Source organism: Shewanella basaltis (assembly GCF_023283885.1).
Lineage (GTDB): Bacteria > Pseudomonadota > Gammaproteobacteria > Enterobacterales > Shewanellaceae > Shewanella > Shewanella basaltis.
Genome location: NZ_JAKILA010000032.1, coordinates 1 through 44352 on the forward strand (window position 1 = coordinate 1; position 44352 = coordinate 44352).

Genomic DNA, 44352 nt, shown 5'->3' on the forward strand with positions numbered 1-44352 from the left:
TCTACGGTTGAGCTTTTCAGCAAAAATCCTCTCATATAATCCCACTTCTTATACTGGTAGAAATAGATTCAATGTGTAACTGACTTTATCCACCACAGGTTTGAGTGTTTTTACATCATATTGCTTGCCGTATCGTCCATAGGTGATGTTGTGATAAACGTGTCCAACAAGCTGTGCCACCATCGACTCTTCGATTTGCAGTTGCTTAAGCTCATCAATAAAGGTGTGACGGAATGAATAGGCTGTAGGTCGTTTACCTGCAACAAAGTGAAGTTGGTCGAGTAATTTGCCAAATTCACGGCAGAACTTATGTGACCAAACGCCATCACTACTAGGTTGGTAATGAAATAACGGGTTGCTTGTTAATTGACTGTTTTTTGATGTTCGGTCATTAATGGTTTGAACGAAATCAATAAAACCAAGCTCAATTAGCTTTTGATGCAGCGGAACGGTTCGCTTTGACTGTGCAGTCTTGAGCTGTTGGCTCATGCCCTCATTGGTGACGTGAATGACGCTGATACCATCGATTACGGTTATATCATTGCTGTGTAGCTGACAGGCTTCAGAAGGTCGCAAACCGTGATACAGCATCAATAGTGTTATCCATTTAAAGTCAGGGTGTTTATCAATAAAGTCTTGTGATTGCAGTACGTGTTTTAGTTGCTCTGGTTGCCAGCGCTGACGCGCTAAATCATGTCCAGCCTGGTTACTTGGCTTGGACAGTTTCACCTCATCAAACGGGTTAGCGCTGGTGTAGCGCATCAATTTGCACCATTTAAAGAACTGCGACACCGCTGCTAGGTAGTCTTTGTTACTTTTGTGGCTTCTGCCCTCTTCAAGTAAACAATCCTTGTATTCCATCGCCTCAGCGCTGGTAATGTCGAATACATCATCTAGGTGAGCTCTTTCAATAAAGTGGCCTATACGTTGATTAAGCTGCTTTACCGTTAACACTGAGACAGACTGCTTTTGTTTGGAGTTAATAAACTTAATTAGTGCATCCGATAATGTGACGTTAGCGACTGAATTTGTTTGTTTTTTACTACCCGAACTTTTTGATAACGCCAAGTTTGTTGGTGAGGGATAATTGTCATATGTCGCACTATTATGTGCTAATTGCGTTGGTCGAGTGGGAATAAACTGAATGATTTCCCGCACAGGTTTGGCCTTATCATCAAGCGTATCGGTTATCCCAACAAAGCCTACACGGGCATCATTAATCAATTGATTAACGTGTGCTTTAAACGCATCTGGCTGTGATTGTGGGGTTAAGTTGCTGATTAATGGCCGTAAGATACCCGCAACGACAAGATTACGGCCTATCGCGATTGAGCGCTGTTTAGTGAGCAGGGATACTTTGATGTCGGCAGAGAAGCCTTTATCACGCAGATAAGCAGGCAACACCATGCGGGTGTAATAGGTACAATTTGTGGCTCTACTCTCTACAAAATCGGGTACATATGTCTCAGTCATCCGTTTTCCTGAGAATGTGCCCTATCTTAAACATAAGCCAGATGCTATAAAGCAAAAAAGCCATTGATTATCAATGGCTTTTTCACTTTAGAATGTGGCGGAGGGATAGGGATTTGAACCCTAGAACGGGGTAAACCGTTGCCGGTTTTCAAGACCGGTGCATTCGACCACTCTGCCATCCCTCCGAACGGTGTGAATAATAAGGGTATTCTAAAAAATGTAAAGTCTTGATGTGCTCAATGGCGCAACAATTGTGCAAAATGACACAAAAAGTATTGTGTTTGCATAATATTTACACTTTTAATTCGATTAATTGATTAGGTTATCTGCCTTTGCAATTAATCATCCTCTCTCAAGTTTGAGAGAGGATGTCACCTGGTAACGATTAGTGCACTAAACCACGACGCTTTAATAGGGCGTCTGTTGATGGTTTTTTGCCGGCAAAGTCGATGTAGCTTTGCATGAGGTCTTGGCTATTGCCTTTTGACAACACGGCATCACGGTATTTTTGACCGTTTTGTTCAGTGAGTCCGCCATGAGCCATCATGTAAGCAAACGAGTCTGCTGCTAGCACTTCGGTCCACAGGTAGGCGTAGTAACCCGCTGAGTAACCGCCGCCGAAGCTGTGGCTAAAGTAGGTGGTTTTATAGCGTGGTGCAATTGGGCCGTAGTCGAGCCCGTGTTTGGCTAGCGCTTGTTTTTCAAAGGCGGCGACATCGGTGATTTCAGTGCCAGCAGCAATTGAGTGCCATTCCATATCAAGCAGTGCAGCGGCTAGGTATTCAACGGTGCCAAAGCCTTGGTTAAAGGTGTGTGCTTTTAATACTTTAGCCAGTAGCTCAGCAGGAATAGGCTCGCCAGTTTGGTAATGTTTAGCGTAGTTTGCTAACACGGCAGGGTCGATGCTCCAGTCTTCGTTAGCTTGTGATGGAAATTCAACAAAGTCACGCGCGGTTAATGTGCCCGCAAGGCTTGGGTAGTTAACCTGTGAATATAAGCCGTGGATTGCGTGGCCAAACTCGTGGAATAGGGTGCTCACTTCGTCAAAGGTTAACAGCGTTGGCTGACCTTCGGCGGGTTTTGGCACGTTAAGCGCGTTATACACTACTGGTTTAGTGTTTTTTAAGAATGACTGGCTAACAAACTCATCCATCCATGCGCCACCACGTTTACCAGGACGGGCGTACATATCTAAATAGAATAAACCAATTGAGCTGCCATCTTTATTAAACAGCTCATAACCGGTGACATCGTTATGCCAAACGGGTAGGTCGGTGCGTGGTTTAACGGTAATGCCGTACAGTTTATTCATGGCGAAAAACAGGCCATCGTTAAGGACGGTGTTCATTTCAAAGTAGGGCTTAACTTGGCTGTCGTCGATGTCGTATTTGGCTGCACGCACTTTTTCTGCGTAGTAGGCCCAGTCCCACGGCTCTAGCGTGAAGTCTTTACCGTCTTTTACTATTTCGGCTTGAATGTCTGCCGCTTCAACTTTGGCTTTTACTAGCGCTTTTGGTGCTAGGTCGTCAAGAATGCCATAAACCGCTTCTGGGGTTTTAGCCATTTGATCGCCAGTGGAATAGGCTGCCCATGTTGGGTAGCCTAATAGTTTTGCTTTTTCGGCACGCAGCTGGGCTATCTTAATATTAAGTGGGCTATTTGTGTCCATAGCGCGATACGCTGATGTTTCCCATAGCTTTTTACGTAGCTCGCGGTTTTTAAGGCTAGATAATAACGGTTGGGTTGTGGTGTTGACTAAGGTGATCATGTAACCGGTTTTGCCAGCGGCTTTTGCTGCTGCGGCTAATGATGCAATGTCATTGTCTGATAAGCCATCAAGCATGGCTTTGTCTTCAATAATAATCACGTCATCTTGAAATGACTTTAATACGTTTTGTGAAAAGCTGGTTTCAAGTTTTGCCAGTTCACCGTTAAGTTGACGCATTTGTGCTTTATCGTCGGCAGATAGCTCTGCCCCTGCACGCACAAAACGGTCGTAGTACACTTCAACTAAGCGTAAGTCTTCGCCTGTTAAGGCCGCTTTGTTTTTGTAAATGGCTTGAATACGAGCAAATAGTTTTTCATCTAGGTAGATATTGTCCATGTGCGCCGTTAATTTAGGCACAATTTGCGCTTCAACACTGATGAAGTTGTCATCTGAAATTAAGCCATTAAGGTTGAAAAACACCCGCTGAGTACGATCTAAAATAGCACCGGTTTTTTCAAGTGCGACAACGGTGTTTTCGAACGTTGGTGCGTCAGTATTATTGGTAATTGCCGCGATTTCAGTTTTGTGCTCTTCCATGCCTTGTTCAAAGGCAGGTAAAAAGTCACCGGCTTTAAATTTGTCAAATTGCGGAGCCATGTATTGCAATGGACTTGGAACTAGTAGTGCATTGTCGGCCGCCGCAGGTGCTTGAGTGGCAGGTGCTTCTGTGGTGGTTTTACTTGCCATCGCGGTGTCTGACGATGGCTCTGAACATGCACTAAGCATCAATGCCGCACTAACGGCAGTGGTAATAAGCGTTTTACGCATTGAAATATCCTTGGGCTCCGCCCGTTTGAAGTGTTTTTATGCTTTTCTACAGTTGATGTTGTATTAAGCCGTGAAATAAAAACAGAATGAAATAGTACCAAACTCATATTGTGTCATGCTTATCGGTTTGGTTTAGCCATATACAATAACAAGCCAGCGCCTTTGCGCCTAGATTTATGGGGTTAATTGAGCGCTAAATTTTGTAACTAAACTTGCTAATCGTGACATTTGTTAATGTTTGGGTCATTGAGTTCACTATTGTTGTGGCTATTTGCAGATATTCACGTAGTTTAAAGGGATAAAAGGCACTATGAGGGCAACAGATGAAAGCTGGTAAGCATGATACCCAATTGCTCAAGCTTGCAATGGAAATTGGGGTGGGCTACGCGCAAAAACGTGGTTTTGCTGATTTTGGTAAAGGGATATCCCCTAAAGATAAAGTGGAATGTATTTACCGTTTGTTAGTGCAAGATAAGCTAATACAACCACTAGCTGAAGACAAAGACGACGGCCCTAATCGTAAACATAAATTGATATTATGGATAAGTAAGCAGTTACCTAAAGATCATGAATTATTGAACTAAATCCGTTTTTTGTTTCACAAGCCCAAATGAATTGGTATTTCATTTGGGCTTGTTGTCTTTAGGGCTTGTGTAGCAGTTCATTATTAACGTGATTCGATTTCAACTATTTTTAAGCTGATTAACTGCTTTTGCCACTGCTGCTGATTAACACCTTCTACCCACAATACTGGCGATTGACGGTGCTGGCCTTTACGCAGGTAAGTTTCTGGCATTCGGAAAATGGCTTCCCATGCTTCAAGCTTTTCTGTTTTGAGCAAGGCACCATTGTCATCGTAAAAACTCACTTCAACTTCAACAATTGTGACATGTTCATTACTGGTGCTGTCAAAATCGAACACTAAACCCAGCTTATCGCCTTTCCATTTTGTGTCTGCAAGGGTGATTTTAATGCCCTCTTTTGTTGTGCTGGCAAGTAATTCTGGTTGTGCCATTGCGCTAGCGGTGAGTCGAGTGGTGCTGTCTGTTGCTGAGGCCGCTTCAGTGGGTGTGACGGTATTGGTTTGTTGGGCTGCAGTAGCACTAATGTTTGCAACAGAAGTATCGGCAACTTTGGTTGCGATCGCTGGAGCATTGATCGTTGTTGGCGCAGAGACAGTTTCGGTGATGATGTATTCCCAAGTGAAGTCATCTTTTAAGCGAACATTGGCGCCATTTTCTAGGGTGATTACCGCCACATCGGCAGCCATTGCCGCAGGAGTCAGTACTAAAAAAAGGGCTGATGCAATGGTATTAAGTTTGGTTTTCATCGAGTCATCCTGTTCGAAGGCGATTATTATTTTGAGTCAAGTTAGGTTAAGTTTACGTGCTTTTATGGCTTAAATGGAAAAAATTTTAAAGGCGATTTTCATCACTAGCGAGTAGCCAAAGCTCAGTTGTTTTGGATGTTTTAACCATGCAGTAGTGGCTAACAATGACATTTATATTAGCAATCGCTTAAAGTGATTTGGCTCATAAAATGCAACATTACTCGTAAAAATGGGTTTAGATTTACACAGTAAAGAGTAAACTCGTTTATAACATGTAAAATTTATACATGATTTAAATTTGAGGAGTAGGGTTATGTTTTGTGTGCAATGTGAGCAAACCATTAGAACACCAGCAGGCAACGGCTGTAGTTACTCGCAAGGTATGTGTGGCAAGTTGGCGTCAACGTCTGATATTCAAGACTTATTAATTTATATGCTACAGGGTGTGTCGGCTTACGCTGTTAAAGCGCGTGAGTTTGGCATTATTGATAGCACCATCGACACCTTTGTGCCTAAGGCCTTTTTTGCCACGTTAACTAACGTAAACTTCGATGATGAACGCTTAATTGATTATGCCTACCAGGCACAAACGTATCGTGACCAATTAAAAGCGGCTTACATTGCGGCCTGTAAAGGCAAAGGCGTTGAACCTGAAATGGTGAGCGCTCAAGGCGAGTTATTGCTTGCCACTTCTAAGCCTGAAATTTTAGCCCAAGCGCCAGTGGCATTACTTAATCGCGGTGACGTGCACGAAGATATTTTAGGGTTACGCCTATTATGCTTATATGGCTTAAAAGGTGCCGCAGCTTATATGGAGCATGCTCGCGTACTTGATCAAACTGACGTAGATGTCGCTGCTGAATTCCATCAAATTATGGCGTTTTTAGGTGAAGACTCAGTTGATGCAGACAAGTTGTTTGCCACTGCAATGCAAATTGGCCAATTAAACTATCGCATTATGGCGATGTTAGATTTAGGCGAAACCACTGCCTTTGGCCACCCTGAACCAACACAAGTTAATACCAAGTCTGTTAAAGGTAAGGCAATTTTAGTGTCTGGCCACGACATGAAAGACTTAGAGCTCATCCTTGAGCAAACCGCAGGTAAAGGCATTAATGTGTTTACCCATGGTGAAATGTTACCTGCATTGGCGTATCCAGCCTTTAAAAAGTACCCGCATTTAGTGGGTAACTACGGTAGCGCTTGGCAAAACCAGCAAAAAGAATTTGGTACCTTCCCTGGTGCCGTGGTGATGACCTCAAACTGTATTATTGACCCTAATGTGGGTGAATACTCAGACCGTATCTTCACTCGTAGCATTGTGGGCTGGCCGGGTGTAACGCACGTTGAGGGTGAAGACTTTAGCGTGGTGATTAACAAAGCACTTGAACTTGAAGGTTTTGCTTACGATGAAATTCCTCACATGATCACCATTGGTTTTGCGCGCAATGCATTAATGGCTGCGGCACCAACGGTTGTTGAAAACGTTAAAAACGGTTCAATTAAGCATTTCTTCTTAATTGGTGGGTGTGATGGCGACAAAGCAGAGCGTAGCTACTTTACCGATTTAGCCAAGTCTGTGCCTGACGATTCAATTATTTTGACCTTAGGCTGCGGTAAGTACAAATTCAATAAATTGGAATTTGGCGACATCAATGGTGTGCCACGTTTACTCGATGTGGGCCAATGTAACGATGCTTACTCAGCGATTCAGTTAGCGTTAGCGTTAAAAGATATTTTTGAGTGCGACCTTAACGATTTACCATTGAGTTTAGTGCTGTCTTGGTTTGAGCAAAAAGCGATTGTGGTGTTGTTAACCTTGCTTTCTCTTGGGGTTAAAAACATTCGTACTGGCCCAAGTGCACCTGGGTTCTTAACTGAAAATCTTGCTAACATTCTTGAGCAACAATTTGGTTTACGTACCACAACTGATGTTGAGTCAGATTTAAAAGCGATGATGAAAGTGGCGTAATCAGCCCTTAAAATCGTGCACGTAAATTAGTTTGCGTGCACGATAACGATTAAAGGCGATAAGGCATTGTCCTTATCGCTACCTCTCTTGTTTACTGCGTTAAAGGTATCAAAATGAGTACAACTCCCTCTGTCGGTTTTTCTTTTTCACAAGCGCTTTCTGCTCAGGCGGCAAAACCTGCTCCTACTGTGAGCGAGCCTGCAGCAAAAGTAGAGCCTGCTAGCGTGTCGCCGCAAGCATTATTAGCTGCCGACAGTTGGCAACGAGGAGAGGTGCAACTGCGCTGTGTTGAAAAATGGAACGAAACCCACGATGTAGTCAGCTTTCGATTTCAGGGGTTAACACCAGTTAAATTTAATTTCAAACCCGGGCAGTTTATTACCTTTAAACTCGATATTAACGGCGTTAAAACCTATCGTAGCTACACTATTTCATCGTCACCTTCGCGGCCTTTTTCATTAATGGTAACCATTAAAAAGATTGCGGGCGGTGTGGTGTCTAATTATTTAACTGAGTCGCTTAATGTGGGCGATGAAGTCACCGTAACAGGGCCTGATGGGGTATTTAATTTAGTCGACATCACTGCTGATAAGTATTTGTTTTTAAGTGCTGGTTGTGGCGTAACACCCATGCATTCTATGTCGCGCTGGTTATGCGATACCACTACAGACAGTGATATTGCCTTTGTGCACAGCGCTAAAAGTGTCAATGATGTGATATTTGCTGATTCAATGGCGTCAATGGCATCACGCAGTCAGCAGTTTACTCTTAATTATGTGCTTGAGTCTGCTGACAACCAGCACCTGCTCATTGACAAACATGCGCAAACCGGTTGTGCAACGGGGCGGTTAACCCTAGAGGCGTTAACTAAATGGGTTCCCGATTATCAGCAACGTACGGTATTTGTGTGTGGCCCAGAACCTTACATGGCCGCCGTAAAATTACTGCTGCAAGCCGCTGAATTTGATATGACACAGTTTCACCAAGAAAGCTTTGGTGACAGTAGCGCAATGGGCATAAAAGCGGCAACCGAGAGTGCAGCATCAACCGAGCAGTTTATGTTGCGCATTGGCGATAAAGACATTGCATTAACGGGCGTTCAAACCTTATTAGAAGGTATAGAGTCTGCCAAGTTACCGATTATTGCTGCGTGTCGCTCTGGCGTATGTGGCGCATGTAAATGCCAAGTGGTGTCTGGCACGGTAACATCAACCAGCAAAATGACACTAACCGCAGACGAAATTGCCGCCGGTTTTGTGTTGGCCTGTTCAACTAAGCTCACTTCAGATGTGCAGTTGAAAATGTAAGAGTCGTTAGACAGGGTTAACTCATAAAAATCCCTTAGATAGTGGCGCTATTGAGGGATTTCTATATAAGTAAACTTAAGGTGATGATGACTTGCAGTGGCTGCTCTGGATTAGCCTTTTTTCGCTGATTTATTAGCCTTGAGTGAAATAACATACCGATTAACGTTACATTCGCCTTCTTGATACTGCGAGTGATAGGTCATCCCAAGCTTAATGACAACGTTAATTGAGCCCTGATTAGCGTCAACCACATCGGCATAAACTGTGTCTAAATCCATGTGCTTTTTGGCATAATCAATACAAGCTTGGTTGGCTTCGGTGGCTAGGCCAATTCCCCAATAATCGGGGTGCAAGCGATAGCCAATATCAACTGCATTAATGCGCGTCTCATTTTTAAAACCGCAAAAACCAATCACGGTATTGGTGTCTTTAACGACGACCGCCCAGCGGCCAAAACCATACTGTTGATATTCCACCAACCAAATATTGCGGATGATGTTTTCGGCATCGGTCAACGTGGTGCATACGCCAGCATCGCCGGTATATCGATTCACCTCTTTTGGGGTGTTAAAGTTTAATACCTCGGGGGCATCGGCAAGGGTAAATTCTCGGATAATGAGCCTTGGTGTTTCGGTAATCACTTTCATTGGCTTCCCTTATTTTTATGATGCATTGGCCAGTGTCGACTCTGGCAATGCGCTACCATCTTTGCATTAAAGTCAATTTGCACCAGATTACAAATTAACGATCCTTACGGGGGCGTGCGATGACACACATTACAATGGATTTATTTAACCTGAACTCGGAATAAGGGTTGAACTTATGCCATTTAAAATCAACACGTTAATCATCTCGCTTTCAAGCTTGTTATTTGTCTTACTAACAAGGCGAATTGACCCGTCAATAGTTAGCCTATTGTCAGTCGATTCAACGCAGTTAGCAGGGCAAAGGACTGTTTGAACGGTGTTTATTATCCCGAGCTCAGATTATTTAATCAAACAGTGTAATAAACTCAAACGGGGCAGTCACAATAGCGGCTATAATGGCCGTTATTATTGTGTTTAACCTTGTGGGCATTTTATGATTATTTTTAGCACCAACCTTGGCGACTTTACTGTAGAACTGGACATGGAACGCGCGCCAGTGACCTCAAAAAACTTTTTAAAGTATTGCCAGGATGGCTTTTATGAAGGCACGATTTTTCATCGGGTGATTAAAGGTTTTATGGTGCAGGGCGGTGGCTTAACCGCCAAAATGAAAGAAAAACCCACCCGTGCCCCCATTGCTAATGAAGCCAATAAAGGCCTTAAAAATGTGATTGGCACGTTAGCCATGGCACGAACCGATGCACCGCATTCGGCAACGGGGCAGTTTTTTATTAACGTGGCCAATAATGACTTTTTGGATCATACCGCCACTACCAATGCGGGTTGGGGTTATGCAGTGTTTGCAAAAGTGATTGCCGGTATGGAGGTGATCCAACAAATTGAGCAGGTTAAAACAACCACGGTTGCCGGCCATGAAGATGTACCGCGAGAGTCAATCGTGGTTGAAAAAGTCACTATTGTCGACGAAAAAACAGTGGCTTAAATGTGCCGTGTTGTTGGCTGATTGAATGGCAATAAAAAAGGTTCGACATCGCTGTCGAACCTTTTTTAATTTGCAGTTAAACGATAAAACCTAAGTCATATCAACTCGGTTTGCGGCATATTAAAGAGTGTAACGAATACCAATGGCGACACCGTCGTCTTCAGACAGTTCCATTCTTGCTTGTTGATCTTTATCGTTGCTTGTAAAGTCGCTGTAATCACGACGCACTTCTAAATACACTACAGTTTCTGGGTTAAATACGTAATGTAGCCCCATTACCACAAACTGACGCTTAAATTCGTCTTCTGGATCGGCATTGTAGTTAGGTTGGATAACATAGTCGTTACCCGCATCTAAAATGTTGTATGACACAAAAGTACGGATGTTGTTGTCAAACATGTACGAGAATAACGACTCTACACCGACCGATTTATCAATTAAACGGCCAATGTTATCTGTGTCGTGGTTTTCGTTTTTGTTGATGTTAGCTGAGGCATAAAAACCGTTTTGATCAAAGTTACCCCAGGTGGCACTCACACCGTAAATGATATCTTCAGCGGTAGAGGTGTTACCGTTACCAAAGGTCACATCAAATTCACCACGGTTAACACCCGCAGCTAAAACGAGTTTGTCTGTTGCTTGGTAAGTTATTGAGCCGCCATAAGTGTAGTTGTACTCAACTTTTTGAGCTTCAGTTGCGCCTGTTGTCCATAAATCTTCACATGCGTCTTGTGTGATATCTTCAAAGTCACATGTATAAAACTCGCTGTTTTTTAGCTGTACTTGCACGGCAAAACTGATGTCGTTAAAGCTGTTACGGTACTGCACCGTTTTGTCGCCACGACCCACACCGTTTACGGCGCCATCATCTTTGTTGTACGTGTAAACACCAGCTGTGTTACCGTCCCAAACAAAACCGTAGTTTGTGCCATATACCACGTCATACCAAGCACCCCATTGCTTGCCAATTGTGATACTGCCGTAGGTGTCATGTGCAAGACCGGCATAACCTAAACGGTTATAAAAAAACTCATCTTGAATTGACTCAAAGCGGTTGTTGTAAACAATGTCTGTGCTGCCTACAGGGTTAACACCCCATTCTAATTTTGCAAATGCATTCCAGCCATTTTGTAATTGACGAGCAAAACCAAAATTAATGCGTGACGCGCCGTTAACGACTTCAGTTTCACCCTGAGTGTTAATCACACGTGCGTCGACAAAACCACCAATGCTCACGGCATTGACATCGTCTTTAAAAATTTCGGTGGCTGAAACCGAAGGTGCAATTAACACTGTTGAAATCAATGCTGCAACTAACGTCTTGTTCATTTTCATCTCTTGTCTTGTTGTTTGAGTAAGCACAGTCTAGTCCATTAATACTTCTTCTCCATTGAGGAGGCGCAGAGTAGCAAATCCTGTTTAGACTCCAAAGTGAAATATGCTCAAAAATAGCGATATAGCACATAAATTTCACGGTTTAGTAAATTAGTAAAATTAAGTGTTAACAGTAGGTTAACTTGTTTGCTTGGTTGTTAACGTGTGGTTATATATGCATTGATGGTGCATTTTTATTTAGTTGTGATTTTTGTGCGTTTATTTGATGTGGATCGCTACATTATTTTGTCAATGACATACGCTTAATTAAGTGAAGGTGATTAAGGAGGTTGTTATGCACATGACATTGCAGTTTTTGGGGGCGACTGAAGAAGTCACTGGCTCATGCCACTTACTGACGGTAGGTGGGCAGCCAGTATTACTTGATTGTGGGTTAATTCAAGGAGGTAAAGCTGACGAACTGCGTAATTATGACCCTTTTCCATTTGACCCTGCTCAAGTCCATGCTGTGGTATTAAGCCATGCGCATATTGACCATTCAGGACGCTTGCCCTATTTGGTTAAACAAGGGTTTACTGGGCCAATTTATACCCAGCGCGCCACGGCACAGTTGTGCAATATTATGCTGCGTGATGCGGCAATGCTGCAAGAGCGCGACACTGAAAGAAAAAATAAAAAGCGTGTTAAAAACGATTTAGAAGCACTCGAGCCACTTTTTACTGAAGACGATGTCGAGCAGGTATTGGCTCAGTTTGTGGTGGTCGATTATGGCCAGCGAGTCCAAGTGGCTGACGCTATTGAAGTGCGTTTGTCGGATGCGGGGCATATTCTCGGGTCGGCAATAGTTGAGTTGTGGCTTGGGCAGAAGCCTGAACAGAAAAAACTGGTTTTTAGCGGTGACTTAGGCCGTGCAGGCATGCCGATTTTAGATGACCCTACCTTTATCGAAAAGGCTGATCTTGTCCTGATGGAAAGCACCTACGGTAATCGTTTACACCGCAGCTGGCATGAAACCTTAGTTGAGCTTAAATCGATATTTAAAGCCACTATTAATCAAAGCCGCGGCAATATTTTAATTCCCGCTTTTTCGGTGGGTCGTGCACAAGAATTACTGTATTTGTTCCATTTATATGCCAAAGAATGGGATTTATCGCGTTGGCGTATTTGTTTAGACAGTCCAATGGCCATTAAAGCCACACAAGTCTACGTGAACAATTACCCCATATTGGACGATGACTTTAAGCGCTTTACTCGGATGTCGCCCGGCAATCATCCGTTATTGTCTTGCGCTGAGTTTGTAAGCAGTACAGAGGAGTCGATAGCACTAAATGACATTCACGAAGGATTAATTGTGATTGCGGGCAGCGGCATGTGTAATGGCGGCCGTATTCGTAACCATTTTGTGCATAATTTATGGCGTAAAGAGGCCAATATTATCATTTGTGGTTTTCAGGCGTTAGGCACACCGGGGCGCTTATTGGTGGATGGCGCTGAAGAGCTGACCATTCATGGCCAAAGTGTCAAAGTGGCTGCGCGTATTCACACCGTTGGGGGCTTGTCAGCCCATGCTGATCAGGCTGAGCTGTTGCGTTGGTATCATCACTTTGAAGACTCACCTGCCATTATATTGGTACATGGTGAGCCCGAGGCGCAAAAAGTGTTAATGGAAGCGCTTAATCAAGATGAGGCAACGCAACCCAAAAGTAGTGCCATTGCTCAGTGGGGCGACTGCTTAGATTTAACTGCATTGCCGGAGTTTGTGTGGCTTAATGCCGCCAGTGACACACCAGATGCCTAACGGGGCGACTGCCATTGCGGGTTAAGCATCAATTTCATTTTGCAGTTTTTCAATGTCGTCTAAAATGCGCATAAATTTTTGGCCAAACTCTGTTACCTCATACTCTACCCGTGGCGGTATTTCGGGATAATTGATCTTATTTAAAACCCCAAACTCGAGGTTTTTCTTTAAACATTGATTGAGCACCTTGGTGCTGAGCCCGTCAACCGATTTAACCATCTCACCGGGGCGATTAATGTTATTAGCGAGCAGCTGATACACGGTTAACGACCATTTGCAGCCGTAAATGGTTTCGACCATACGGGCTGACTTTTCGGGTGCGGTTTTGCGCGGAAATATTTTTTCGTTTGTATTCATTAATATGTACCTAAAAGTACCTATGGGACTAAATTGTACTTACTATTCAACTGGATAGTTTATCAATAAGCTTATCACACTTATTCGTAACTTAGGTGTGAACAAATGACAACATTAACCCAAAAAACGGCATTCATTATTGGTGGCAGCAGTGGTATTGGTTTTGAAACGGCTAAGCAATTAGTCACTCAAGGTGTTGTGACCATTATTGTGGGTAACAATGCGCAAAAGCTCGACGCTGCGGTTGCGCAGTTATCAACACTGGGCGAGGCTAGTGGCGTTCAAGCCAATTTATATGACGCAAATGATCTTAACCGCCTGCTCAGTATGATCGATGCAATGGATTGTAGTATTGATTATTTAGTTAATGCAGCAGGCTATTTCAACCCTAAGCCATTTTTAGCGCATCAGCTTAGTGATTACGACATCTACATGGAGCTGAACAAAGCGATGTTTGTGATTTCGCAAGCGGTTGCCAGAAACATGATTAAGCATGGCGGTGGCAGCATTGTTAATATTGGTTCTATGTGGGCTAAGCAAGCCATTAAAGCGACGCCATCGAGTGCTTATTCTATGGCAAAAGCGGGGTTACATGCACTGACTCAGCATATGGCGATGGAATTAGCAGAGCATAATATCCGTGTTAATGCCGTGTCGCCAGCGGTAGTGCACACGCCTATTTATGAAGCCTTTATTGAGCCTAATGACGTTGAAAGCGCATTAGCAGGTTTTAATGGATTTCACCCTATCGGCCGCATTGGTACAACTGTTGATGTTGCCAATAGCGTAACGTTTTTATTGTCTTCACAGGCGGCCTGGGTGACAGGCGCAATTTGGGATGTTGATGGCGGCGTAATGGCTGGCCGTAATTAACCTAAACCCTTAATCGGCTTAAAATTGTCGATTGATAAGATCATTCTTGTTATTACTGTAAGCCCTTAAATGATTGATGATTTAAGGGCTTGTGTCTTTTTATTCTGATTTAAATCTATTTACTCTTTTGTTCTGGCTTGGCTGCACGTTAAGCTATGCATAATTCTGTAGCGTGAAATGTGCGAGTAGCAAATGAAGTTAGTTAAAATAGATAAAAGCCAATACCGTTCGGTGAACAATCAAGTGCAAATCGGTTTAGTGGTCATACTGGCCATATTGTCGTTGGTGTTTGGTCAGTTAATGATTTATTTTTTTGGAGTTAAGCCGTTACCTGGTGCAGAGTCTACCGGGAATTTTCATCTTAATTTTACTGGGGTTATTTTGGCGTTAATGGTGTGCAGCCTGCTGGTGCGTAACTTGCGTGAAAAACCCAAGTTTTATGAAGTCTATTACGTGTGGCAACTTAAACAGCTGCAAAACAAAATTTTTCGTAAACTCAAAGCATTGCAACAAGCGGCCAAAGACAACAACCGTGATGCCTTAGTGATATTGAGCTTTTATTATCAAAGTTTGGCATTGGTTTACGAGTTAGACAACAATACCTTAACCATGTCTAACGTCAATAATGAGCTGGATAAACTGCAACAAGCTATTGATGCTGCGGGTTTTACGATTAACACCGACGAGTTCACTCAAGAGATGCTACAAGCTTTTTAAGCTGGTTTTTATTCCTCAAATAAGGAGCCATGATGTCAATATTGGCAGATATTCCTTTTTCGTTACTTGAGCTAGCGCCCATGCGCGAAGACGCGACAGTGTCATCAACTTTGCAAGGTAGTCTAGCTTATGCTCAGCATGCAGAAAGTTTGGGGTTTAATCGGTTTTGGTTAGCTGAACATCACAATATGCCGGGTATTATTTGCTCGGCCACATCCATTTTAATTGGGTTTATACCCAATCAACCTGAAGATCCGTGTTTCAGAGCTTCACCGTGTTTTCAATACTAGGCGCGTTAATGCGGTAATGTATGTACCTTATAAATTAACGCAACAACGTAGTGGAAACACGGTGAAACTCCCAAAGGGCAAGTTTTACACGCGTTTATGCTGCGTTATTGATTTAGGAAAGGGAATAACCATTACCCACAATCAATGCCTTGCCTAAACGCGTGTAAATTCTTGCTGAAATCGAGAATCTTCAGGTTGTTTGGGTATATTGCAGGTGGCACTAAGCGCATTAGAGTGGGAGCGGGTGGCATTATGCTGCCTAATCATGCGCCGCTTGTAGTGGCAGAGCAATTTGGCACCTTAGCCAGTTTGTATCCAGACCGAATTGATTTAGGCTTGGGCCGTGCGCCAGGCAGCGATCCGGTAACCAGCTTAGCGCTTAATCGCGATACCCAGCGGGCAGAGCATTTTCCCGATGAGGTCAGTGAGCTGCAATCATTACTCGGACCACGCGAGGCGCGCCAAATTGGGCAAGCTAAAGCGGTACGAGCGATCCCGGGCGAGCATACCAATGTACCAATTTGGTTACTCGGCTCAAGCTTGTTTAGTGCGCAACTCGCGGCCAAACGTGGTTTGCCGTATGTGTTTGCGGGCCATTTTGCGCCACGATTTTTATCAGAGGCCATTGCGTTATATCGCCGTGAATTTACCCCGTCGGCAGTTCTTGCCACACCTTATGTGATGGTTGGGCTACCGTTAGTGGCAGCGCCTACCGATGCTGAAGCGCAATACCTTAGCACCACATCAAAACAACGCATTTTAGCGCTTATTCGTGGCCAAGAAATGTGGCTAAAACCGCCTATCGATAGCATGGATGGGTTGTGGAGCGAGCAAGAGAAAAACTATGTTGATAGCTTTTTAAGCTTATCTATTTGCGGTGGCCCATCGACCATTAAGCATCGTTTAGCGGTGTTTGTTGAACAGCTTGGCGTGGATGAGGTGATGTTCACTAACGATTTATACAGCCATGAACATCGTTTACGCGCGTTAGATATTGTAATGAACATAAAATCGTAGGTATTCAACAACAAAAAACCAAGACTCGCGTCTTGGTTTTTTGTTGGTTAAACACGCCTAACGGCGCGATCTTTTGCGTTAAATCGCTTGGCCATTAACGGTTAATTTTACATCAATGTTGCCACGTACTGCGTTTGAATATGGGCAAACTTGGTGTGCGGTTTTAACCAGCTTTTCTGCTGCTTCCTGGTCTAAATCAAGTTCAACCGCAAGGGCGACTGTTAGGGCAAATCCGCCATTATCATTAGGGCCAATGCCTACCGTTGCTGTGGTTGGGGCCGCTTTGATGGCCACTTTGGTTTCGCGTGCTACGTGTAAAATTGCGTTTGAGAAACACGCTGCATAACCTGCGGCAAATAATTGTTCAGGGTTAGTAAACTCGCCGCTACCCCCCATTTCTTTTGGGTAACTTAATTGTAAGTCGACTTTTTTGTCGTCGGTAGAAACTTGACCGTTACGGCCGGCTAATGCGGTTGCTGAAGTGGTGTATAACGTTGACATAATAAACCTCGTAAATAAGTTAGTTAATTTAAGTTGTGTGCAATTTAATTGCGCTCACTATAACTAAGCGAAAATGAAAATGCAACTAGATTGTGTGCAATTTAATTTTGGGCTGCACAAATAGTTTGGCCCAATTGTTTGTCATGGTTTTGTCACTGTTATGTCATCGTTTACTTTCACAATAGCCACTCATTAGACCTCTTAGGCTGTGACTGACACGGCCGCATGTAACCAATAAGGATATGTTTATGAAACGGTTTGTTACTCGTCGTGATTTTTTGGCTATGTCAGCAAAAGGCGTGGGTGCTGTTGTGGTGTCTTACGGGCTAATGGGCTGTCATAGTGATGACGATGAGACTATTTCTGGCCAGTTTTTACAAGGCGTTGCCAGTGGCGACCCTGCAGCAGATGCCGTGATTTTATGGACACGAGTTACGCCAGATAAACCGGGCGATATTACCGTTTCATGGGAAGTGGCCACAGACAGTGGCTTTACTGATTTAGTCACTAATGGCCAAACCATAACCAATGACAGCCGCGACTATACCGTTAAAATTGATGCCGTAGGCCTAGTGGCAGGTCAGCAGTATTTTTATCGTTTTAAAGCGGGCGATAACGTATCTGTCGTGGGGAAAACCCGCACGTTACCACAGGGGAGCGTGGACTCGGTCAAGCTTGCGGTGATGTCGTGTGCTAATTTTCCTGCTGGTTATTTTAATGTTTACGAAATGGCAGCTCAGCGAGATGATTTAGATGCTGTGGTGCATTTAGGTGACTATTTATATGAGTATGCCCGCGGGGAATACGCCAGCGACAATGCAGCAGCCCTAGGCCGTGAAGTGTTGCCCGAAGGAGAGCTGTTTTTATTAGCCGACTATCGTACTCGTTATAGCCAATACCGTAGCGATGCCAGCTTACAAAAACTGCATGCTAGCGTGCCCTTTATTACGGTGTGGGACGACCATGAAGTGGCTAATGATACATGGAAAGAGGGCGCTGAAAATCATAACGACGATGAAGGTGATTTTGACCAACGTAAGGCTGCTGCACTGCAAGCCTATTTTGAGTGGCTACCCATTAGGCCCTGGAGCGAAGGTAATCATGAAGAAATTTACAGAAGTTTTAATTACGGTGACCTGGTTGATTTGCATATGCTCGACACTCGTGTGCTGGCTCGCGACAAGCAATTAGAATACAGCGATTATATTGACTCAACGACAGGGGCGTTTGACAGTAATCTTTTTTTAGCCGCTGTCACTGATATTAATCGTACTTTATTGGGGCAAGCTCAATTGCAGTGGTTACAACAAACCTTACTGCAATCTACTGCCAAGTGGCAGGTATTAGGACAGCAGGTGTTAATGGGGAAAATGTTATTGCCTGCTGCTATTGCCACTCAGCAAATGAGCATACCGCAATTTGCACAGCTTGCTGGCATTGCCCAATTGGCAGGGCGTGCTCAAGCAGGCGATACCACATTAACCGCTGAAGAACTGGCGTATTTGCAAGCTAATCAAGATAAGCTCACTCCTGAGGTGGTGGCATTATTACAATTGCCCTCCATTCCATATAATTTAGATGCCTGGGACGGTTACGCCTATGAGCGCGAAGTGATTTATGCCACGGCTAAGTCGTTAAAGCATAACCTAGTGGTCATTGCCGGTGACACTCATAATGCATGGGCTAATGAGCTCACAGACAGCAATGGCGATACCGTAGGTGTTGAATTTGCCACCAGTTCCGTGTCATCACCAGGGCTTGAATATTACTTAGGTTTGTCTGATGCTGAGATGCCAGCAACAGAAGCGGCAATTGTGGGGTTAATAAACGATCTTAAATATGCCAACTTAAAAGATCGTGGTTATTTATTATTGACCTTCACTGCCGACGAAGTACGCGGCGATTGGCAATATGTTGATACTATTCTAGACAAAAGCTTTACGAGTTTAGTTGCACGTAACCACAGTGCGACGAGTGCTGCGGGTAACCCACAAATCGTGGCAATGTCGTAAGCCCGTTTTGGGATTAACCAAACGATTCAGCCACCTTCGGTGGCTGAATTGTTTGTCGCAAATGATTGATCTCGACTCGATTAATCTATGCCTAATACGACAATTTTTAGCGGGTGGTTGTCGTCAAATGCCGGGAAATCAGCATGACAGTCTAACCATTGGCTGGAGGTGACTTTACGGCCTTGTTTTTCAACGCAGCGGACTAGGCTGTCGTACCAGGTTTGGCGATCCACTTTGGCGACATTATTACAACACACGATATGACCACCGGCTTTAGTGGCTAATACTGCAGGCTTAAATAACCCCTGGTAATCATTCACTAAATCGACAATGCCAAAGGCGCTTTTGGCAAAACGGGGTGGGTCTAAAAACACTAAGTCAAACTGTGTTGCCCGCAGTTTGGGGTATTTAGGCAGTTTTTGATTACGGCGTCCGCCAACCGGTAATCCCGCTAATTGGCGCAGCGCCGGAAACGCATCGCTTTGCACAAACTCGCATACCTCAGTAACCTTGTTTAGTTCGGCATTTTTTTGCCCAGCGGCTAACGCAAAAGATGAAAAATCGACATTCATTACTTTACGCGCGCCGCCCATAGCTGCTGCAATGCCCACACCACAAGTGTACGAAAACAGGTTTAATACGCTTTTATCTTTACTGTTAGCTTGCACATATTCGCGGCCGATACGCATGTCTAAAAACAGCAGTGGGTCCTGGCCTTCGTGACGAAGTTTAGAGGTAAATGCGATGCCGTTCTCATGGATCACTTGTTCTGTTTGAGCGTAATCCTGTGCTTCATTCGTGGCGGTATTGAGCACTCGAGAATGGTTACCTGAGCGATCGTTGTACACGATATGAAAATCTGCATGGGCAGTTAGTTCACTTGAAATGTCTGTCAGCTGCTCATCTGATAAAGTCTGGTGAAAAGTTTGGATTAACCAAGCATCGCCATAACGATCGATATTAAGACCATTTTCGCCTTCAACCGTGCCATGAAATACCCTATAGCAGTCGGTATTGTCTTGGCTGGCTTGCTCAAAAAAGGCAGTACGTTTGGCTAACGCTGCGGTTAAAACAGATTGAATGGACATGGATGCTCGATAAATGGCGGGGCAATTTGCGTGCAGTATAGCAAACAATCGCTTTAAGTGTGGCAGCGTGATTATCGATAACGCTTCACTTTATTCGGGGAGACATACCCAATCAACTTGAAGCTACGTGTTTCAGAGTTTCACTGTGTTTTCAGTACTAGGCGCGTTAATGCGGTAATGTCGGTACTTTATAACTTAGCGCAAACAGCGCTCTTGATTTAAAAATCAGGGGAACACGTTGAAACTCCCAAAGGGCAAGTTTTACACGCGTTTATGCTGCGTTATTGATTTTGGAAAGGGAATAACCATTACCCGCAATCAATGCCTTGCCTAAACGTGTGTAAACTCTTGCTGAAATCGAGTATCTTCAGGTTGTTTGGGTATATACCTTAAAGGTTTTGTCGGCAACAATTTTGCCATTGAGCTCAAGGGTCATGCGCCAATTACCGACTTTGTTATCTGCTGGTGCCCAAATGCAATCGCCAAGATAAAAGCGCCAATCGTTTTCCTTAATGAATACAGTACCATCAAACGGTGGGCGCACATTACCTTGGTCGTCTGGAATATCAGGATGATAAATACAGTAGGTTAATACCTGGTTTTTGGCTTTTTTGATCCGAACAATAAAGCCAAATTCAGTATCAATAATTGCGGGGACGTGAATGGTTGCCTCTAAAAAACGTGGCAAGTCATCGCTCTGGTTGTCCCACTGGCTGAATATGCCGCTATAAATAATGCTGACGTCGGCTTTTAGCTTACTCAAACCTTATCCTTTGTGATGCTCTTTTAGGTACTTAATTGCCGCTTGCAGGGCAAAATCGTAACCTTGTGCACCTAGGCCGCAAATAACCCCCTGGGCTTTGTCTGAAAAATACGAATGATGCCTAAAAGGCTCGCGGGCATGCACATTTGATAAATGCACTTCAATAAACGGTATGGCCACGCCGAGTATAGCGTCACGCAGGGCAACGCTGGTGTGGGTAAAAGCTGCAGGATTGATAATAATAAACTGGGCATCGGTAGCATGTATGGCGTCAATTAATTGATATTCGGCATTAGACTGAACGTGTTCTAATTCAACGCCGACTTGGTTCGCGCTATCGGTTAGTTCATTTACAATGGTGGCTAAGGTTTGATGGCCATAGTGCCCCGGCTCGCGGCGGCCAAGCAAATTAAGATTAGGGCCATTTATCACTAAAATTTTGGCTGTGCTGCTCATGGGACTTCCTGTGGTGTGGGCAATAAAACGTGTGAGTCCATTCTTACTGAAGATATGCGCGTGGTAAACCTAAAAATGTTCATCTAACGGCTAAAATTCATTAATAGCCGGTTTTATTTTGGCGCATGGCTTTGGTGGCACCACGTTGTTTTTTCGCTTCAATTCGGCGAGTTTGACTGCCTTTGGTGGCTTTGGTCGCAATACGGGCCTTTTGTACAATGCCGACACTTTTTACCAGCTCAATAAATTGTTCTAACGCGGTCTGGCGATTAAAGTCTTGGCTTCTTGATTGCTGGCATTTGATGATGATTTTTCCGCTTTTGGTAATGCGGTGATCAGCCTTGGCTAATAACTTTTGTTGATAAAATTCAGGCAAAGATGATGATGCAATATCAAAGCTAAGCTGAGCCGCTGTCGATACTTTATTGACATTTTGACCGCCCGCGCCGCTTGAGCGAACAAACTGCCATTCAATTTCGTTGTCTTGCAATATGACTCGTTGAGTAATTTGTATCATTCGGTTGAGGTTGTCCTCTTTAATATGTTTTATCGGTTAATTATACCGTAATTAGGCGTGTATTTCAGCGGTGGCTATTAATGAGCCTCAGCGTTAACTTGTCTCGACATCAGCAAAATACTGACTGTGCTCTGAGTTATTGCATATTTAATGAAATCAAATGCAGAGTTTTGGTATTATGAGCGCCACTGTCGCTTTAGCGATGATAGGTCGTTTTAAAGTGTGTTCTATAGCCTGATGATAAGGCTGGAGTTACTGTTATGTTGTGTCAAATACCCGATATTACCAAGGGTGTCATTAGTTTATTTGTCAGTGGGCGCCTATCTGCGTCCGATTACCGTACCCGTCTGCAACCGACTATTCGCGCTTATCGTAAAGATTGGGGCCAGGTATGCTTGTATATTGAAGCGGATGTGTTACTCGAAGGTTGGGAATTTGGCTCTTTAACCGGCAGTGGTGAAGTACAATTACCTGCATTTGATGCATTAGTGTTTGTTGGCGGCCCAGATTGGGTAGGCAATGCTGTGCGGTTAATGGGACCGTTTATGCAAGGCGAAGTCGCATGGTTTCCATTATCAGAAAAACAAAATGCAATAACGTGGATTGCTAAACGTTCTCAGTGTTAGTATCTGTTTACTTATTTAGAAAAGGATTGCTTACTTATGTCGTTATCAAAATTGTTTGCCGTATCAAGCGCATTATTATTAACCCTAAGCTTAACCGCGTGTGCACCTGAAGTGGGCAGCGATGCTTGGTGTAAACAAATGAAAGAAAAGGACAGTGGCGATTGGACCGCAAACGAAGCCACTGATTATGCGAAGCATTGCGTATTTAAATAAGCGTTAGTGCGCCGGAGTGCGGATTTGAATTCACGCGTTTTGCCCTACATGGCATATTGTGCCAAGTTGATCATTGCTATTGTGTTACTGCAATTTGTGGGCGCAAACTTAGGCGCACATCAGTTGCACCTGGGCAATAGCAATGAAGAGCAAAACAATCATCCGCACTTGCAATTAACCACAGAAGTTATTGTTATCGCAGATTGTCTCGACTGTACTTGTGCACTTGACGGCTCTACAACACATTCGGTCAGTGACGACCACCAGCATGTTGCCAATATAACCGATATTCAACAAATTGATGTCTGTTTAGATTGCCAATGTCATGGTGGTCATATTGCCTTAGTGTCTCCTGTTAATGACGTATTAAGGCAAGGTGTTAACAACACGTATACTGATTTTAGTTTATTGTATTTACCGCCAGATAACCTACCCCGTTACCGCCCACCAATAGCGTAATTCCTAACGCCATATTGTTATTAAGTTGTTTTATGCAGCTGACTCATTGACCGTTTACGGCAGCTAATCCTGTTGCATTACGTTAATGCGGTTGGGTGTATTGCATAAGACAAAATTCATTACCGTTAACATCGTCATGTTGCCGCCTTTTTGTATATGAAGGATAGGCGATGTGTTGACGGCTTATGTTTAGGAATACCCATGAAGCCTATTTTTATATTGTTTTCCCCAACCAAGGCATGTTGTGCCTTGGTATCTTTATTTGCCACATTAATGATTGTTAGCACTGCACAAGCCAGTGAAACGGCAGACACTCACCTAGAGCAAGTTCTTACCCTTAATAGCGAACAACGACAGCTCGCAGGCATTAATGTGTCTGAGTTAGTCAATCAAGGCTTTAGTTTACAAGCCGTTGCGACTGCGCAATTACTGGTTGATAAAGATAAAACCATGACCATTGCGCCACAGCTCGATATGCAGGTGCTCAAGCGCCATGTTGTACCCGGACAGCAAGTCACTCAAGGCCAGGCATTATTAACATTGGGCGGGGCAGAAATAGCAGCTGCGCAAGCCGATTATATTAATGCGGCTACTGAATGGGATCGCATTAAACGTATGACAGCCGGCAGTATTAGTGCCAGTCAGCGGATGCAGACAGAGGTTAACGCCGAGCTAAAACGCGCTATTTTACAGTCGATTATGATGACTAACCAGCAAATATCAGCATTGGTGTCATCACCAAGCAGTATTGGTCAATTTCAGTTATTAGCACCTATTCAAGGCCGTGTGCAGCAAGATATTGCCATGTTAGGCCAAGTGCTTGAAGCCGGTACGCCCTTGATGCAAATCACCGATGAATCATATTTGTGGGTGCAAGCTGAGTTGACGCCGTCACAAGCAGAGCAAATCGATATTGGTAGCGAAGCCATGGTGCGTGTGAGTGAACAAACTCGCCGTGGTGTCATTATTGGTCGCGCCCATGAAATCAATCCGGTCACTCGAACAGAGCAAGTATTGGTGCGTTTGCCTAACCCTAAACATGATTTACATGCAGGGGAATTTGCTGAGTTGTACCTGCCCAGTAAACAGCATAGTGCTAATGGGTTTGTTGTTCCCGATGCTGCGCTAACCCGCAGTGGTGACGGTGATTGGCAGATTTTTATTGAACATGATGAAGGCTTTGAGGCCGTCGAAGTAAAAGTGGTTGAACGTCAACGAGGTCTAAGCATGATAACTGGCGTTGAGCCCAAAAGTCGCGTGGTGATATCTGGGGCGTTTTTCTTAGCGTCTGAACAAGCTAAAGCCGGTTTTGATATTCACAATCACTAGGACCTCATCATGCTATATAAATTAATTGAAATCGCCATCGAAAAGCGATTACTGGTGCTGCTTGGGCTTGTTGCTACAGTGATAGCCAGCTTGGTTATGTTGCCTAAGTTGAATTTAGATGCGTTTCCTGACGTGACTAACGTTCAAGTGACCATCAATACCGAGGCAGAAGGGCTAGCTGCGGAAGAAGTTGAAAAGTTGATTAGCTATCCTGTTGAGGCAGCGATGTATGCCTTGCCAGCCGTAACAGAAGTTAGATCTTTATCGCGTACCGGTTTATCGTTAGTCACCGTGGTCTTTGCGCAAGGCACCGATATTTACTTTGCTCGTCAGCAGGTGTTTGAACAACTGCAAGCAGCAAAAGAAATGATCCCATCGGGTGTTGGTTCACCCGAAATTGGACCAAATACGTCTGGTTTAGGGCAAATTTATCAATACATTTTGCGCGCTGAAGCTGGTTCAAATATAAGTGCATTTGAACTACGCAGTTTGAACGACTACTTAGTGAAACTGCTATTAATGCCAGTCAGTGGTGTGACCGAAGTATTATCATTTGGCGGTGAAGTACTGCAATACCAGGTGCAAGTTGATCCCAATAAGCTGCGCAGTTATGGCTTGTCGATGACCCAAGTAAGCCAAGCGTTAGAAAGTAATAACCGTAATGCTGGTGGTTGGTTTATGGACCAAGGACAAGAACAACTTGTCGTGCGGGGATATGGTTTGCTACCCGCCGGTGACGAGGGGTTACACGCTATTGCAGATATACCACTGACAGAAGTGAATGGTACACCGATTAGAGTGTCCGACATTGCCACCGTGGCGTTTGGCAGCGAAATTAGAGTCGGCGCAGTGACCATGTCACGTCGGCAAACACCCACTGACAGTAATAACCAAGCCGATATCCAAGTATTGGGTGAGGTGGTTGCTGGTGTCGTACTTAAACGCATGGGCGCCAATACCAAAGCCACTATAGATGACATCAATTCACGAGTGAGTTTAATTGAGCAATCCTTACCAAAAGGAGTGTCATTTGAAGTGTTTTACGACCAAGCCGATTTAGTCGATAAAGCGGTGACGACGGTGATTGAAGCGTTATTGATGGCCTTTGGTTTTATCGTGATTATTTTGGCGCTATTTCTGGTTAATATTCGTGCAACATTGTTGGTGTTGCTGTCGATCCCTTTGTCGATCGGGATCGCGCTATTGATCATGTCTTACTATGGTATGTCAGCTAACTTAATGTCTTTAGGTGGCCTTGCTGTTGCGATTGGTATGTTGGTTGATGGATCTGTGGTGATGGTTGAAAACATCTTTAAGCATGTCAGTGGTCAACACCTTGACGAGTATGCCGAACCACAAAGTATGGCGATTAAGATTATGTTGGCTGCTAAAGAAGTGTGTAGCCCCATTTTCTTTGCCACAGCCATTATTATCGTTGTATTTATGCCGTTATTTGCCCTGGAGGGCGTTGAAGGTAAGCTGTTTCAGCCCATGGCAATTAGCATTATTTTAGCCATGCTAGCGGCATTAATCGTGGCATTGTTGGCCGTACCAGCATTGGCCGTCTTCCTGTTTAACAAGGGAGTCGTGATACGCCAAAGCAAAGTGTTGTTCCCCATTGATGCCCTGTATCGACACATATTGTCGTTCGCATTGTCTCGTCCAAAATGGGTGATGCTTGCAGCCGTCATGTTGTTTGCTTTCAGTATGTTGTTACTGCCAAAACTCGGTACTGAATTTGTGCCTGAATTGGAAGAGGGCACGATTAATTTACGCGTCACTTTGGCACCCACCGCCAGTTTGGCTACCTCAATTGATGTCGCACCCAAAATTGAGGCCATGTTACTGGAGTTCCCTGAGGTGGAATACGCGTTAAGCCGTATTGGCGCGCCAGAACTGGGTGGTGATCCAGAGCCCGTCAGTAACATTGAAATTTATATTGGCCTTAAACCCGTTGAGCAATGGACATCCGCCAGTGATCGCTTTGAGCTACAACGGTTAATGGAACAACGCTTGGCGATATTCCCAGGTTTACTACTGACGTTTTCACAACCTATTGCTACCCGTGTCGATGAGTTGTTATCGGGCGTTAAAGCACAGTTAGCGATTAAAATTTTTGGCCCAGATTTAACAATACTGTCTGAAAAAGGCCAAATACTGACGGATTTAGTTGCCAAAATCCCCGGCGCGGTTGATGTGTCGTTAGAGCAAGTCAGTGGCGAAGCACAACTGGTTGTTAGGCCAAAACGAGAGGTGTTGGCCCGCTATGGCATTAGTGTCGATGAAATCATGAGCTTAGTGACTCAAGGAATTGGTGGTGCCAGTGCTGGCCAAGTGATTGACGGTAATGCTCGTTATGACATTAACCTGCGGTTGGCGCAGCAATATCGTAGTGCGCCAGATGTAATTGAAGACTTGCTAATCAATGGCGACAATGGCGCGATTGTACGCTTAGGAGATCTCGCTGATGTGGTGATTGAAATGGCGCCGCCGAATATTCGCCGTGACGATGTGCAACGACGGGTTGTGGTGCAAGCTAATGTGTCTGGCCGAGATATGGGCTCTGTGGTCAAGGATATTTACGCCATTGTGCCACAAGCTGGACTCCCCGCTGGTTACACTGTGGTGGTGGGCGGCCAATATGAAAACCAGCAACGTGCGCAGCAAAAGCTTATGTTAGTGGTGCCTATCTCGATAGGACTGATTGCTTTGTTGTTGTATTTCGCGTTTGGGTCACTAAAACAAGTCGTGCTCATTATGGCTAATGTGCCACTTGCACTTATTGGTGGGGTCATTGCGCTGTATATCACAGAGACATACATGTCGGTACCTAGCTCTATTGGTTTCATTACTTTGTTTGGGGTGGCGGTATTGAATGGTGTCGTGCTGGTGGACTCGATTAACCAGCGAAGGCAAGCATCAGATGAAAACCTGTCCGACAGTGTTTATCAAGGTACGTTAGGACGATTACGTCCGGTATTAATGACGGCACTAACCTCTGCATTAGGGTTAATGCCAATCTTGTTATCATCTGGTATTGGCAGTGAAATCCAACAACCCTTAGCGGTGGTGATTATTGGCGGTTTATTTAGCTCTACAGCCTTAACGTTGTTGGTATTGCCAACGGTTTATCAGTGGTTGTATAGCGATAAACGCTCATCAACGTAACGATTAATATAAAGCCTGTTAGTTATATAAAAGTTCAACCTTAAGCCTACTCATCTGATTAGGCTTTTTTATTTTTATTAATCAGGCTTTTTAGGCTTTAAGTTTAACCTCAATTTATTGGCCAATGGCTCGATGGCTGAACCTTGAACAATGACCGAAATCAGCACAATAAAAAACACCATGTGGATCATTTCTCGCGAGCCTTCAACCCCAGCAGCGGCAGGGATCAGTGCAAATACAATTGGTGTCGCCCCTTTTAATCCAATCATTGATACAAATAAGCGTTTTCGCCAGGTGGCTTGTGTAAACGGCAAATAACATAATTGCACAGCGAGTGGGCGAGCGACGACGATCAGTAAAATGGCTGGTAATAGCGACAGCGTGAATACAGGGAGCAATTGCTGCGGAAAGATCTGCAAGCCTAAAATAATAAACATTAACGACTGCGCCAACCACGATATACCATTAAAAAAGTGTTTACTTACCTCTGCACCTTTCTTTAAATAATTACCAATGATGACACCTGCGATGTACACCGCAATTAACTCGTTACCGCCTAAAATTTCAGTGCTCGAAACGGTAATGGCAAATGCGGCTAAGATAAACACCGGGATAAGTCCAAATTCTGGCAGTTTGATATTGTTTAGTGCCCAAACAGACAATTTTCCCATGATTATGCCGATTACCGCCCCTACACCAATTTGCTGGCCTAGGCTTGAGATGATCGATAAGGCTGTCGGCGTACCGTTGGCACTGTTGATAATATAGTCGGTTAACATAATCACCATGAGTAGGGCGATGGGGTCGTTTGTGGCCGATTCGAATTCTAAAATAGTGCCTGTGCCTTGTTTTAATTTAAGCTTTTTAGATTCTAAAATTGAAAACACCGCCGCGGCGTCGGTAGATGACACTACCGCAGCAAATAGCATGCAGGTTATTAGGTTGAAGTCGAGTAACACATTCAATATAAAGCCAAAAATAATAGTGGTAAGAATCACCCCCATGGTGGAGAGCATGCCGCCTTCTTTCCAGGCAAAGCGAATATTTTTCATGGGAGTATTGAGGCCACCAACAAATACTATGGTATTTAAGGCTAGGGTGCCTATCAGTGATGTTAGCTGTAAATCATCATAAACAAAGCCAAACTCACCATTTCCAAAAGCCAAACCAACGCCCATGAATATCAATAATGATGGCAAGCCTAATGTTTTAGAGGGATGGTGCAATAAAATGCCCACAGCAATAAGGATTGATATACCTAACACTATAATATCTTGTGGCATTTTTGCTCTCCAAATTAAGAAGATTGTGTTTTACAGGCAGTTTAGCATTAAATTCACCTTAAACTTGTTTTATGAACATTTATACATCTAGGGCTTGTTGAGCTTAGCGGGTTGAATATTGTTCGAGTTAAACACGTTTTTAGCCGAACCGTTTGGGCGGAGTTTGTTGGCCATTTTTACTGGTTTATCGACTTTTTATGCAGGAAAACGATACCTCAATGTTTCTGCCGCGCAGTTGTATATGTGAGTTATGGCCAACTGTTTGCTGTAAAGCAAGCCTGCTGATCAATAAGCCTAATTACCAAGTTGCAACTAATCAACCTGAGCTCGGGATAATAAATGCCTTTCAAACAGTCCTTTGCCCTGCTCACTGCGTTGAATCGACTTACAATAGGCTAGCTATTGACGCGTCATTTCGCCTTGTTAGCAGAACAAATGACAAGCTTGAAAGTGAGAATGGGTAACGTGTTGATTTTAAATAGTATAAGTTCATCCCTTATCCCGAGCTCAGGTTAATAATAATTGTTATTTTATACCATGCACGTCGATGGCATGTTTTTAATTACTCGGTTTAGCTTACATCTCAATATGTGTGCCGCTGGTTCAAAAGCTCATTATTCACTGGCTGATATTTACTCATTAGCGCATTAATGTGGATGCAACATGGCATTTAGACAATAGCAATAATGCAATTTTATTTATCATGTTAACATTTTTATTACATTTGTTCGGTGGTAATATAGCTTATGTGGATTATTTTACAGACTCAATATGGCCATATTAATTAGTCTTTGGGGTATTAGCATTTGTTGTTTTGGGGTGTTTATGCTGCTCAAGCCTGCGGTGTTCTCACATGCTATTATCCAGTTTAGTCGGAAACGTTATTTCCATTATGTTGAGATCATTTCACGCCTGGCCATTGGTGCGGCATTATTGTTAGATGCCCATAACACCGCTCACCCACTTGTGTTTGAATTTATGGGTAATTTATTGTTTATAGTTGCAATTTTTTTGGTTTTTATCACAGAGAAATACCATAAAAAATTTGCAATTAGTGCTGCAAAACACGGTGTAAACTGGTTTAAGCCTGCCGGAGCGATTGCTATCGTTTTTGGCTTATGGACAGTATATGTCAGTGTTGTCTAACCCTGCTTAATGTTGCTTGTATTCAGTTAACGTTATTATTTTTTCTTTTTTGTTAAAATTTTATTTTATCAAAGTACCCCTCTAAGCCGCACAGCGATTGGATTTGCATATTTTTGCAATGTTAGTGAAATGTTATTGTCATTTTTACGCAGTCTTTTTGTCATTTTTAACCGTTAGCTTGTCATCCAGCCGATTTACTCACACGCTTACATCCGTCTTCGGAGATGACAATGGAACTGAAAAACCTTTTTAAACTAACTGCTCTTTCAACAGCGCTTGCTGCTACGTTAGGTCTTGCTGGTTGTGGTGGTGATATCAACATCAACACAGGTAATGAAACCACAACACCGACAACCCCAACAACTCCAACCACCCCGACTCAAAGCGCACAGGAGCTATCTTACAGTGGTTTTGCCACTAAGAGCTCAACTGTAGTGGGTGGTAAAGAAGTTTGGGTGTTAAAGGGAACGCTAGCGCCTTCAACTGCGGCATCAACCATTACAACTGGTGGCCAAAATGGCGATTTGATTGTATTAGGCGATGACGTTGTATGGAAATTAGATGGCGCAGTTATTGCGGGTGGCGATAACGAAAATTCAATTGAATTATCCATTCTTCCTGGCACCACTATTTTAGGTGGTAGCGACTCATACCTGGTCATTAACCGTGGTTCAAAAATCATGGCAGAAGGCACAGCCGCTGAGCCTATTGTGTTTACCTCAGTAGAAGCAGGTTTAGGTGAAGAAGGTGAAGCTGGTCAATGGGGTGGGTTAGTGTTATTGGGTAATGCGCCTGTTAACAGCTGTCCAGATCTGACCAATTGTGATGCGTCATTTGAGGTGGGCAATTACAGCTACGGCGGTGATGACACTGAAGATAGCTCAGGTTCAATTAAGTATGTTCGTGTTGAATTTGGTGGTTTTAAAATCAACGACACCCAAGAAATGAACGGTATTAGTTTTGCTGGTGTGGGTGCAGGCACAGAAGTTGACCATATCCAGATCCACTTAAACAATGATGACGGCGTTGAATTTTGGGGCGGTAACGTGTCAATTTCAAACGTGGTACTGACAGAAAACTTTGACGACTCATTAGATTGGACTAACGGTTGGCAAGGTAGCGCACAACACGTTTATATTCGTCAGGCTGACAACGGTTCAAACCGTGGTATTGAAGCCGACAGTAACAGCGATGCAGCTGCATCACCTATGTCACAACCTGCGCTGGCTAACTTTACAATCCAGGTTGCCAATGGTACCAACAGCGGCGGTGACGATGCTGAAGGTATTTTGTTCCGTAAAGGCACGGGCGCTCACGCTTATAACATGTTGGTTAAAGGTGATGTGGACTCTGGTGAGTGTTTAGAGGTGAACGATGATGCAACGGTTAACAATGCAAACACTGCTGAGTTAACTATGCAAAACAGCTTAATTGATTGTGTCGAGCCATTTAAAGATGCCAAGGTTGATGCCGCAGCAGGTACAACGTTGGCACTGGACGTAGAAGCATGGTTTAACGGCCAAGATGGTAACCTAGTTGGTGCATCTGATTTAACAGATTACATGCCTAATTCATCATCAGTTGCATTAACTGGCGGTAAAGCCGATTTAAGCAACATTGATGCACGTTTAAAAAATGCTAATTATATCGGTGCTTTTGATGGCACCAATGACTGGACCGTTGGTTGGACTACGGCCATTCATGACGATGTTGACACTACGCCTGCAGAATTACCTGTGATGACTTCTTGTCCGGTAGGTACGACGGCATCTGACGCAGTTGCGGGCTTATACAAAGACTCATCAGTGACCTTAATCTGTACGCTTGAAGGCAACGTGCTAAGCAATACCACTTTACTTGCTGGCCAAAACGTCATGTACAAAATTGACGGCGGCGCGGTACTTGTAGGTGAAGATAAAGGCACATCAGCGACTTTAGCTATCCAGGCAGGTGTTAAGTTATTTGCTACTGCTAACAGCTACATTGCCGTAAGCCGTGGTTCTAAAATTATGGCTCAAGGCAGTGCTGACTACCCAATTATTATGACATCTGAAGAAGATGTGATTGCCGGTGCACAAGGTGAACGTGGTCAATGGGGTGGTTTAGTTATTCTGGGTAAAGGCTTAACTAACACATGCCCAGATAAAAACGCATGTGACGCATCGTTTGAGGTAGGCGACTTCCCATATGGTGGTAACGACAACACTGATAACAGCGGTCAAATTAGTTACGTTGTTGTTAAGTACGCAGGCTTTAAAGTTAACGATACCCAAGAAATGAACGGTATTTCGTTTGCTGCAGTGGGCAGTGGTACGCAAGTTGACCATATTCAAGTGCATGCTAACGGCGATGATGGCGTAGAGTTTTGGGGTGGCGCGGTTAACTTAAAATATGTTTACCTAACTGAAAACTTTGACGATTCATTAGACTGGACTAACGGTTGGACCGGTAAAGCACAGTTTGTGTACATCACTCATGAAGATGGCAACGCAAACCGTGGTATCGAAGCTGACAGCAACAGCTCAGGTGCAGCGGCAACGCCAGTGTCTGCGCCAAAGCTTGCTAACTTCACGATTTTACCGGGTGTTGATACGCCAAATGCGAGCGGCGACAGCGGCGAAGGTATCTTGTTACGTGTTGGTACCGCAGGCGAGCTTTACAACGTGCTAGTACAAGGCCGTAAAGGAAGCACTGCTGAAACGGAATCTGGTGAGTGTTTAGAGCTCGACGGTTCGGTATCAAGCCTAGTTGACAATGTGAATGCGGGTACTCTAGTGATGACTCACTCAATCATCGATTGTAACGAGCCATTCAAAACATCGGGTACGACCGTGATAAACACTGAAACTTGGTTTATGGGTCAAGAAGGTAACTCAACGTCAGTGGTAAGCATTACCGACGGTATGCCAGCTGCAAATGACACAACACTTCTTGGTAAAGGTAAAGACTTAAGTACTGATGACAGCTTCTTCGAATCAACCAACTACATTGGTGCATTCGATGGCCAGACAGACTGGCGTCAAGGTTGGGCTTTTGAGCCACAGTAATCACCTTGATAAGTAATCAGTGACCTATTAATAGCCGCTCGCAAGGGCGGCTATCTCTGAACCGCATACAGGATAGTAAAAAGTATGAAAACCAAGCCGAGTTTTACCGTTAATAAGTTAAGCCTTGCCATTATCTCTGTGATTTCTGCGGCGACATTATTAACAGCTACCCCCGTATACTCGCAAGAACCAGAGCCGACTCGTGACCCTGGTGAAGTGATTCCGATTGAGCCGATTGAGGTTATTTCAGTGACAGGGCGCTTACGCAGCTCAGCCTCAGAAGCCACTGAAGAACGTCGTGAACAAATTGCTGTAGCCGACATTATGGGCTCAGAACAAATTTCAAGAACCGGTGACGGTGACGCAGCCGCCGCACTTCGTCGTGTGACAGGTTTAACCTTAAAAGATGGTAAATTTATTTATGTACGTGGTTTAGGCGAACGTTATTCTAGTACCTCACTAAACGGCGCCACAGTACCATCGCCCGACCCAACACGTAACGTCGTCCCTTTAGACATGTTTCCAGCATCGATCATCGAGTCTCTGTCGGTGCAAAAGTCAGCGTCAGCAAACTCGCCTGCCGCATTTGGTGGCGGACATGTGGATATTCGTACTAAATCCATCCCATCAGATTTCTTTTTTAAAGCCTCTGTAGGCGGACGTTATAACACTAACGACTCAGACGACAGTTACACCTACAAGGGTGGCGGTAAAGATTGGACCGGCCAAGATGACGGCACCCGCAGTATGCCAGGCACCATTAATGACACCATTAATCAGTACGGTGGCATTAGCCCAATTGATATCGTTAGTGGCTCAAATGGCACTGTGAATTATCAAACGGCGCAAACAATAAATCGTGAATTGGCACTGGGATTGTATCGCGACATGACAATCCAACATCAAAGTACCGATCCTGCGGTGCGCGGTGACATTGCCATTGGTGACCGTTGGGACATTACTGACGATATTATTTTTGGTGCCTTATCTGCCGTATCGTATAAAAAGCAAGCAGAAAACTACACCAAACGTGAAGTTGAATTAGACGGTGACAGCAGCCAAGTTCAGATTGAAAACCAAAAAGACATCGTAGGTACAGACTCTGTTGTGCAGGTGTCTGGCATGCTTAACATGGGGTTAGAAATTGGCTACAACCATAAAATCGAAACCTTTACCACCTACTTACAAGACACTTCAGACGATGTGTCGTTAGGCATTGAAGAAACCATCGACACCCTAGGTGAGCCAAATGCACTGCAAGTGTACGGTGTTGATTATGAAGAGCGTTCGCTAATTAGTAATCAAATTAAAGGCCATCACTTTATTGAGTTTTTAAATGACGCAGAATTGAACTGGAAGTTTTCAGATGCACGCTCAGAGCGCTATGCGCCTAACGAATTGTCGTACACCTATAACGTATTACTGGACGATAACTACGAGTTGTTATCGCGCAATCTAAACACACAAGATGCGCCTAAATATGTGTATAGCCGTTTACAAGACGACAGCCAAAATTACGGCTGGGACTTAATGTACCCTGTTAATTTTGACAGCGCCGTGCTCAAGCTTACCACTGGCTATGAATACTTTGAGCGCACCCGTGAAAGCTATGCCACACGTTTAGGCCTAGACGTTAATTTAAGCCCATCAAATGTTAATGGCAGCATTTTAGCCGGTGATTTTGATGAGATTTTCTCAGACAGTAATATCATCAACGATACATTAGATTTAGAGCTTAAAGACGCGTCTACCGACACTGAAGATTATATCGCCGCCGAAAAAAATGATGCCGTTTTTGTTAGTATGGACATTGATTTTGATGATGTGTGGCGTGTGTATGCTGGTGTGCGTTATGAAGATTTTCGCCGTGTAACATTACCGATTGACCCAGACGGTGAAATATCAGACGAAGGCGGTCGCTACGACTTAGCCGATTATGTCATCGCAGAAGACGGTTGGTTCCCATCGTTGTCATTAACCTGGAAGCAAACCGACACCACTCAATGGCGTTTAGGTGCAAGTAAAACCATCGTGCGTCCAGACCTGCGCGAAGTATCGCCAGTGCGTTTCCAAGACCCGGTCACAGGCTTTGATTTCTTTGGTAACCCAGAGTTAGAAAGCTCCGACATTCTTAACCTCGATTTACGTTGGGAATACTACTCAGATGATGGCAATAACTTCAGTGTAGGTGCATTTTATAAAGACGTTGACGCACCCATTGAGCCAATTCAGCGTATTTCAGAAGCCGGGCGCCAGCTTAAATTTTATAACGCACAGTCGGGTTATATTTACGGTGTTGAAACCGAGTTTTTACAAGAGCTTGAATTCTTAGGCAGTGATGGCAGCATTTGGGAAGACTTCTTTGTGGCCGGTAACTTAACCCTAGGCGACTCTGAAATTGATATCGCTCCTAATGGCGAAATCGACCCAACTAACCAAACACGTCGTATGACTGGGCACTCACAATGGGTGGCTAACGTGCAACTCAGTTACGATTCGTCCGACAGTTATCACAGCGCAACCTTGGTGTATAACGTGTTTGGTGAGCGTATTGCTTACGGCGGACGTGGCGGTTTAGACGATGTGTATGAAAAGCCATTTCATAGCCTAGACTTTACCTATACTTTCTTCCCTACAACTAGTACAACGATTAAGTTGAAAGCGAAGAATATTCTAGGTGAAACCACCGAGTACGAGCAGCAAAGCTACCAAGTGTATGCCAAAGATCCTGGCACAGAGTACACCCTACAGTTTAGCTATGAGTACTAAATACGTGAATAAATAAGGTTATAACGAGTACTGGTTTTTAGTGGTTTTTACTCATCATTTCAATCACTGAAAACGTGCACGGCCACTTTCTTCGGAACAAAGAAAGTGGCCTTTTTTGTGTATTCCAATACCATACGATTAACGATTGCTCGATACGTTTTAGCAATCTTTTGCAATACATATTTGTTAGAATACCGCTACTTTCTGTCAGTCGCAGCCTGAGTCAATCTTTATTATGTTTAACCGCCTTACTGTATTTTTGTATTTAATCTTAGCGTTATCAACCAGTGCCTGCGCGATGCCCACAGGCATGAGCCAAGCGGGTAGCATTACCGCACCGTCAATTGACGAAGCCAGTGGCCTTGCGGTATCACGGATCAATGATCAAATATTGTGGACACATAACGACAGTGGTGACACGGCAAGGATCTTTGCTATCGATACTCAGGGGCAGCAGTTAGCTACAGTCAATATTACCGGTGTCAACAATACCGATTGGGAAGATATTGCCTCATTTGTATATCAAGGTGAGTCGTACTTATTGATTGCCGATGTGGGTGATAACCAAGCAAAGCGATCGCAGTATCAGTTACATTTGATCAAAGAACCCAATTTAAGCCTACTTAATGGCCAAAAAAATCTGTCTGCCAAACCGGTTTGGAGCATGACATTTACATACCCAGATGGCGCTCACGACTGTGAGTCAGTCGCGGTGGACAGTGTAAAGGGTAAAATACTGCTATTGACCAAACGCGATACGCTACCAATATTGTACGAGCTGCCATTAATCGCCCCAACGCTACAAAGTGGATCAAATAAATCATCTGCTCAAATGATTAAGCAGCAAGCCAAAAGATTAGGCGAAATCGCGCCTTTACCTACCGCTGTACTCGATTATGTCAGTATTTATACTTGGGCAGGCTTTGCTGGCAAACCCACCGCGATGGATATCTCGGCAGATGGGTTATCTGCGGTAATATTAACCTACACCCACGCATTTTATTTTACTCAAACCACACAAGGTGAGTGGTTAAGTTTGTTTTCAACCACGCCACAACAAATTGCACTGCCGGCAATAAAACAAGCCGAAGCGGTAGCGTTTAGCCAGGACGGCCAGAGTATTTATATTACCTCAGAGATGATCCCTGCACCTGTGTATAAAATGGATTTGAACAGTGCTGTTACGCAGCAGTAGATAACCTTGTTTGCACTGCTACTTGCTCAATATTGACCTGATACAATGCAACAAGCAAACACCTGGATTCCGGCTTAACTGCATTGCCGGAACGACGTTAGGATTAACCTCAGATAAAGCCCTGTAAGTTATTGCTAAGAGTCGCAGAGTTTATGTCAGTGTTAACCTGTAATGAAGTTAGACGCTTTATTGCTTAGCTGTGGCGAAGCGTTAACAATTGACCTGATACAATGCAACAAGTAAACACCTGGATTCCGGCTTAACTGCATTGCCGGAACGACGTGTAAAAGTAGGGTTATTCTACTTGCATCCAATCGACTTTAACGCCGGCTTGCTCAAACATATCTTCACTGACTTTAATCTTATCGCCCCAGCGTGACAAAAAATCGTCGTTAGGTTTTGGGCTATGTACGGCGCGCAATCCAGTTTGAATAATTTTGGCCGCGCAGTTAGGGCAGGGGAAGTGAGTCACCCAAATTTCACAACTACTAAGATCGCGTTTGGCATGCAATATGGCATTTTCTTCTGCATGAAGTGTTTTGAGCAGTTTCATTTCGCGGTTATCGGTTTCAGCGCTGTCTGATATTCCGTGAGGATAACCATTAAAGCCTAAGGATACGATGCGATTGTTTTCGGTGATGACCGCACCGACTCGGGTGGAGGGATCTTTACTCCAAGATGCTACGAGTTCGGCCATTTGTAAAAAACGTATCGCCCATTTTGTCATCATCTTAATGCCGTTCCTATGCGTTATTTATCAATTAACTATTGTTTTAACAATTGCTTTAACTAGGCGCTATTCTCTATGCAGAACAGTGATAAATCAACCTTCAATCTGATGCATATTACTTTTATTCATCTGTTGGCCATTCATGTTCAGCTAGGGTTTTATTGTTAATGAGCTGTACTCTCAACGCACTGATTTTTTGTTTGAGCTCATCGCGGATTAAACGGATAGCGGGTGTGATCATTTGCCGGCTTGGTAATACTAACCATAACTCAGTAAGTGGGATTTGGTAGTCTGGCATGACTCGTTGCAGTCGACCGGCCAGCATGTCTTGGGCGACATCAATAGCCGATTTTTTTGCAATTCCCACGCCGTCAACACACCAGCGGCGTACTAGATCGCCATCGTTACACGCCCTATTGCTAGTCATTTTTATTTTATGCTCTTGCTTGCCATGGAGCAGCAACCAGGTGTCATGGGTGACATTATACAGTTTGTAAAGCAGTGCGTTGTGCTCAATAAGTTCGCCAGGGCGAGTTGGTGCGCCGTGCTTGGCAAGGTACTGAGGCGATGCACACAAAAAATGTGGGATGTTACATATTTTAAAGCCATAAAAGTTGGACTCGTTTACCGCACCTGCAATCATTGCGCGCAGCGCCACATCAACACCATCGCGGTAAAAATCAACGCGGGTATCACTCACATGGAGACGCAGGGTAACGTCTGGATGGTGTGCTAATAAATCATTGAGTAAATTGCGCATGAGGTTGCGGCCCATTTCAGACGACATCGCCATACGAACCTCACCATTGATGGATTGGCGTTCGTCGTTAATTGCCTGTTGGCCTTGCTGTAATAAATCCAGCGCCTGCTGGCATAACGGAAGATAGCGCTCCCCCTCAGAAGACAAACGTAATTGCCTCGTGGTGCGAACAAATAACGCGGCGCCAACTTCGTTTTCAATGCGTTTTAACGCAATACTGGCTGCAGATGAGCTGATATCGAGTTGATTCGCAGCGGCCGTGATAGATTGAAGCTCTGCGATTTTTATCACTACCCGTAAATCTGCCATCTTCATATTGCTTCCTCTTAGCTCAAGTGATTTTTTACCGCTTAAGCTATCACTTGATTTTATTATCCACGTTTTTGCGAAAGTATATTAAAGATTACCCCGTTTATCGAATAAATGTAAAAGACTAAGATGACACTATTACACCGATGTTAATGCCGTTGTTTGGCCTAGTGCTGCCATTAAGGTGCCATAAATGCAGGGGTTTTCTCTGTCGACAAAATCAGGCCACGGTATTGTGCTCATTTTAACTAAGATGGAAAGTCAATCATGAATAGATTAACGATGACTGCGATTGCAGCTCTTATAGGTGCGATGGCTTTACCCGTGATGGCCAATGATCATAAGGTTATTTCGACCGATAATATTAAGTGGGGCATGCTTAACCCAGCACGCGGAGACGCCAGCCCCAAAGCGGCAGATCTTTGGGGCGACCGCACTAAAGATGTGGCGACCGGAATGCTGGTGAAGTTTCAAAAAGGTTTTTCATCACCACCTCATATTCATAACATCACTTACCGCGGTATCGTTATTGATGGCTTAATGCATAACGATGATCCAAGCGCTGAAAAAATGTGGTTACCAAGTGGCTCGTTTTGGACTCAACCGGCTGGCGAGAGCCATATCACTGCGGCCAATGGCGACGATAACCTGATATACCTCGAAATCGACAGCGGCCCTTATTTAGTTAAACCAGTAGAGCAAGCATTTGATAATGGTGAGCGTCCGATTAACATGACTGAAAACAACTTGTTTTGGTTAAATGTTAAAGATGTAACCTGGCTGGAAGCGGGCAATGCGCAAATCAGTTATTTATGGGGCAAACCAGACGCTGCCAATGGCAGTTTTGTTAAACTCCCCGCAGGTTTTAAAGGAGCGATTGAAAGCGGCAATGCACTTAAAGCCTTGGTGGTAAAAGGCAGTGCAACCTATCAATGGGGCGATCAACAAGCACTAACAGCATTAACCCCAAGCAGCTTCTTTAGCTCAGACGCGCAGGGCAAGCATGTGATTAATGCTAAAACCGAAGTGGTACTGTATGTCAATTCGTCAGGGCCGTTTAGCGTAAAATAGCTTTTTGTTAGTAATGGCCTAATCAGCACGAATATTGTGGTGATTAGGCTTTTTATTATCTCGCGGTAGTGGTTTTGGTTGGGGTAGCTCTACTTGTGTGTTGTACTTATGGCTAGCTGCTACTTATACAGTGGCGCTTCGCCCATACCAGACTAAAGCAGTAAAATGCTTGTACCGCTTTTGGCAATCAGCCCCCAAATGTGTTTACTGAAAACGCATTTTTTCAATGGTGCTTGCCTAACTTCATCTCCGCCATTCTAACTGACTTACACTTGCCGGATAAATATCCTGTATCTGGTCATATCTGTCATTTTTATGTTATGTGAAGCGTTTAAAAACAGCTGTAGTGGTTTTGGGCTTGTTGTTAAGTTGAATCGGTTAATAATTAAACTAAAGTTGTACGAATAATAAATCGCGAATACTGTAATGTATTGAAATTAATTTTTTATCTTTGTCGAATATAGAGTCCACTTTTAACGCGTAAGCTCGATTTGATTGGTCAACGGTGTAACATAAAACAGATTTACATCAATAAGATAGTGGTTTTAGGATGATATTAATCAGTAAGCTGTTAGCTAATAAGGAAAATGAATGTTTGATAAAATTGAAAGTATTTTGAAGCAAAAAGCTCCCTTAATTGTAGAAGCATTTCAGGGTGCTGCTGATGAGTCTAAAATTGAACAATTGGAATCATTAATTGGTACTGTACTACCAAATAACTTAAAGAAAATGTATCGTTCTAGGAATGGTTTCGACTATACAAAATTTGCCAATCTATTTTATGGTTTCCCATTCTTAGAATTAGACGTAATTATTCAAGCTCAAGAAAATTTAAAATCGACAAATACTTTAGAGCCTCTTAGGTACGCAGATCCTGAGATAAAAAGTGACTATACATTTGGCTTAAAACGCATACCAATTGGAGACGACTCAGGAACTTCATTGTTATGTGTTGATCTTGATCCTTCTGATGTAGGTAGTTATGGTCAAATTATTTTAGTTGATTATGATATGAGAGTTGCATTGAAGCTCAATTCTTCAGTTGAAGAATTGTTACTACAGTTTGAAGACGATCTAATCAATGATAAATACAGTCTTCAAGAAGATGCATTGGCAGATGGTGTGCACTGGTTAAAGCCAAGCAGAGAAATTGATCCAGGAAATTGGTTTAATTCATCACGCTGGCAGTACGTTAACACTGCCCTAAAAAAATAGCTAACAAAGCAATCAAACGGATGGCCGTTGAAGAAAGTGACATGAGCTAGCCATGGCTTTTCTCGTACTCCGTGTATCAGGCATCCTACTGGTCAGAGCAAGCTAGTTTTGGAGGGTAACGGGCGTACAGGGTATTCATGCCATCACGACATTTGTTAATCCATTTACATCAGATCCCCATTTGAAGCGTTAGCATTTTCATTTTTACCATAATGAGGTGGCTGAAGCCGGCAACAAACTCGGTAAAAGCTGGATTAATTTCCGCCGCAATATTTTCGCTGCTTTTGTTTGGTTAAAAAGTGAAAATGTAGCCGAAACGCTGAGTAATTTAACCGTGCCACCCATTGTTAATTTTTGACCGAGTGTTGTAGTTTCTTCAGATTAAGATAATGCCGAGAAGGTGAATCATGATGATTTGCAAGGCGACCGTCCGCCCTATGGACGGGGCGGCCGAGCTACAAGGACTTTTTATTTCAAAAGAAGTGCTGCGTGTCGTTGAGTGAATGTCATGGTTCGCCAATCTAATGAATGTGACTGTTTCAGCTTTTTGACTAAGCGAAGCGCCACGACGTCAGTGGCCGCAGGCCATAAATTACAAAAAGTACATAAGCACAAAGCTAACACGTAGATCCCCGATAAAAGCATTCGAGGATGACGGCGTGGAGCTGGATGCCTTTCGGTAACGTCCTTGAGCCGGGAGCTTAGCATTACTGGAAAGACGGAGTCAGAGTAATGCTACATCAGGGAGCGACGGTAAACTTAAGCGTACCATTGAGGCATTTGTGAATACCTCTAAAGCAGATAGGCTGCCTATTTACTCTTCTTGGCTCAAAATAAAATGGCTAATGGCTTTTGAGATCATGTCTTTTTTCATAGTGGTGCGTGTTACTGGTTGGTCAAACCAAAAGCTCATGGGTTGGTCGAAGCCGATGCCGTGCATGTAGTTGTAAAGTGCTTTGCGCAGGCCTTCGCCTAGCATGTCGTGATCGGTGCCGGTTGGGTCGGTAAAGTCGACATCATTTTCAGCAAAAAATACCTCTGGGCGTGGATCCAGGGTAATGCCAAACTCTTCTGGATTCATGCCGATTGGGCTGTGGGCTGTGGCAACAAAGCGGTGCCAGTAGGCCGACTGGAAACAACCTTGTTGCATCAATTGGCGCACCATTTCTAATGCATCAACGGTTTCTTGCTCGGTTTGTGTCGGGAAGCCATACATCAAATAAGCGTGCACCAAAATGCCCGCGTCGCTAAATGCTTTGGTGACCTGGGCGACGCGTTCAACACTGACGCCTTTTTTCATCAATTTTAATAGCCTGTCTGACGCAACTTCTAGGCCGCCACTGACTGCGATGCAGCCTGAATCAGCCAATAACTGACATCGTGCTGGGCTAAAAGTGCGCTCAAAACGAATATTGCCCCACCAACTGATCACCACGTTACGTTCAATCAATCGCTTGGCAAAAGCAAATAAGGCTTTGGGGGGTAAGGCTTCATCAACAAAGTGGAAACCGGTTTGCCCGGTTTCGGCAATCAGTGCTTCGATGCGGTCAACCAGAATGTCTGCGCCAGCGGTATCGAAACGGTCGATATAATCTAGGCTAACATCGCAAAAGCTACATTTGCGCCAGTAACAGCCGTGGGCGATGGTTAATTTGTTCCAGCGGCCGTCACTCCAAATGCGGTGCATTGGATTAAGCATTTCGCATAACGATAGGTACTCGGTTAATGGCAGACCATCGTAAATTGGTGCGCCAACCTCAGATTGGGGAATGTCGTGTAACTCAGTATTTTGATTAAGATGAACATAAGGCTGTCCGTTTTCATCTTCTGCCAAAAAGTAAGTGCGTACTAGCTCATCAATTTCGCGCTTGCCTTCAAAATACTCTAGCAAAGTAATTAATGGGCGTTCACCGTCATCGAGACAAATAAAGTCGACAAATTCGAATACTCTAGGGTCTTTTAATGCTCTAAGCTCGGTATTAACAAAGCCGCCACCCATCACGATAGGTAAATCAGGGTTAATGGCTTTACAGGTTTGCGCAATCCGTAAGGCGCCAAGCATATTACCGGGAAACGGCACCGTTAATGCGACCACGCTTGGCTGGGTTTCTTGTAAATAGTGTTCAACCAACTGCTCTAAAATGTCTGAACTGAAGCTCGGCTCATCCATTAGGGTATGATAAAGGTCGTCAAACGTTGGATTGGCGGCGGCTAAGCGCTCGCCATAACGGCTGACTTCAAAGTACGGGTCAACCCCTTGAGTGATGACGTTCGACAGATCGTTAATAAATAACGTCGCTAGGTATTTGGCTTTATCTTGCACGCCAAGGTTACCAAAGGCGGCTTGCAGAACGTCGCCCGACACGGCTTCCATTTGCGCGATGGCGTCAAATGCAGGGCCTTCGGGTAAAAACCGCCGGCTGTTAATGCGCATGGCCAGACTTGGGTCTTTGCCTTGTAAAAAGCGTATAACAGGTTCAACGGTGAGGTGATAACGGTCAAATTCGGCTAAAAAATTAAAAATAACATCAGGTAATTCGTCGTCTTCAAATTGCTCAAAGTTTTCTTCTACATGTTGACGGATAACCTCCAGTGCAGGCGCGGTCATCATTTCAAGAAATAGTTCAATGGCAGGATCTCGTTGTACCGCTTCATAGCCTCGTGAGCGTAAAAACCCCGTTAAATACGCTGTTGCCGGATATGGCGTATTTAATTGGGTCATTGGAGGGGTCATTAGAAGAACGGTCATAGCCTGCCTTTATCGTAAAGCCAATAGAAATAAGGCTGCATTCTACCAGTAAAAATGGCTCAAATCCCTTTAATTAAGGCTTTCATCTTGAACGGTCAGCAGTGCTACAGACTCGGCGGATTAGTGCCTTTTGCGCAAGATATTGCGCAGTGAATGGCGAAAAATCGAATAATGAGCAATATGTTGCTCATTTTATATTTTTTAAGAGGCGTTCTTTAAGCTCAGGCTATTTAACCTGAGCTCGGGATAAGGGATGATCTTATACTATTTAAAATCAACATGTTACCCATTCTCACTTTCAAGCTTGTCATTTGTTCTGCTAACAAGGCGAATTGACGCGTCAATAGCTAG

At 44.0% G+C, this 44352-nt stretch carries 34 protein-coding genes, 1 tRNA gene and 2 pseudogenes; 21 read left to right on the forward strand and 16 right to left on the reverse strand.

What is annotated here, in order from left to right; translation table 11 throughout:
* Positions 1 to 48: 48 nt before the first annotated feature.
* The 3 genes from L2703_RS17815 to L2703_RS17825 form a co-directional block, all read right to left on the reverse strand.
* Entirely contained in the window at positions 49 to 1473 is a 1425-nt protein-coding gene (locus L2703_RS17815) for a site-specific integrase (RefSeq protein ID WP_248972375.1), read from the reverse strand.
* A gap of 95 nt (positions 1474 to 1568) precedes the next feature.
* A tRNA-Ser gene (locus L2703_RS17820) sits at positions 1569 to 1658 on the reverse strand.
* Positions 1659 to 1858: 200 nt separating this feature from the next.
* Positions 1859 to 4009, reverse strand: a complete 2151-nt coding sequence (locus L2703_RS17825; protein ID WP_248972376.1) for a M3 family metallopeptidase — start codon at positions 4007 to 4009, stop codon at positions 1859 to 1861.
* A 323-nt stretch (positions 4010 to 4332) separates the two neighbouring features.
* Between L2703_RS17825 and L2703_RS17830 the strand changes: the two genes are divergently transcribed.
* Positions 4333 to 4593 (forward strand): DUF5062 family protein, encoded by a 261-nt coding sequence (locus L2703_RS17830; protein WP_248972377.1) that lies wholly within the window; start codon positions 4333 to 4335, stop codon positions 4591 to 4593.
* Positions 4594 to 4676: 83 nt separating this feature from the next.
* Here the strand turns inward: L2703_RS17830 and L2703_RS17835 are convergent, their stop codons facing one another.
* Entirely contained in the window at positions 4677 to 5339 is a 663-nt protein-coding gene (locus tag L2703_RS17835; protein WP_248972378.1) for a DUF3157 family protein, read from the reverse strand.
* Positions 5340 to 5652: 313 nt separating this feature from the next.
* On the opposite strand from L2703_RS17835, the gene hcp reads away from it, so the two are divergent.
* Complete coding sequence (gene hcp, locus L2703_RS17840) at positions 5653 to 7311, forward strand: hydroxylamine reductase (protein WP_248972379.1); 1659 nt, start codon at positions 5653 to 5655, stop codon at positions 7309 to 7311.
* 113 nt (positions 7312 to 7424) lie between these two features.
* Positions 7425 to 8618, forward strand: coding sequence for an FAD-binding oxidoreductase (locus tag L2703_RS17845; protein WP_248972380.1), 1194 nt, complete (start codon positions 7425 to 7427; stop codon positions 8616 to 8618).
* A 110-nt stretch (positions 8619 to 8728) separates the two neighbouring features.
* On the opposite strand, the gene L2703_RS17850 is transcribed toward L2703_RS17845, so the two are convergent.
* Positions 8729 to 9265, reverse strand: a complete 537-nt coding sequence (locus tag L2703_RS17850; protein ID WP_248972381.1) for a GNAT family N-acetyltransferase — start codon at positions 9263 to 9265, stop codon at positions 8729 to 8731.
* A gap of 433 nt (positions 9266 to 9698) precedes the next feature.
* On the opposite strand from L2703_RS17850, the gene L2703_RS17855 reads away from it, so the two are divergent.
* Positions 9699 to 10208 carry a peptidylprolyl isomerase gene (locus tag L2703_RS17855; RefSeq protein WP_248972382.1) on the forward strand — a complete coding sequence of 170 codons (510 nt, stop codon included), beginning with the start codon at positions 9699 to 9701 and terminating at the stop codon, positions 10206 to 10208.
* Positions 10209 to 10328: 120 nt separating this feature from the next.
* On the opposite strand, the gene L2703_RS17860 is transcribed toward L2703_RS17855, so the two are convergent.
* Positions 10329 to 11537 (reverse strand): porin, encoded by a 1209-nt coding sequence (locus tag L2703_RS17860; RefSeq protein WP_248972383.1) that lies wholly within the window; start codon positions 11535 to 11537, stop codon positions 10329 to 10331.
* Between the two features lie 340 nt (positions 11538 to 11877).
* Here L2703_RS17860 and L2703_RS17865 point away from each other — a divergent pair, with 340 nt between their 5' ends.
* The gene (locus L2703_RS17865) at positions 11878 to 13341 is read left to right on the forward strand and encodes an MBL fold metallo-hydrolase RNA specificity domain-containing protein (protein WP_248972384.1); all 1464 of its coding nucleotides are present in this window, start codon (positions 11878 to 11880) and stop codon (positions 13339 to 13341) included.
* A gap of 21 nt (positions 13342 to 13362) precedes the next feature.
* Here L2703_RS17865 and L2703_RS17870 read toward each other — a convergent pair whose 3' ends face one another.
* Complete coding sequence (locus tag L2703_RS17870; RefSeq protein WP_248972385.1) at positions 13363 to 13698, reverse strand: winged helix-turn-helix transcriptional regulator; 336 nt, start codon at positions 13696 to 13698, stop codon at positions 13363 to 13365.
* A gap of 105 nt (positions 13699 to 13803) precedes the next feature.
* On the opposite strand from L2703_RS17870, the gene L2703_RS17875 reads away from it, so the two are divergent.
* From L2703_RS17875 to L2703_RS17890, 4 genes and pseudogenes are all read left to right on the forward strand, one after another.
* Positions 13804 to 14571 carry an SDR family NAD(P)-dependent oxidoreductase gene (locus L2703_RS17875; RefSeq protein ID WP_248972386.1) on the forward strand — a complete coding sequence of 256 codons (768 nt, stop codon included), beginning with the start codon at positions 13804 to 13806 and terminating at the stop codon, positions 14569 to 14571.
* A 192-nt stretch (positions 14572 to 14763) separates the two neighbouring features.
* Positions 14764 to 15288, forward strand: coding sequence for a DUF3087 domain-containing protein (locus tag L2703_RS17880; RefSeq protein WP_248972387.1), 525 nt, complete (start codon positions 14764 to 14766; stop codon positions 15286 to 15288).
* 38 nt (positions 15289 to 15326) lie between these two features.
* A pseudogene (locus L2703_RS17885) lies at positions 15327 to 15519 on the forward strand (LLM class flavin-dependent oxidoreductase); the annotation flags it as partial.
* A 254-nt stretch (positions 15520 to 15773) separates the two neighbouring features.
* A pseudogene (locus tag L2703_RS17890) lies at positions 15774 to 16595 on the forward strand (LLM class flavin-dependent oxidoreductase); the annotation flags it as partial.
* A gap of 78 nt (positions 16596 to 16673) precedes the next feature.
* On the opposite strand, the gene ohr reads toward L2703_RS17890, so the two are convergent.
* A complete protein-coding gene (ohr, locus tag L2703_RS17895; protein WP_248972388.1) occupies positions 16674 to 17096 on the reverse strand; it encodes an organic hydroperoxide reductase Ohr in 423 nt (140 codons plus the stop codon).
* A 248-nt stretch (positions 17097 to 17344) separates the two neighbouring features.
* On the opposite strand from ohr, the gene L2703_RS17900 reads away from it, so the two are divergent.
* Positions 17345 to 19108: an alkaline phosphatase D family protein gene (locus tag L2703_RS17900; RefSeq protein ID WP_248972389.1), complete on the forward strand. Its 1764-nt coding sequence runs from the start codon at positions 17345 to 17347 to the stop codon at positions 19106 to 19108.
* Between the two features lie 80 nt (positions 19109 to 19188).
* On the opposite strand, the gene L2703_RS17905 is transcribed toward L2703_RS17900, so the two are convergent.
* The 4 genes from L2703_RS17905 to arfB form a co-directional block, all read right to left on the reverse strand.
* Positions 19189 to 20196 (reverse strand): class I SAM-dependent rRNA methyltransferase, encoded by a 1008-nt coding sequence (locus tag L2703_RS17905; RefSeq protein WP_248972390.1) that lies wholly within the window; start codon positions 20194 to 20196, stop codon positions 19189 to 19191.
* Between the two features lie 367 nt (positions 20197 to 20563).
* Entirely contained in the window at positions 20564 to 20959 is a 396-nt protein-coding gene (locus L2703_RS17910; RefSeq protein WP_248972391.1) for a DUF3859 domain-containing protein, read from the reverse strand.
* Positions 20960 to 20962: 3 nt separating this feature from the next.
* Positions 20963 to 21415, reverse strand: coding sequence for a type II 3-dehydroquinate dehydratase (aroQ, locus tag L2703_RS17915; protein ID WP_248972392.1), 453 nt, complete (start codon positions 21413 to 21415; stop codon positions 20963 to 20965).
* Positions 21416 to 21515: 100 nt separating this feature from the next.
* Complete coding sequence (arfB, locus tag L2703_RS17920) at positions 21516 to 21932, reverse strand: alternative ribosome rescue aminoacyl-tRNA hydrolase ArfB (protein ID WP_188918370.1); 417 nt, start codon at positions 21930 to 21932, stop codon at positions 21516 to 21518.
* A 260-nt stretch (positions 21933 to 22192) separates the two neighbouring features.
* Here arfB and L2703_RS17925 point away from each other — a divergent pair, with 260 nt between their 5' ends.
* The 5 genes from L2703_RS17925 (at position 22193) to L2703_RS17945 (ending at position 27727) form a co-directional block, all read left to right on the forward strand.
* Complete coding sequence (locus L2703_RS17925; RefSeq protein ID WP_248972393.1) at positions 22193 to 22558, forward strand: SpoIIAA family protein; 366 nt, start codon at positions 22193 to 22195, stop codon at positions 22556 to 22558.
* A gap of 36 nt (positions 22559 to 22594) precedes the next feature.
* Entirely contained in the window at positions 22595 to 22771 is a 177-nt protein-coding gene (locus L2703_RS17930) for a DUF3012 domain-containing protein (protein WP_248972394.1), read from the forward strand.
* A gap of 48 nt (positions 22772 to 22819) precedes the next feature.
* Entirely contained in the window at positions 22820 to 23230 is a 411-nt protein-coding gene (locus L2703_RS17935; protein WP_248972405.1) for a hypothetical protein, read from the forward strand.
* Positions 23231 to 23431: 201 nt separating this feature from the next.
* Positions 23432 to 24559: an efflux RND transporter periplasmic adaptor subunit gene (locus tag L2703_RS17940; protein ID WP_248972395.1), complete on the forward strand. Its 1128-nt coding sequence runs from the start codon at positions 23432 to 23434 to the stop codon at positions 24557 to 24559.
* Positions 24560 to 24568: 9 nt separating this feature from the next.
* On the forward strand, positions 24569 to 27727 hold the full coding sequence (locus tag L2703_RS17945) for an efflux RND transporter permease subunit (protein WP_248972396.1): 3159 nt from the start codon (positions 24569 to 24571) through the stop codon (positions 27725 to 27727).
* Between the two features lie 77 nt (positions 27728 to 27804).
* Here L2703_RS17945 and L2703_RS17950 read toward each other — a convergent pair whose 3' ends face one another.
* Positions 27805 to 29010, reverse strand: coding sequence for a potassium/proton antiporter (locus L2703_RS17950; RefSeq protein WP_248972397.1), 1206 nt, complete (start codon positions 29008 to 29010; stop codon positions 27805 to 27807).
* Between the two features lie 771 nt (positions 29011 to 29781).
* Here L2703_RS17950 and L2703_RS17955 point away from each other — a divergent pair.
* The 4 genes from L2703_RS17955 (at position 29782) to L2703_RS17970 (ending at position 37167) form a co-directional block, all read left to right on the forward strand.
* Complete coding sequence (locus tag L2703_RS17955) at positions 29782 to 30156, forward strand: hypothetical protein (RefSeq protein ID WP_248972398.1); 375 nt, start codon at positions 29782 to 29784, stop codon at positions 30154 to 30156.
* A gap of 230 nt (positions 30157 to 30386) precedes the next feature.
* Complete coding sequence (locus L2703_RS17960) at positions 30387 to 33203, forward strand: hypothetical protein (RefSeq protein WP_248972399.1); 2817 nt, start codon at positions 30387 to 30389, stop codon at positions 33201 to 33203.
* Positions 33204 to 33287: 84 nt separating this feature from the next.
* Positions 33288 to 35972, forward strand: a complete 2685-nt coding sequence (locus L2703_RS17965; RefSeq protein WP_248972400.1) for a TonB-dependent receptor domain-containing protein — start codon at positions 33288 to 33290, stop codon at positions 35970 to 35972.
* A gap of 235 nt (positions 35973 to 36207) precedes the next feature.
* Positions 36208 to 37167, forward strand: coding sequence for a hypothetical protein (locus L2703_RS17970; protein WP_248972401.1), 960 nt, complete (start codon positions 36208 to 36210; stop codon positions 37165 to 37167).
* 295 nt (positions 37168 to 37462) lie between these two features.
* Here the strand turns inward: L2703_RS17970 and L2703_RS17975 are convergent, their stop codons facing one another.
* The gene (locus L2703_RS17975; RefSeq protein WP_238106437.1) at positions 37463 to 37897 is read right to left on the reverse strand and encodes a dCMP deaminase family protein; all 435 of its coding nucleotides are present in this window, start codon (positions 37895 to 37897) and stop codon (positions 37463 to 37465) included.
* 121 nt (positions 37898 to 38018) lie between these two features.
* Positions 38019 to 38972, reverse strand: a complete 954-nt coding sequence (locus L2703_RS17980) for a LysR family transcriptional regulator (protein WP_248972402.1) — start codon at positions 38970 to 38972, stop codon at positions 38019 to 38021.
* Positions 38973 to 39233: 261 nt separating this feature from the next.
* Here L2703_RS17980 and L2703_RS17985 point away from each other — a divergent pair, with 261 nt between their 5' ends.
* On the forward strand, positions 39234 to 40037 hold the full coding sequence (locus L2703_RS17985) for a DUF4437 domain-containing protein (protein ID WP_428848671.1): 804 nt from the start codon (positions 39234 to 39236) through the stop codon (positions 40035 to 40037).
* Between the two features lie 591 nt (positions 40038 to 40628).
* Positions 40629 to 41252 (forward strand): SMI1/KNR4 family protein, encoded by a 624-nt coding sequence (locus L2703_RS17990; protein ID WP_248972403.1) that lies wholly within the window; start codon positions 40629 to 40631, stop codon positions 41250 to 41252.
* Positions 41253 to 42066: 814 nt separating this feature from the next.
* Here the strand turns inward: L2703_RS17990 and L2703_RS17995 are convergent.
* Positions 42067 to 44001 carry a B12-binding domain-containing radical SAM protein gene (locus L2703_RS17995; RefSeq protein ID WP_248972404.1) on the reverse strand — a complete coding sequence of 645 codons (1935 nt, stop codon included), beginning with the start codon at positions 43999 to 44001 and terminating at the stop codon, positions 42067 to 42069.
* Between the last annotated feature and the right edge of the window lie 351 nt (positions 44002 to 44352).

What these genes read in the sequence shown, in the direction of transcription:
- L2703_RS17955 (WP_248972398.1), top strand. Translation starts at nt 29,782, where the DNA reads ATGGCCATATTAATTAGTCTTTGGGGTATTAGCATTTGTTGTTTTGGG.
- L2703_RS17985 (WP_428848671.1), top strand. Translation starts at nt 39,234, where the DNA reads ATGAATAGATTAACGATGACTGCGATTGCAGCTCTTATAGGTGCGATG.
- L2703_RS17940 (WP_248972395.1), top strand. Translation starts at nt 23,432, where the DNA reads ATGAAGCCTATTTTTATATTGTTTTCCCCAACCAAGGCATGTTGTGCC.
- L2703_RS17990 (WP_248972403.1), top strand. Translation starts at nt 40,629, where the DNA reads ATGTTTGATAAAATTGAAAGTATTTTGAAGCAAAAAGCTCCCTTAATT.
- L2703_RS17845 (WP_248972380.1), top strand. Translation starts at nt 7,425, where the DNA reads ATGAGTACAACTCCCTCTGTCGGTTTTTCTTTTTCACAAGCGCTTTCT.
- L2703_RS17825 (WP_248972376.1), bottom strand. Translation starts at nt 4,009, where the DNA reads ATGCGTAAAACGCTTATTACCACTGCCGTTAGTGCGGCATTGATGCTT.
- L2703_RS17815 (WP_248972375.1), bottom strand. Translation starts at nt 1,473, where the DNA reads ATGACTGAGACATATGTACCCGATTTTGTAGAGAGTAGAGCCACAAAT.
- L2703_RS17965 (WP_248972400.1), top strand. Translation starts at nt 33,288, where the DNA reads ATGAAAACCAAGCCGAGTTTTACCGTTAATAAGTTAAGCCTTGCCATT.
- L2703_RS17900 (WP_248972389.1), top strand. Translation starts at nt 17,345, where the DNA reads ATGAAACGGTTTGTTACTCGTCGTGATTTTTTGGCTATGTCAGCAAAA.
- L2703_RS17880 (WP_248972387.1), top strand. Translation starts at nt 14,764, where the DNA reads ATGAAGTTAGTTAAAATAGATAAAAGCCAATACCGTTCGGTGAACAAT.
- aroQ (WP_248972392.1), bottom strand. Translation starts at nt 21,415, where the DNA reads ATGAGCAGCACAGCCAAAATTTTAGTGATAAATGGCCCTAATCTTAAT.
- L2703_RS17995 (WP_248972404.1), bottom strand. Translation starts at nt 44,001, where the DNA reads ATGACCGTTCTTCTAATGACCCCTCCAATGACCCAATTAAATACGCCA.
- hcp (WP_248972379.1), top strand. Translation starts at nt 5,653, where the DNA reads ATGTTTTGTGTGCAATGTGAGCAAACCATTAGAACACCAGCAGGCAAC.
- L2703_RS17860 (WP_248972383.1), bottom strand. Translation starts at nt 11,537, where the DNA reads ATGAACAAGACGTTAGTTGCAGCATTGATTTCAACAGTGTTAATTGCA.
- L2703_RS17865 (WP_248972384.1), top strand. Translation starts at nt 11,878, where the DNA reads ATGCACATGACATTGCAGTTTTTGGGGGCGACTGAAGAAGTCACTGGC.
- L2703_RS17980 (WP_248972402.1), bottom strand. Translation starts at nt 38,972, where the DNA reads ATGAAGATGGCAGATTTACGGGTAGTGATAAAAATCGCAGAGCTTCAA.
- L2703_RS17835 (WP_248972378.1), bottom strand. Translation starts at nt 5,339, where the DNA reads ATGAAAACCAAACTTAATACCATTGCATCAGCCCTTTTTTTAGTACTG.
- ohr (WP_248972388.1), bottom strand. Translation starts at nt 17,096, where the DNA reads ATGTCAACGTTATACACCACTTCAGCAACCGCATTAGCCGGCCGTAAC.
- L2703_RS17925 (WP_248972393.1), top strand. Translation starts at nt 22,193, where the DNA reads ATGTTGTGTCAAATACCCGATATTACCAAGGGTGTCATTAGTTTATTT.
- L2703_RS17960 (WP_248972399.1), top strand. Translation starts at nt 30,387, where the DNA reads ATGGAACTGAAAAACCTTTTTAAACTAACTGCTCTTTCAACAGCGCTT.
- L2703_RS17945 (WP_248972396.1), top strand. Translation starts at nt 24,569, where the DNA reads ATGCTATATAAATTAATTGAAATCGCCATCGAAAAGCGATTACTGGTG.
- L2703_RS17870 (WP_248972385.1), bottom strand. Translation starts at nt 13,698, where the DNA reads ATGAATACAAACGAAAAAATATTTCCGCGCAAAACCGCACCCGAAAAG.
- L2703_RS17875 (WP_248972386.1), top strand. Translation starts at nt 13,804, where the DNA reads ATGACAACATTAACCCAAAAAACGGCATTCATTATTGGTGGCAGCAGT.
- L2703_RS17970 (WP_248972401.1), top strand. Translation starts at nt 36,208, where the DNA reads ATGTTTAACCGCCTTACTGTATTTTTGTATTTAATCTTAGCGTTATCA.
- L2703_RS17855 (WP_248972382.1), top strand. Translation starts at nt 9,699, where the DNA reads ATGATTATTTTTAGCACCAACCTTGGCGACTTTACTGTAGAACTGGAC.
- L2703_RS17935 (WP_248972405.1), top strand. Translation starts at nt 22,820, where the DNA reads ATGGCATATTGTGCCAAGTTGATCATTGCTATTGTGTTACTGCAATTT.
- L2703_RS17930 (WP_248972394.1), top strand. Translation starts at nt 22,595, where the DNA reads ATGTCGTTATCAAAATTGTTTGCCGTATCAAGCGCATTATTATTAACC.
- L2703_RS17830 (WP_248972377.1), top strand. Translation starts at nt 4,333, where the DNA reads ATGAAAGCTGGTAAGCATGATACCCAATTGCTCAAGCTTGCAATGGAA.
- L2703_RS17850 (WP_248972381.1), bottom strand. Translation starts at nt 9,265, where the DNA reads ATGAAAGTGATTACCGAAACACCAAGGCTCATTATCCGAGAATTTACC.
- L2703_RS17905 (WP_248972390.1), bottom strand. Translation starts at nt 20,196, where the DNA reads ATGTCCATTCAATCTGTTTTAACCGCAGCGTTAGCCAAACGTACTGCC.
- L2703_RS17975 (WP_238106437.1), bottom strand. Translation starts at nt 37,897, where the DNA reads ATGATGACAAAATGGGCGATACGTTTTTTACAAATGGCCGAACTCGTA.
- L2703_RS17950 (WP_248972397.1), bottom strand. Translation starts at nt 29,010, where the DNA reads ATGCCACAAGATATTATAGTGTTAGGTATATCAATCCTTATTGCTGTG.
- arfB (WP_188918370.1), bottom strand. Translation starts at nt 21,932, where the DNA reads ATGATACAAATTACTCAACGAGTCATATTGCAAGACAACGAAATTGAA.